47 protein-coding genes (1 of these 47 running past the window's edge) are annotated in these 57,671 nt (G+C 64.1%); 11 read left to right on the top strand and 36 right to left on the bottom strand.

Annotation, left to right across the window (positions count from 1 at the left end; all coding sequences use genetic code 11):
* Window positions 1-237: the 5' portion of a LysR family transcriptional regulator gene (locus ACVOKO_RS09980; protein ID WP_346498771.1), read on the bottom strand. 747 nt of this gene lie to the left of the window's left edge; the window shows 237 of its 984 coding nt (coding positions 1-237); it begins with the start codon at window positions 235-237; the stop codon falls past the left edge of the window.
* A gap of 179 nt (window positions 238-416) precedes the next feature.
* Between ACVOKO_RS09980 and cysG the strand changes: the two genes are divergently transcribed.
* The 3 genes from cysG to ACVOKO_RS09965 all read left to right on the top strand — a co-directional run bounded on the left by cysG (window position 417) and on the right by ACVOKO_RS09965 (window position 3,609).
* A complete protein-coding gene (gene cysG, locus ACVOKO_RS09975; RefSeq protein WP_430980752.1) occupies window positions 417-1,868 on the top strand; it encodes a siroheme synthase CysG in 1,452 nt (483 codons plus the stop codon).
* A gap of 20 nt (window positions 1,869-1,888) precedes the next feature.
* Window positions 1,889-2,848, top strand: a complete 960-nt coding sequence (gene cysK / locus ACVOKO_RS09970; RefSeq protein ID WP_346498769.1) for a cysteine synthase A — start codon at window positions 1,889-1,891, stop codon at window positions 2,846-2,848.
* 170 nt (window positions 2,849-3,018) lie between these two features.
* Complete coding sequence (locus ACVOKO_RS09965; protein WP_346498768.1) at window positions 3,019-3,609, top strand: O-acetyl-ADP-ribose deacetylase; 591 nt, start codon at window positions 3,019-3,021, stop codon at window positions 3,607-3,609.
* Window positions 3,610-3,802: 193 nt separating this feature from the next.
* Here the strand turns inward: ACVOKO_RS09965 and ACVOKO_RS09960 are convergent, their stop codons facing one another.
* The 5 genes from ACVOKO_RS09960 to ACVOKO_RS09940 all read right to left on the bottom strand — a co-directional run bounded on the left by ACVOKO_RS09960 (window position 3,803) and on the right by ACVOKO_RS09940 (window position 10,411).
* Window positions 3,803-5,122, bottom strand: a complete 1,320-nt coding sequence (locus tag ACVOKO_RS09960; protein WP_346498767.1) for a M1 family metallopeptidase — start codon at window positions 5,120-5,122, stop codon at window positions 3,803-3,805.
* Between the two features lie 243 nt (window positions 5,123-5,365).
* Window positions 5,366-6,370 carry a class I fructose-bisphosphate aldolase gene (locus tag ACVOKO_RS09955; protein WP_346498766.1) on the bottom strand — a complete coding sequence of 335 codons (1,005 nt, stop codon included), beginning with the start codon at window positions 6,368-6,370 and terminating at the stop codon, window positions 5,366-5,368.
* A 164-nt stretch (window positions 6,371-6,534) separates the two neighbouring features.
* Window positions 6,535-8,001: a pyruvate kinase gene (pyk, locus tag ACVOKO_RS09950; protein WP_057629715.1), complete on the bottom strand. Its 1,467-nt coding sequence runs from the start codon at window positions 7,999-8,001 to the stop codon at window positions 6,535-6,537.
* 444 nt (window positions 8,002-8,445) lie between these two features.
* Window positions 8,446-9,090: an HAD-IA family hydrolase gene (locus tag ACVOKO_RS09945; RefSeq protein ID WP_346498765.1), complete on the bottom strand. Its 645-nt coding sequence runs from the start codon at window positions 9,088-9,090 to the stop codon at window positions 8,446-8,448.
* 142 nt (window positions 9,091-9,232) lie between these two features.
* Window positions 9,233-10,411 (bottom strand): phosphoglycerate kinase, encoded by a 1,179-nt coding sequence (locus ACVOKO_RS09940; protein ID WP_346498764.1) that lies wholly within the window; start codon window positions 10,409-10,411, stop codon window positions 9,233-9,235.
* A gap of 80 nt (window positions 10,412-10,491) precedes the next feature.
* Here ACVOKO_RS09940 and ACVOKO_RS09935 point away from each other — a divergent pair, with 80 nt between their 5' ends.
* On the top strand, window positions 10,492-11,046 hold the full coding sequence (locus ACVOKO_RS09935) for a GNAT family N-acetyltransferase (protein WP_346498763.1): 555 nt from the start codon (window positions 10,492-10,494) through the stop codon (window positions 11,044-11,046).
* Window positions 11,047-11,259: 213 nt separating this feature from the next.
* On the opposite strand, the gene ACVOKO_RS09930 is transcribed toward ACVOKO_RS09935, so the two are convergent.
* From ACVOKO_RS09930 to ACVOKO_RS09915, 4 genes are all read right to left on the bottom strand, one after another.
* The gene (locus ACVOKO_RS09930; RefSeq protein WP_346498762.1) at window positions 11,260-12,654 is read right to left on the bottom strand and encodes a serine hydrolase domain-containing protein; all 1,395 of its coding nucleotides are present in this window, start codon (window positions 12,652-12,654) and stop codon (window positions 11,260-11,262) included.
* Between the two features lie 139 nt (window positions 12,655-12,793).
* Window positions 12,794-14,179, bottom strand: coding sequence for a DUF3999 family protein (locus ACVOKO_RS09925; protein ID WP_346498761.1), 1,386 nt, complete (start codon window positions 14,177-14,179; stop codon window positions 12,794-12,796).
* Window positions 14,176-16,938, bottom strand: a complete 2,763-nt coding sequence (locus tag ACVOKO_RS09920; RefSeq protein ID WP_346498760.1) for a DUF2339 domain-containing protein — start codon at window positions 16,936-16,938, stop codon at window positions 14,176-14,178. Before ACVOKO_RS09920 ends, ACVOKO_RS09925 begins: the two co-directional genes overlap by 4 nt.
* A 91-nt stretch (window positions 16,939-17,029) precedes the next feature.
* Window positions 17,030-17,446, bottom strand: coding sequence for a winged helix-turn-helix transcriptional regulator (locus ACVOKO_RS09915; RefSeq protein WP_346498759.1), 417 nt, complete (start codon window positions 17,444-17,446; stop codon window positions 17,030-17,032).
* Window positions 17,447-17,492: 46 nt separating this feature from the next.
* Here ACVOKO_RS09915 and ACVOKO_RS09910 point away from each other — a divergent pair, with 46 nt between their 5' ends.
* Window positions 17,493-18,596 carry a pirin family protein gene (locus ACVOKO_RS09910; protein ID WP_346498758.1) on the top strand — a complete coding sequence of 368 codons (1,104 nt, stop codon included), beginning with the start codon at window positions 17,493-17,495 and terminating at the stop codon, window positions 18,594-18,596.
* A gap of 200 nt (window positions 18,597-18,796) precedes the next feature.
* Here ACVOKO_RS09910 and gap read toward each other — a convergent pair whose 3' ends face one another.
* The gene (gene gap / locus ACVOKO_RS09905; RefSeq protein WP_057629111.1) at window positions 18,797-19,798 is read right to left on the bottom strand and encodes a type I glyceraldehyde-3-phosphate dehydrogenase; all 1,002 of its coding nucleotides are present in this window, start codon (window positions 19,796-19,798) and stop codon (window positions 18,797-18,799) included.
* Window positions 19,799-20,008: 210 nt separating this feature from the next.
* Here gap and ACVOKO_RS09900 point away from each other — a divergent pair, with 210 nt between their 5' ends.
* Window positions 20,009-20,656: an OmpW/AlkL family protein gene (locus ACVOKO_RS09900; protein WP_346498757.1), complete on the top strand. Its 648-nt coding sequence runs from the start codon at window positions 20,009-20,011 to the stop codon at window positions 20,654-20,656.
* A 119-nt stretch (window positions 20,657-20,775) separates the two neighbouring features.
* Window positions 20,776-21,600 carry a S1/P1 nuclease gene (locus ACVOKO_RS09895; RefSeq protein WP_346498756.1) on the top strand — a complete coding sequence of 275 codons (825 nt, stop codon included), beginning with the start codon at window positions 20,776-20,778 and terminating at the stop codon, window positions 21,598-21,600.
* 48 nt (window positions 21,601-21,648) lie between these two features.
* On the opposite strand, the gene ACVOKO_RS09890 is transcribed toward ACVOKO_RS09895, so the two are convergent.
* The 3 genes from ACVOKO_RS09890 to ACVOKO_RS09880 are packed head-to-tail and all read right to left on the bottom strand — an operon-like array spanning window position 21,649 to window position 24,153.
* Window positions 21,649-22,212, bottom strand: coding sequence for a hypothetical protein (locus tag ACVOKO_RS09890; protein WP_346498755.1), 564 nt, complete (start codon window positions 22,210-22,212; stop codon window positions 21,649-21,651).
* A gap of 8 nt (window positions 22,213-22,220) precedes the next feature.
* Window positions 22,221-23,795: a TonB family protein gene (locus ACVOKO_RS09885; RefSeq protein WP_346498754.1), complete on the bottom strand. Its 1,575-nt coding sequence runs from the start codon at window positions 23,793-23,795 to the stop codon at window positions 22,221-22,223.
* Window positions 23,782-24,153 (bottom strand): BlaI/MecI/CopY family transcriptional regulator, encoded by a 372-nt coding sequence (locus tag ACVOKO_RS09880; protein WP_346498784.1) that lies wholly within the window; start codon window positions 24,151-24,153, stop codon window positions 23,782-23,784. The genes ACVOKO_RS09885 and ACVOKO_RS09880 overlap by 14 nt, the downstream gene beginning before the upstream one ends.
* A gap of 121 nt (window positions 24,154-24,274) precedes the next feature.
* Here ACVOKO_RS09880 and ACVOKO_RS09875 point away from each other — a divergent pair, with 121 nt between their 5' ends.
* On the top strand, window positions 24,275-26,233 hold the full coding sequence (locus tag ACVOKO_RS09875; protein ID WP_346498753.1) for an acetyl-CoA hydrolase/transferase C-terminal domain-containing protein: 1,959 nt from the start codon (window positions 24,275-24,277) through the stop codon (window positions 26,231-26,233).
* Between the two features lie 333 nt (window positions 26,234-26,566).
* Here the strand turns inward: ACVOKO_RS09875 and tkt are convergent, their stop codons facing one another.
* The 13 genes from tkt to ACVOKO_RS09810 all read right to left on the bottom strand — a co-directional run bounded on the left by tkt (window position 26,567) and on the right by ACVOKO_RS09810 (window position 42,124).
* Window positions 26,567-28,573 (bottom strand): transketolase, encoded by a 2,007-nt coding sequence (gene tkt / locus ACVOKO_RS09870; RefSeq protein WP_346498752.1) that lies wholly within the window; start codon window positions 28,571-28,573, stop codon window positions 26,567-26,569.
* 186 nt (window positions 28,574-28,759) lie between these two features.
* Window positions 28,760-30,067 carry a dicarboxylate/amino acid:cation symporter gene (locus ACVOKO_RS09865; RefSeq protein ID WP_346498751.1) on the bottom strand — a complete coding sequence of 436 codons (1,308 nt, stop codon included), beginning with the start codon at window positions 30,065-30,067 and terminating at the stop codon, window positions 28,760-28,762.
* 56 nt (window positions 30,068-30,123) lie between these two features.
* Window positions 30,124-31,800 (bottom strand): BatD family protein, encoded by a 1,677-nt coding sequence (locus ACVOKO_RS09860; protein ID WP_346498750.1) that lies wholly within the window; start codon window positions 31,798-31,800, stop codon window positions 30,124-30,126.
* The gene (locus ACVOKO_RS09855; protein WP_430980751.1) at window positions 31,797-33,641 is read right to left on the bottom strand and encodes a vWA domain-containing protein; all 1,845 of its coding nucleotides are present in this window, start codon (window positions 33,639-33,641) and stop codon (window positions 31,797-31,799) included. The genes ACVOKO_RS09860 and ACVOKO_RS09855 overlap by 4 nt, the downstream gene beginning before the upstream one ends.
* Complete coding sequence (locus ACVOKO_RS09850) at window positions 33,620-34,618, bottom strand: vWA domain-containing protein (RefSeq protein ID WP_346498748.1); 999 nt, start codon at window positions 34,616-34,618, stop codon at window positions 33,620-33,622. The genes ACVOKO_RS09855 and ACVOKO_RS09850 overlap by 22 nt, the downstream gene beginning before the upstream one ends.
* On the bottom strand, window positions 34,618-35,073 hold the full coding sequence (locus tag ACVOKO_RS09845; protein WP_430980754.1) for a DUF4381 domain-containing protein: 456 nt from the start codon (window positions 35,071-35,073) through the stop codon (window positions 34,618-34,620). The genes ACVOKO_RS09850 and ACVOKO_RS09845 overlap by 1 nt, the downstream gene beginning before the upstream one ends.
* Window positions 35,070-36,005: a DUF58 domain-containing protein gene (locus ACVOKO_RS09840; RefSeq protein WP_346498746.1), complete on the bottom strand. Its 936-nt coding sequence runs from the start codon at window positions 36,003-36,005 to the stop codon at window positions 35,070-35,072. Before ACVOKO_RS09840 ends, ACVOKO_RS09845 begins: the two co-directional genes overlap by 4 nt.
* 67 nt (window positions 36,006-36,072) lie before the next feature.
* A complete protein-coding gene (locus ACVOKO_RS09835) occupies window positions 36,073-37,092 on the bottom strand; it encodes an AAA family ATPase (RefSeq protein WP_346498745.1) in 1,020 nt (339 codons plus the stop codon).
* A gap of 102 nt (window positions 37,093-37,194) precedes the next feature.
* Complete coding sequence (locus ACVOKO_RS09830; RefSeq protein ID WP_346498744.1) at window positions 37,195-39,075, bottom strand: type IV pilus secretin PilQ; 1,881 nt, start codon at window positions 39,073-39,075, stop codon at window positions 37,195-37,197.
* Between the two features lie 19 nt (window positions 39,076-39,094).
* On the bottom strand, window positions 39,095-39,625 hold the full coding sequence (locus ACVOKO_RS09825) for a pilus assembly protein PilP (RefSeq protein WP_430980750.1): 531 nt from the start codon (window positions 39,623-39,625) through the stop codon (window positions 39,095-39,097).
* A 2-nt stretch (window positions 39,626-39,627) separates the two neighbouring features.
* Window positions 39,628-40,293: a type IV pilus inner membrane component PilO gene (locus tag ACVOKO_RS09820; protein WP_346498743.1), complete on the bottom strand. Its 666-nt coding sequence runs from the start codon at window positions 40,291-40,293 to the stop codon at window positions 39,628-39,630.
* Window positions 40,290-41,066, bottom strand: coding sequence for a PilN domain-containing protein (locus tag ACVOKO_RS09815; protein WP_346498742.1), 777 nt, complete (start codon window positions 41,064-41,066; stop codon window positions 40,290-40,292). Before ACVOKO_RS09815 ends, ACVOKO_RS09820 begins: the two co-directional genes overlap by 4 nt.
* On the bottom strand, window positions 41,066-42,124 hold the full coding sequence (locus ACVOKO_RS09810) for a pilus assembly protein PilM (RefSeq protein WP_346498741.1): 1,059 nt from the start codon (window positions 42,122-42,124) through the stop codon (window positions 41,066-41,068). Before ACVOKO_RS09810 ends, ACVOKO_RS09815 begins: the two co-directional genes overlap by 1 nt.
* Window positions 42,125-42,338: 214 nt before the next feature.
* Between ACVOKO_RS09810 and ACVOKO_RS09805 the strand changes: the two genes are divergently transcribed.
* Window positions 42,339-44,777: a penicillin-binding protein 1A gene (locus ACVOKO_RS09805; protein WP_346498740.1), complete on the top strand. Its 2,439-nt coding sequence runs from the start codon at window positions 42,339-42,341 to the stop codon at window positions 44,775-44,777.
* A gap of 74 nt (window positions 44,778-44,851) precedes the next feature.
* Entirely contained in the window at window positions 44,852-45,478 is a 627-nt protein-coding gene (locus ACVOKO_RS09800) for a hypothetical protein (protein WP_346498739.1), read from the top strand.
* A gap of 179 nt (window positions 45,479-45,657) precedes the next feature.
* Here ACVOKO_RS09800 and ACVOKO_RS09795 read toward each other — a convergent pair whose 3' ends face one another.
* The 7 genes from ACVOKO_RS09795 to ACVOKO_RS09765 form a co-directional block, all read right to left on the bottom strand.
* A complete protein-coding gene (locus tag ACVOKO_RS09795; protein WP_346498738.1) occupies window positions 45,658-46,932 on the bottom strand; it encodes a citrate synthase in 1,275 nt (424 codons plus the stop codon).
* Window positions 46,933-47,210: 278 nt separating this feature from the next.
* Window positions 47,211-47,453, bottom strand: coding sequence for a type B 50S ribosomal protein L31 (locus ACVOKO_RS09790; protein WP_057629116.1), 243 nt, complete (start codon window positions 47,451-47,453; stop codon window positions 47,211-47,213).
* Between the two features lie 99 nt (window positions 47,454-47,552).
* Window positions 47,553-48,488: a nucleoside hydrolase gene (locus ACVOKO_RS09785; RefSeq protein ID WP_346498737.1), complete on the bottom strand. Its 936-nt coding sequence runs from the start codon at window positions 48,486-48,488 to the stop codon at window positions 47,553-47,555.
* A gap of 65 nt (window positions 48,489-48,553) precedes the next feature.
* Entirely contained in the window at window positions 48,554-50,683 is a 2,130-nt protein-coding gene (recG, locus tag ACVOKO_RS09780; RefSeq protein ID WP_346498736.1) for an ATP-dependent DNA helicase RecG, read from the bottom strand.
* A gap of 167 nt (window positions 50,684-50,850) precedes the next feature.
* A complete protein-coding gene (locus ACVOKO_RS09775; protein WP_346498735.1) occupies window positions 50,851-53,256 on the bottom strand; it encodes a TonB-dependent receptor in 2,406 nt (801 codons plus the stop codon).
* Between the two features lie 79 nt (window positions 53,257-53,335).
* Window positions 53,336-54,523 (bottom strand): SO2930 family diheme c-type cytochrome, encoded by a 1,188-nt coding sequence (locus ACVOKO_RS09770; protein ID WP_346498734.1) that lies wholly within the window; start codon window positions 54,521-54,523, stop codon window positions 53,336-53,338.
* 9 nt (window positions 54,524-54,532) lie between these two features.
* Window positions 54,533-55,762 carry a parallel beta-helix domain-containing protein gene (locus ACVOKO_RS09765; protein ID WP_346498733.1) on the bottom strand — a complete coding sequence of 410 codons (1,230 nt, stop codon included), beginning with the start codon at window positions 55,760-55,762 and terminating at the stop codon, window positions 54,533-54,535.
* A 120-nt stretch (window positions 55,763-55,882) separates the two neighbouring features.
* Between ACVOKO_RS09765 and ACVOKO_RS09760 the strand changes: the two genes are divergently transcribed.
* Entirely contained in the window at window positions 55,883-56,920 is a 1,038-nt protein-coding gene (locus ACVOKO_RS09760; RefSeq protein WP_346498732.1) for an AraC family transcriptional regulator, read from the top strand.
* A 57-nt stretch (window positions 56,921-56,977) separates the two neighbouring features.
* Here ACVOKO_RS09760 and ACVOKO_RS09755 read toward each other — a convergent pair whose 3' ends face one another.
* Both ACVOKO_RS09755 and ACVOKO_RS09750 read right to left on the bottom strand, forming a co-directional pair.
* Window positions 56,978-57,361, bottom strand: coding sequence for a RidA family protein (locus tag ACVOKO_RS09755; protein WP_057629049.1), 384 nt, complete (start codon window positions 57,359-57,361; stop codon window positions 56,978-56,980).
* Window positions 57,362-57,442: 81 nt separating this feature from the next.
* On the bottom strand, window positions 57,443-57,671 hold a 229-nt coding region (locus ACVOKO_RS09750), incomplete at its 5' end, for a hypothetical protein (RefSeq protein WP_346498731.1).

Genomic DNA, 57,671 nt, shown 5'->3' with positions numbered 1-57,671 from the left:
GTTGTTGGCCTCGGCCAATACCGAACGCGCGCGGCTGATGACTTCCTCACCTGCCGGCGTCACCGATTCCAGGCTGCGCCCTTTTCGCACGAACAACAGAAAACCCAACTCGTCTTCAAGCTGTTTGAGCTGTTTCGACAACCCCGGCTGGGTGGCATGCACCCGTGTCGCGGCGAGCGTGATGTTCAGCTCGGCATCGGCAATAGCAACGAGGTAACGCAGTTGGGTAAGTGTCATCGCAGTGGTAAGCAGAGATCTTCAGTAAGGAACTGTGAAGAATGTAGGCCAAAACGCTCCCGTTACTTATAACCTAAAGTTATCTGACATGGGCCGCTTTTCATTTCCGGGCCCGCAGGCCCGGCGCTACGGTCATCGTCCTTACTCCGACAGCCTCCGCCATCGCCTTGGACAGCCCCTTGTTCCCCCTGTTTGCCGACCTCAAAGGTCGGGCCGTGCTGGTCGTCGGTGGGGGCGCGGTGGCCGAACGCAAAACCGAGGCGCTGCTGCGTGCCGGTGCCGTGCCCCGGGTTGGCGCGCCCGCCTTGAGCCCTGGCCTGCAGCAGCTGGCCGAGGCCGGCCATATCCAATGGCTCAACGGCCAGTTCGATCCGGCGTGGCTGGACCAGGCAGTCTGGCTGGTGATCGCCGCCACCGACGACAACGCCATCAACCGCAGTGTTGCCGAGGCCGCCGAGGCAAGGCGCCTGTTCGTCAACGTTGTGGATGATGCGGCGCTGTCCGGCTTCCATGTGCCGGCGGTGGTTGAACGTGGCCCGCTGCAGATCGCCATTTCCAGTGGCGGCGGTGCGCCGATGGTGGCCCGCCATGTGCGCCGACAGATTGAAGAACTGTTCGACCAGGCCTGGGGCCAACTGGCGCAGCTGGTCAGCCGCAAGCGCGGGCTGATACGCGAGCGTTTCCCCGACCTGGCGGCACGCCGCCGTTTCTTCGACCGCCTGATCGAAGGCCCGCTGCTCGGCCTGCTGCGCGCGCGCCAATCGATCGCAGCCGAAACCCAGCTGCTGCTGGACATGGCAGCCGAAGCACCGACGCACGCCGGTTCAGTGGTGTTGGTGGGTGCCGGCTCCGGCGACCCGGGCCTGCTCACGCTCAACGCCTTGCGCGCACTCAACCAGGCCGACGTGATCCTGCATGACCGCCTGGTCAGCGCCGAGGTATTGCAGCTTGCGCGCCGCGATGCGGACTTCATCGAAGTCGGCAAGTCCGCGCAGGGCCACAGCACCGCGCAGGAACATATCCATGCGCTGATGCTTGAACACGCACGCGCGGGCAAGCGCGTGGTGCGGCTCAAGGGCGGCGATGCCTTCGTATTCGGCCGCGGCGGCGAGGAACTGCAGTTCCTGCGCGCCCACAGCATCGCTTTTGAAGTGGTGCCCGGCATCACCGCAGCGCTGGCCTGCGCTGCCTACGCCGGCATTCCGCTGACCCACCGCGATCACGCCCAGCAGCTGCGCCTGGTCACTGCGCACTGCAGGGATTCATTGGACACGCTGGATTGGCCGGCGCTGGCACAGCCGCGGCAAACCCTGGTGTTTTACATGGGGGTGGCCGCGCTGGCGCAGATACGCGGCCACCTGCTTGGCGCCGGGCTGGCCGCCAGCACGCCCTTCGCACTGATCGAAAACGGTTCGCGCGCCAACCAGCGCGTTGTCAGCGGGCAACTGCGGCAACTGCCCGATGCCGCCACACAGCACCAGGTGCAGTCGCCGGCGCTGCTGATCCTCGGCGACGTGGCGGCACTGGCCGACGAACTGCACTGGTTCGGCGCCGCGCCGCTGCACGCAACGCCTACTGTTTCCTCACTTTCCGCAAAGACGGCACCGCCCACACTGGCCGACGCCGCCTGACCACCTTCCCGGAGATTTCAATGGCCCTGTACAACAGCATCCTGGACACCATCGGCAATACCCCGGTGGTCAAGCTCAACCGTCTGGCACCGGCCGGCGTGGACATTTACGTCAAGGTCGAGTCCTTCAACCCGGCCGGCTCGGTCAAGGATCGGCTGGCCCTGGCCATCATCCTGGACGCCGAGAAAAAGGGCCTGCTCAAGCCCGGCGATACCATCGTGGAAGCCACCTCCGGCAACACCGGCGTGGCCCTGGCGATGGTGGCCGCCGCGCGTGGCTACAAGTTCGTCGCGACCATGGTGGAAACCTTCTCCATCGAGCGCCGCAAGCTGATGCGTGCCTACGGCGCCAAAGTGATCCTGACCCCGGCCGCCGAGCGCGGCACCGGCATGGTGCGCAAGGCCAAGGAACTGGCCCAGCAGCACGGCTGGTTCCTTGCCAGCCAGTTCGCCAACCCGGCCAACCCGGCCTATCACCGCCAGACCACCGCCGCCGAGATCCTGCGCGACTTCGCCGGCAAGCGCCTTGACTACTTTGTCAGCGGTTGGGGTACGGGGGGCACGCTGACCGGCGTCGGCGAAGTGCTGAAGCTGGCCCGCCCGGAAACCCGCATCATCGCCACCGAGCCAGCCGGCGCCGCGCTGCTGGCCGGCAAGGATTTCGCCCCGCACAAGATCCAGGGCTGGACCCCGGACTTCATTCCGGAAGTGCTCAACCGCAACGTCTACGACCAGCTGCTGTCGATCCAGGACGAACGAGCGATTGAAACCTCGCGCCGCCTGGCTGCCGAGGAAGGCATCTTCGTCGGCATCTCCTCTGGCGCCACCGTCGCCAGCGCGCTGGATGTGGCCGCCAACGCCGAGGCGGGTTCGGTGATCCTGGCGATGCTGCCCGACACCGGCGAGCGCTACTTCTCCACGCCGCTGTTCGCCGACGTCAACGATGGCTCCGACGACGACTGGTTGGCCGGTCTTCCGTAACCTTCGTTACTTAACCCGTCAGCTACGCGAAGGCCGCCCATGCGGCCTTTGTGCTTTTCTGCGGCAGTGAATCGCGCCAGGTGAGACGGCATGAGCGCAGACTGCAGTTGTGCCCGGCGCGGCGGTAGCCGTCACATTTTTCTCATCTATCGCAACGGAAGATCACGTCCATGAACATTGAAGTTTGGCAGGGCGACATCACCGAACTGGCTGTTGACGTCATCGTCAACGCAGCCAATGAAACCCTGCTCGGCGGCGGCGGTGTGGACGGCGCCATCCACCGCGCAGCGGGCCCCGGCCTATTGCGCGAATGCGAGCAGCTACCGGAGCTGCGTCCCGGCGTACGCTGCCCCACTGGCGAAGTGCGTGCCACCGGCGGGCATGATCTGCCGGCCCGGCATGTCTTCCACACCGTTGGCCCGGTCTGGCGCGATGGCCGCCACGATGAAGCCGCGCTCCTGGCCAACTGCTATTGGCAGTCGCTGCGCCTGGCCGAGCAGATGGGCCTGGAATCAATTGCCTTCCCGGCGATCAGTTGCGGCGTGTACGGCTACCCGCTGCATCAGGCGGCGGTGATTGCCGCCACCGAGACCATGACCTGGCAGAAGAGCCATGCGCGGCCTTCGCGGATTGTGCTGGTGGCTTACAACGCTGCGGCGTTCAAGATCTATCAGCAGGCCTTGGCCAGCGCTGGACCGGCGCAGGAGCAGGCGGGGTCTGTGCTGGCGTCGTTTGCGGGCGGGTTTGCGGCTGCGCATTGAGAGTGAGGGGCTTGGCGGGTCTAAGGCCAAGCAAAAGCAGAATCAAAACCTCCCCCTCCCCAACCCTCCCCTTGCCTACGGCAAAGGGAGGGGGTGGAAGCGCTTGCCTCCCGCCGACCCGCACCAACAGCCCCCTCCCTTTCGCGCAGCGAAGGGGAGGGTTGGGGAGGGGTAGCATTTCGCAGCAAATCAATCACCCCACCTCACCACCCACGCCATAAACCCAGGCATCAAAGAACCCCTGCAGCGAGCGCCCAGCCGCCGCTTCCATCGCCGTCTGGAAGTCCGCCGTCACCACCGACTTCCCGTCATTTGCCTGCGTGTACGCACGCAACCCGCGCCAGAACACCTCCTCGCCAAGCTCCAAGCGCAAGCGGTGCAGCACATAGGCGCCCTTCCGGTAGACCACCGCGCGATCATCGGACGTAGGCTTGTCCCAGTTTGGATACACCAACGCTCTATCAGCACCCTTTGCGCGCAGTGCCAGCACCCGCTGTTCCCAGCCCTGCACCATCGCCTGATACGCCACCTCGCCCTGGCTGTGCTGCAGCCATGCAGCGGTCATGAAATTGGCGAAGCCTTCATTCAGCCAGAAGTGTTCCCAACCGGCGCAGGTAACGCGGTTACCCCACCATTGGTGTGCAGCCTCGTGCGCGATCAACCCGGTCTGGCTGGCATCGGCAAGCACCTGTTTTCCGTAAGCCTCCGACATCAAGGACAGCCCCGCCATCTCCTGGCCGATGGTGCGTTCCACCAACGCCTGGCGATAGTCACCTTGATAGGCCAGCCCCGCCCGCTCGGCGAAGAAGTCGAGCATCTCGCCGGTGGCAGCAAACAGCTGGCTCAGCTCCGCCTCGGAGCGATCAAGTGCGTAGTAATGCAGCCTGCCGGCACCATGCGCCTGCTGCACATGACGGTAAGGTGCCGCTGCGAAGCCATAGACATAGCCGGGCATCGGGGCGCGCAGCTGCCAGCGGTGTTCGATACGACCGTCGGGCAACTGTCGTGACGGCAATGCATCACCGACGGCCGCTGTCCGCAGCCCCTTGGGCAGGCGCAGCGCCAGCAGCAAGGTGGCGCGCTCGTCCGGCGCATTGATCGATGGCATCCACTGCTCGGTGGAAAAGACGGTGTACGCCTCGTTGCGCGCCGGGGCGAACTCCAGGCCAAAACGCGGCTTGCCGTGGTAGCGCAGCTGCACGCTGGCCTGCTCACCTGCGGCCAAAGGCTGCGCGAGGTTGACGGTCAGTTTTCCATCGGCCTGTTGAAAGCGCAGCGCCTCACCCGCGTGCGTGGCCGAGTCAATGACCAGCTCACCGCTGTCCAGAACCAGCTGGCTCAGCGGCGCGGTTGCATTGAAGCGCACCAGGGTTTCGCCGCGCAGCTGAGTGGCTGCGATATCCAGATCAAGCGTGGTTGCGTAGTGCTGCACATCAAAGCCGCGTGGTTCGGCAGCGAGAGCGGACACCGCCATCGTCGATGCAAACAGCCCCAGCGTGATCCTGCGATGCATGCGTTCACCTCCAGACACAAAGGCCGATTGTAGGGGCGAGTGCCGGGGTTGGTTGTTGTGGGAGCGGCATCAGCCGCGAAGCTGGCAATGCAGCAGCCGCCAGCAGCTGTGCAGTTGCAGCCATGCTGGCGGTTTGTTTACCACCAGCTTCGCGGCTTACGCCGCTCCCAAAAAAAAACAAAATCAAAAAACAAAACGCCGGCTGTTGGCCGGCGTTCTGTTCAACTCACGCGGGGTGGCTTATCAGCCTTCCCACTTGCCCTGTGCAGCCTGGCCGTTTTCCTTGGCACGCTCGAACACGGTCTTCTGTGCGGCGGCGTAGTTGCCCTTCATGTCCTTGGCCCACAGCTTCAGTGCGGCCTGCTGCATGGCGCGGCCGTAGGAGAAGCTCAGCGGCCACGGCAGGTTGCCCATCTGGTTCATGGCGTTGAGGTGCGCGGTGGACTGCTCATCGCTCTGGCCACCGGACAGGAACACCACGCCCGGCATGATGGCCGGAACGGTCGACTTCAGGCACATCACGGTGGACTCGGCCACTTCTTCGACATCCACCTGCTCGTCGCAGGTCTTGCCCGGGATGACCATCGAGGCCTTCAGAATGGTGCCTTCCAGCACCACGTTCTGCTGGTACAGCGCATCGAACAGCGAACGCAGGGTGGCTTCGGTGACTTCGTAGCAGGTCTCGATGTCGTGGTCGCCGTCCATGATCACTTCCGGCTCGACCATCGGCACCAGGCCGCATTCCTGGCACAGCGCGGCATAGCGGGCCAGCGCATGGGCGTTGGACTCGATGCAGGTACCCGACGGCATGTTCTCGCCGATGTTGATCACCGCACGCCACTTGGCGAAACGCGCGCCCAGCTTGTAGTACTCCTGCAGGCGCTCGCGCAGGCCGTCCAGGCCTTCGGTCACCAGCTCACCGGGGCAGCCGGCCAGCGGGTGCGCACCCTTGTCGACCTTGATGCCCGGGATCATGCCGTTGTCGGCCATGTACTTGGCGAACGGCACGCCGTCCTTGGTCGACTGGCGGATGGTTTCGTCGTACAGGATCGCGCCGGAGATGTGCTCGTTGAGCTTGGGCGTGGTCAGCAGCAGTTCGCGGTAGGCACGACGGTTTTCTTCCGTGTTCTCGATGCCGACGCTTGCGAAGCGCTTGGCGATCGTACCGGTGGATTCGTCAATGGCGATGATGCCCTTACCCGGGGCGACCATGGCCTGGGCGGTTTCAGCCAGCAGTTCGATGCTCATGAGGTTCCTGTGACAGCGTGCGGGAAAACCCGGATTATAGCCCGGCACGCTCACCGGCTGGCTGCCCGCAAGGTCTGGAACCGGTTTCAGGCTGTCATGTCAGGACAAAGCCTGTCCGCTCCGTTCAGTTCATGACCGGAGCGGTGGCTTGCCGCTGGCGTTGCTTACAGGTCGCCCAGACCGCTGGCGCGGCCGTCGTTACCTACTTCCAGCAGACGCAGGGTATTGGTGGCGCCATGGGTTTCCATGTGCTCACCGCTGGTGAACACCACGCGATCACCGGCTTCCAGCAGATTGGACTCGACCAGCAGGCGGATGCTGCCGCGCGCCGCTTCACGCGGAGTGAAGCCACGGCTGTCGAAGTTGATCGGGAACACATCGCGCATCAGCGCCATCTGCCGGCGCGCGCCGTCATGGCGGGTGACCGCGTAGATCGGCGACTTGGCACGGAAGCGCGACAGGTAACGCGCGGTACCACCGGATTCGGTCATCGCCACGATCGCGCGCACGCCCACGTGCTGGGCCAGGAACATGGTGGCCATGGCGATAGCCTGGTCAGCACGCTCCAGATTACGCGGCGAGGCGTTGAAATCGGTCTCGGTCTGGAACTGACGCTCGGCACCCAGGCAGATGCGGGCCATCGCCTCCACCGCCTTGACCGGATACATGCCGGCAGCGGTTTCCGCCGACAGCATCACCGCATCGGTACCGTCGATGACCGAGTTGGCCACGTCCAGCACTTCGGCGCGGGTCGGGATCGGGCTTTCGACCATGGACTGCAGCATCTGCGTGGCGGTGATCACCACTTTGTTCTGCGCCAGCGAGGCCTTGATGATTTTCTTCTGCAGACCCGGCAGTTCGGCGTCGCCGATTTCCACGCCCAGGTCACCACGCGCCACCATCACCACATCGCTGGCGTCGACGATCTCTTCCAGATTTTCGATGGCCTCGGTGCGCTCGATCTTGGACACCAGCGCGGCGTAGCAACCGTGCGATTCGGCGATTTCACGCGCGTCGTTCATGTCCTGCGCATTGCGGCAGAACGAGACGGCGATGAAGTCGACGCCGATCTTGGCAACGATGCCGATCAGTTCTTTGTCGCGCTCGGTCAACGCGCCCAGCGACAGACCGCCGCCCTGCTTGTTCAAGCCCTTGCGGTCGGACAACACGCCGTCGTTGAGCACGGTGTTGATGATGCGCTCGCCCTGCACTTCCACCACCTGCAGCTGCATCAGGCCGTCGTCGAGCAGCAGCACATCGCCCGGCGCCACGTCCTGCGGCAGGCCGAGGTAGCTCACGCCCACCTGGTTGGTGTCACCGGCCGGAGCGGAGGTGCTGGCGATCAGGTCGAAACGGTCGCCGGCCTTGAGCTTGATCTTGCCTTCGGCAAAACGCTCGATGCGGATCTTCGGGCCGGGCAGATCGGCGAGGATGCCGACTTCCACGCCAACGCGCTGCGCAGCGGCGCGCACGTCGGCAGCACGCTTGGCCTGACCGGACGGATCGCCGTGGGAGAAGTTCAAACGCACAACGTTGACGCCTGCGCGGAACAGATCGTCCAGCACGCCCGGCGCGTCAGTTGCCGGCCCGAGGGTGGCGAGGATCTTGGTGCGGCGCTGACGTTCAATCATTGTGCGTGGTCTCCCTGATAGACCGCCGAAAGTAGCACATCCATTGCATGACAACGATGTCGCATACGATTTCATACGACACTTTCTGCACTGTCCCAAAGACAGGCCAGACAGGCCGTCTGGACATACCGTACGGTATGACAACGCGGGACCTGCGGTTGCTTTGCGCGGGTCCATCAGCAAGGCAGACAGTTCAGCACGCGAAAGTTGCTGTTGCGTGTTGGCCCAGGGAAAACTTTTGCTGCTTCGCAGCAAGAAAGCTGGCAATGGAGACATGCCGAGGACATCGGGTGACAAGTGGTGCCAGCGGGCAGCGCATGCCGGTGGATTTCGCCGATGCTCTAAGACCGTCATTCCCGCGTGCGCGGGAATGTCGCGTCACTTTTTCGGCTTGGTTGGATCAAGGTTCCGGACGTCGGGGCAACACAAACCCAAAGCCATCAATCAACCCCGCAACACCGCCGCCAACTCTTCCGGCGTAGCCGCCAATGCACCGGCCCCGGCGGCCTGCAACTCTTCGCGGCCACCAAAACCCCACAGCACGCCAACATTGCGCATGCAGTGGTGGCGCGCACCTTCGATGTCCATGCGGCGGTCGCCGATCATCCAGCACTGCGAGGGCTGCAGCGACAAACGCTGCAAGGCCTCGGCGATCAGCTCCGGCTTGTGGCTACGCGAACCATCTTCGGTTGCGCCGATGATGTCTTCGAAGCAGCCACCAAACGGCAGGTGCTCGACGATGCGCCGCGCATGCGGCTCGTTCTTGGCAGTGACCACGGCCAGCCGATGACCAGCCGCACGCAGACCCTGCACGACATCGCCGATACCGGCGTAGATGGCGTGCTCCTTCCAACCGTGCACATCGAAGCGCTCGCGGTACAACTCCACCGCACGCTCCACGCGCAGGGCGTCACCAAACAAAGGCTGGAAGCTGGTACGCAGCGCCGGGCCGATCCACTTGCGCAGCTCGGCATCGCCCGGCACCGGATGATCCATCTGTTCCAGTGCATAAGCCACGCAGCGAGTGATGCCGACGGCCGAATCAATCAGCGTGCCGTCGAGATCGAAGAAGAAGACATCGCGGCTCATGGAACGTCCTCACGATCCGTCGTGAGCGATGAGCTGTGCCCCGTGGTGGAGCGGAGCAAGCGCAACGTATGTTGAATACGTGAGCATTGCGAGCACCGCACGCGGGGCACAGATCGAGCGCAACAGGTTCGTGAGGGCGTTCTCACTTGCCGCGCGCCTCCAGGGCTGCCACCGCCGGCAAGGTCTTGCCTTCCAGGAACTCCAGGAACGCGCCGCCGCCGGTGGAGATATAGCTCACCTGCTTGGCGATGCCGTACTTGTCGACCGCGGCCAGGGTGTCGCCACCGCCCGCAATCGAGAACGCATTGGAGCTGGCGATGGCCTTGGCCATTGCTTCGGTGCCCTTGCCGAAGGCATCGAACTCGAACACGCCAACCGGGCCGTTCCAGACCACGGTGCCGGCCTTGGCAATCAGTTCGGCGTACTGCGCAGCGGTCTGCGGGCCGATGTCGAGGATCATGTCGTCCGCAGTAACCGCGTCCACCGCCTTGACCGTGGCCGGCGCATCGGCAGCAAAGGCCGACGCCACGACGACATCGGTCGGCAGCGGAATTTCAGCGCCACGTGCCTTGGCATCGGCATCAATCTTGCGGGCGGTATCGAGCAGGTCGTTCTCGACCAGCGACTTGCCCACGCCATGGCCTTCGGCAGCGATGAAGGTATTGGCGATGCCGCCACCAACGATCAACTGGTCCACCTTGCTGACCAGGCTGGACAGCAGCTCCAGTTTGGTGGAGACCTTGGAGCCGGCCACAATGGCCAGCAACGGCCGGGCCGGGTTGGCCAGCGCCTTGTCCAGCGCGTCCAGCTCAGCCATCAGCAACGGGCCACCGGCCGCGACCGGGGCAAAGCGGATCACGCCATGGGTGGAGGCCTGGGCGCGGTGCGCGGTGCCGAAGGCATCCATCACGAACACGTCGCATAGCGCGGCGTACTTCTGCGACAGCGCCTCGTCGTCCTTGCCCTCGCCCACGTTCATGCGGCAGTTTTCCAGCAGCACGATCTGGCCCGGGGCGACGTTCACGCCGTCCACCCAGTCCTTGACCAGCGGCACGTCCACGCCCAGCAGCTCGGACAGGCGCTTGGCCACCGGCGCCAGCGAATCAGCCTCGGTCCACACACCTTCCTTGGGGCGGCCCAGGTGCGAGGTCACCAGCACGGCAGCACCTGCCTCCAGCGCCAGCTTCAGGGTCGGCAGCGACGCGGTGATGCGCTGCTCGGAGGTGATCTTGCCGCTCTCATCGATCGGCACGTTCAGATCCTGGCGGATCAGTACGCGCTTGCCGGAAAGGTCGAGGTCGGTCATGCGAACGATGGACATGGCAGGATCAGCTCCGCGAGTATGGGGAAACCGCAATTCTCGCCCGCCCTGCCTAGCGGGGCAAACCCAAGGTGAAATGGATGTCGCCACGCCTGCCACAACCCGAGCTGTCCAGCCTGCGCCTGCACCTGCGCGAAGTCCGCACAACCGACGCCCCCGCGCTGTTTGCCATCCACAGCCACCCGCAGGTAATGCGCTACTGGAGCTACCCGGCCTGGACCGAAGTGCAGCAGGCTGAGCAGAAGATTGCCGATATCCAGCGCCAACGCCGCGAGCTGGACATCCTGATCTGGGCCCTCGCCGATGCCCGGACCGATCTGCTGATCGGCACTTCTGCGTTGTTCGCCATCGACCTCAGCCAAGGCCGCGCGGAAATTGGTTACAGCCTGCATCCCGATTGGCAGGGTCGCGGCCTGGCCAGCGAAGCCCTGCGGCTGATCCTGGCTTACGCGTTCAACCAGCTGGGGCTGCGCCGCATCGAAGCCGACATCGACCCACGCAACCACCCCTCCTGTCGTCTGGTGGAAAGACAGGGTTTCATCCAGGAAGGCCTGTTCCGCGAACGCTGGAACGTAAACGACGAAATCTGCGACAGCGCCATGTATGGCCTGCTGAGCAAGGACTTCAAACCGTAGTGCCGAGCCATGCTCGGCTGAGGCCTTACCAGCACCCGCAATACCACTTGTAGGAGCGGCGTAAGCCGCGAAGCCGACAGTGCAACAGCTGCCTGAGCCAATCGCAGTTGCAGCTATCTTGCCAGTTTGCTTTGCATCAGCTTCGCGGCTTACGCCGCTCCTACATGCGAATTGCCGGGCAAGCCCCTGCCGAGCATGGCTCGGCACTACCGATCACAGCGGCAGACGATTCACGATGAAGTTGACCACATTCTCCATCGCGCCCGGGTCCACATTGCTCAAGCCGACAACCACGTAACCCTGCGCGGGAAGCACGACCAATGATGCATTTGCACCGGGCGCGCCACCTTCGTGGCCATATTGCCGCTGCGCGCCCTGCCCGCTGACCATGAAGCCATAGCCATACCAGCCTTTGTTGTTCTGCGGTGCTGTGGCCAGCCCCAGCGAGGTGGGCGATATCAGCCGACCCGCACGCAGCGCTTCGGCAAATTTCAGCATATCGCCAACCGTACTGTAGCCACCACCGGCCGATGTGCCACGCCACGGCAGCGTCTTGGTTTCCTGCGCCCACTTGCCGTCAACCTTGGTATAGGCAACCGCGCGCCCGGGTACAGCTGTCGATTCCGGCTCCGAACCGGTCGCGCTCATTCCCGCGACGCGATAGATATGCTGATCCACGTAGTCGTAATACGACTGCCCGCTCACCGCTTCGATGATCGAGCCGAGCAGGATGTAGCCATAGTTGGAATAGCCATCCTCGCTGCCAGGCGTCGAGCCCAGCGGCGTGGCGCTGGCCAGGCTCCAGTAGTCGTTGAGCGTGCGCAACGACTGCGAACGCTTTTCGAATTCTTCTCCGAACACATCCCCCAGGCCGCTGGTGTGGTTGAGCAGCTGACGGATGCTGACCGCCTCGGCTATCTGTTGGTTCGGATAATTCTTCAGATGCAGCGCAATCTTGTCATCCAGCGACAGCTTGCCGGCCTCCTGCAACTGCAGGATCGCCACCGCAGTGAACATCTTGTTCAACGAGGCCAAGCGGAAGCGCGTTGTTTCATCCACACCAATGGCGTGCTCGCGATCAGCAGCGCCGCCGTGCCAGCTCATCAGCAACTTGCCATCCTTGGCGACGGCCAATGCACCGGACAGCGTATCGGCAGCGCGCGCGGCATCGAGCCGGGCTTCTCCTGCAGCCAGCACTTGCGCCAGGCGCATCCGCTGAGGCTTGAACTCATCCGGCAGGTCCATTCCTTCCAGCTGCAGCTTGGTGACATCAAACCGATCCGCAGGATCCAGATCCAACGTCGCCAACACCCCACGATCGGTCATCTCCGACAGCAGCATCAGCTGCGCGCTGTCCTCTGTACTGGATTTGACGCCCACCAATTTGAACGTACCCAGCGATTGACGGATATCCAGAAAGCGTTGCGCGTCCTGCCCAACCTTGTAGTCGGCCAGGAAGGTCTGCAGCGCATCGCGCTCACCGCTGTTGTATGCAGCAAGCCATAGTTCGAAGACCTGTTGAGCATGGACATCGGCCGAAGCTTGCCTGGCAGCGGCGACAGTTGAAAAGCCAAGCAGAAGTGCAACCGCAAATGATTTAAAACGCATATGCCAATCGACACCTTGGATTGCAGACAGAACACGCGGCCAAGCAACTGTAGAGCCGAGTCATGCTCGGCTGGGGGCACTAGCAGAAGACCGGACGCACTACCGGGAATGCCCCTGCCGAGCATGGCTCGGCACCACCTCATCGTTCGCTTTTTTCTGCGCGGCTGCTGCGAATCAGGCTGAAAGCAAAGCCCGCCACCGCTGCTGCGCCCAACACCAGCACCAGCCACAACACGATGTTCTTCCAATCGCGCGGTGCTTCAACCTGCTGATAGGCCGCATCGCCGGCACGCTGCGTACCCGCGCCCAGCGTCGCTGCGGCCGGCTGCCACTGCGCACCGTTGTGTGCACGCAATGCTGCCAGCATCGGATCCAGCGCGGCCTGCGCCTTGCCTTCGTCCGCGCTGCCGGCAACCAGCAGGTACGGCGCCCGCCCCTGCGCAAGAAACACCACGCTGCCCGGTCGATAGCCCAGCCGCAACGCTGGCGCAGCGGCAGGTTCCGCACCCGGCTCGGCCTGCAGGCGCCATTGCCGGTCATCGATGATGCCCGAGGTTTCCAGTGGTGCAGAACGCTGTTGCCGGCCGCCCTGCGTGAGGTTCCATGCGTTCCAGCCGGTCGTCAGGGTCTGCCAGACAGGTTCGCCGTCGGCGCCCTTGGCGCGATCCTCATCGCGGCTGGATACCGTCCAGCTCACCGCGCTGTTGGCCGGCATCAGCACATCCAGCCGCTGCACGGGGAACCGCCCCTGCAATCGGTACAGGTAACCGTCCTTGCCATTGCCGCCTGCAGCCGCCTGCAGTTCCTGCCACTGCCAATCGCCTGCTTCGACCGCGTCGGCGAACTCGCCACGCAATCCCTGCAGCGGAGGTGCGCCGCTGCGCTGCAAAGGCACCAGGCGCAGGTAGCGCAGGCCTGATTCAACCCGGATGCTGTTGTTGCGCAGCGCGTTGCCCTGGTTGCGCAACTGCACCAGCCGCACCTGTGGGTCCAATACCTGCCAGCCGCGCAGGTCATCGCTGCCTTCCAGTCGATAACCCAGATCCAGCGTCGCCGCGGTGTCGCTCCAGTCAACCAGCAGCTTGTGCAGCTTGCCGGCCTCATCACCCAGATCGATCAGCCATACCGGATCGGCAGCGGCTGCCGCGGGCGCCGTGCCCACCAGGTTGCGGATCGACACCACCTTGCCCGCAGTATCGCGCTCGACCACCACGCTCAGGTCGTCATCGCCGCCCACGCTGGCCGCCGGCAACGCAAACCAACGCAGCGGCGCGGTACGCACCGCGCCGCCCAGCGGCGTAGCTGCGGCATACACCGCGCTCGCCACCGGCTTGCCATCGGCATCGATCACCCGTACATCACGCAGGTCACGCCAATGCGCAGCGGCATAGACGTCTGCATCCAGCGGCACCCGGTAAGCGCCGGCATCAGGCTGTGACAACTGCAGCGGCCATTGCCGGGCGAAGTCATCGGCGGCGAGTGCACTGAAAGGCAGCAAGGCCGCTACCAGCAGGCGCTTGATCATGCGGAAACGTCCTCATTGTCTGTTGCAGCATTTGCACGGCGCGGCGGTGCCGGCGCCAACCAACCCACCAGCGTGCACAGCAGGCCATAGGCGATGAAAGCGCCGATACCAAGCAGGTCGCCCAGATTGCCACGATCGATCAGCAGCAGCTTTGCCAACACCACGCTCATCAGAATGGCACCGGCCAGCCACAGCCCCCACTGGCCGCGACGCGAGCCGGAGATCCAGCCGATCACACCAAGCAGGCTCCACACCACGGTCAGGCTGGTCTGCGCCAACTTGCTGCCGAGCAGACTGTCGTTCCACGACACATCGCCCCAGTGATGGACGGCGCGCAAGGTCATCACCGTCACCAGCACCAAGGCGGCCAAGGCCGTACCCACCAACTGCATCGGCAGCACCGCTGCGCTGCCGTTCTGGCGCAGGCGCATCGCCAACAGCGCAAGCACCGCGATCTCCGCCAGTTCCAGCGGGTTGAACACCACAATCCACGGCAGCGGCGCCGCCGAACCCGCACTGGCCAACGAAGTCAGCCACCACAAGCCCAATACCGCGAACACCGCCAACTGCAAGGCCGCGCGATAGCGCTCGAACGCGGCACCCAGCGGCTGCGACAGCCACGCCCAGCGGTACATCGACAACATCGCCAACAACAGCCACGGCAGCGCCAGCAACATGCCCACCCAGCCTTCGGCCAGTGCGAAACGCGCGCCTATATGCCAGGCCAGCAACGACAATACGGTCGGCCACAACAGCCACCAGGCCAACTGCGCCAGCCCAGCCACCGCACCACTGCCGGCACGCAGGCACATCAGGCTGCGTACGCCCAAGGCAGCAAATACCGGCCACGCAATCGCCCCATAGCCGGCGAACGGTTGGCCATACTCGGACAGCTGCAGGAACGCGACCGGGAAGGCCATGACAAAGCCACCCAGCGTGGTCAGCGACAGCGCCAGGGCCGGTGCACGTCGCTGCACTTCGGCTGCCACCCACGCGGTTACGCCCAGCAGCAGCAACACTGCATGCAGGCGGCTGCCGACCTCGACGAAATCACCGATTTCCATGATCACATTGCCCAGCCACCAGACCAGCGCCCACAGGTAAGCCACGGTCGCGACCTGCTGATTGCCCGCAGCGCGGTACCACCACGCCGTGGCGAAGCCGGCAACGGCGATCAGCAAAGCGCCCATGAAGGCGGCGTTGGCAATGGCGGTTGTTGCGCCTGGATGGCTAGCCGACACACCAATGACCAAGGCGGCAGCAGCCGCCAGTTGCAGGCCAATACCGGTCCAGCGGGCGAGGCGACGATCCTGGGTCAGGCCCAGCCATACAAGACCCGCCCCTTCCAGCGCGAACACCGATGCCGTGGCCTTGGCAGACAGGGCCAAAGGCACCGCCAAGGTGGCGAATCCGACTGCGAGAATGGCGTAGCCGCGTGCCAGCACATTCATGCGCTCGTTGTTGATCAGCGCGCGTGCCAGCACCGCATACAGCGCAGCCACACCCAATGCACAGAATGCCAACGGCATGCGATCGCCCTGCAGCAACGCGGCCTGCAATGAGAAGGCGATAAGCGGCGTACCAAACAACAGGCAGCCATCGATGCGCGCATTGCCGGCGGTGCTGGCCTTGCGCGCGTACAACAAGGGCAGCAACAGATAGAACCCGAAGAACAGCACCAGGAAGGGCTCGACGCTGTTGAACTTGGCCGGTTCGTAGTCCAGCACACCCCAAGCCGTACCGATGCCCCAGGTAAAGACGAAGCCCAGCAGGTTGAGGATGCGCCACGGCCGCACCCAGGCAATGGCGAAGATGCCAAGGTTGAGCAAGGCGTAATACGAGAACAGGGCAACATGGTTGCCGCTGCCGTCCGACAACCAGATCGGCGCCATGAAACCGGCCAGCACACCGAGGATGGCCAGAGTCCGGCTTTCCTGCAGCACGGCCATCACCGACAGGCCGGCAATCAACACCACACTCAACGCGAACGCCGGCGCGACGCCGATCATTCCGTAGTTCTTGCAGGCCGAAAACACCACCAGCAAAAGGATGCCGATCATGCCGCCCTGCATCGCCAGGGCAAAACTCCGGTGGCTCTCGCGTTTGCGCCAGGCAAATACCAGGCCGGCCAGTGCGGCGGCGCTGATGCCTGCCAGGCGCAGGCTCGGCGGCACCACGAACCAGCCCTGGTCGCTGGCGTACTTGAGCAGGGCGGCAACGCCGGCCAGCAACACCAGCATGCCGACCTTGACCGGCACATTGCCACTGGTCAGCCATTGCTTGGCATAGGCAAGCGCGCGCTCGATGACGTTGGGTTCGGCCGGTGGTGCCGGTGCGGCCGGCGTCCAGGTCTGCTCCGGGGCCGGTTGCCGTGCCGGAAGCGGGCGGCGCGGCGCGCTTGCCAGTGGATCGAGCGGATCGGGCCTGGGCGGCAATGGTGGCGGCAGTGGCGTAGCGGTGACCGGCGCAGGCTCGGACGAAACAACCGGTGCGGGCGCGGCGACCGGCACAGCCGTCTCCGGCACCGCAACGGAATCGTCTGGATTGGCTTCCGGCTCCCGCCAAGCGTAAGGCTGGGCGGCCTCGCTGCGCGGCTGTCGCGGTGCGGCCTCAGTGTCGCCAGCGTCCAGACGCGCTTCCAGCACAGCCACGCGGCGCTTGAGCGAGGACACCGATACCAGGGCGGTAACCAACAACACCGGTACTGCCAGCGCGGCCAGTACCAGCAGCACTATCAACAACACCCAACCCTCGTCCATTGATCATCCTTGTGCACCTGAACGTGCTGCATCACCTTATCGGGGTCACCTGAAAACGCAAGGTCAGGCACAGTCAGCTCCGCTGCACGCCCTACAGCGGTGTTCCGTCCGCGTCCTGCTGCTGGTGTGCATCGAAGTCGGAACGCGCCTGGTCCATCTGCGGCTGGTGCGCCCAGGCCCATTGCAGCAGGGCGTCCACCGGTTGCAGCAGCGATTGCCCCAAGCTCGTCAAGGCATAGTCGACCTGCGGCGGCACGGTCGGGTAGACCTGCCGGCTGACCAGCCCATCACGTTCCAGGCCACGCAGCGAACGCGCCAGCATGCGCGGCGAGACCCCGCTCAGCTCGCGCCGCAGCTGGTTGAAACGGCGGGGTTGGCCACGCAGCGCAAGCACCGCCAGCAGGCTCCATTTTTCGCCTACACGGTCCAGCAACAAGCGCACCTGCCTGCAATACGCGGCATCTTCACCTTCGCCAAGCCCAGTATCACCGGTGTGAGTTGCTGCCATCGGCGTGCCTCCTTGTGGCGTAGAACCGCGCACCCATCAATAGAGCATGTCCACGCAGCTGGGCGCCAGCCCGCTGGCGCGCCACACCACCCAGGCCAAGGAGTCACCGATGTCCAACCTGATCCTCCGCAACGAACCGCTGGGCCACCCGTGGCCGGGCACCGATCCGTTCCTGTTCTGTGCCTACCACCTGGACCAGTTCCCGCCGGCCACCGCCGACCAGGCCGTGGACATGCGCCTGCTCGGCGGCCGCGAGCTGGGCCATGATTTCAGCGGCAAGGACGGCTTCAGCATGTACCACGGGGTGAACGTGCCCGGCTTCCCGGCGCATCCGCACCGCGGCTTTGAAACCATCACCATCGTGCCCAAGGGCGTGGTCGATCACGCCGATTCGCTGGGTGCCACCGCCCGCTACGGGGATGGTGACGTACAGTGGCTGACCGCCGGCAGCGGCATTCAGCATTCGGAGATGTTCCCGCTGCGTTCGCGCGAGCAGGGCAATCCGCTGGAGCTGTACCAGATCTGGTTGAACCTGCCAGCCCGCAGCAAGATGGCCGATCCGGAGTTCGTGATGCTGTGGGGCGAGAATATTCCCAAGTACCGCAGCGGCGGCGCCGAGGTGAACGTGATTGCCGGCCGCTACCAGCCGCAGGAAGCCGCGCAGGCCGAGGTAGTTGCGCTGGCGCCGGGCCGCAACTCATGGGCAGCCAACCCGGACGCCGATCTGGCGGTATGGCAGATCACCCTGCAGCCGGGCGCTTCCTTGACCCTGCCGCCGGCCAGCCGGCCGGGTACGCGGCGCACGCTGTATTTCCACGATGGCAGGCATTTGCAGGTGGACGGCAGCTCCGTCGCCGAACCGCGCCTGTTGGAAGTAGCCGCCGGCAGTGCCCTGCCCCTGCACAACGGCGGCAGTGAGGTGGTGCAGATCCTGCTGCTGCAGGGCGTACCGATTGCCGAACCGGTTGTGGCCTATGGACCGTTCGTGATGAACAGCGCCGAGGAGATCGAACAGACCCGGCGCGATTACGGCCGTACCCAGTTTGGTGGCTGGCCCTGGTCCGGCCATGGGCCGGTGCATCCAGCCGGACAGGGACGGTTTGCCAGGCACCCGGGCAGTGAGGTGATCGAGGAGCCGCCAAGGCAATAAAGGGGTCGGGGGCAACTGCTGAAAGCATCCCTCCCAACCCGTCCGGCCCTCAGGCGCAGCCTTCGGTCGTTCAGCAGACCGCACGCCAGTGGCGTGCAAGCGGCCTTCTTCACCCCCTTCGCCTGCGGCGAGAGGAGGGGCTTTGAAACGCAGAAAGGGCGCCGCAAGGCGCCCTTTCTGTTTACTACTCAACGCGTGGATCAGGCGGCGACGACGCGCACCATTTCCAGGCACTTGTTGGAATAGCCCCACTCGTTGTCGTACCAGCTGACCAGCTTGACGAAGGTGCTGTCCAGGGCGATGCCGGCTTCGGCGTCGAACACGGAGGTGTGGGTCTCGCCACGGAAGTCGGTGGCAACCACCTTGTCTTCGGTGTAACCGAGGATGCCCTTCAGCGCGCCTTCGCTCTGTGCCTTCACTTCGGCGCAAATTTCAGCGTAGGTGGCTTCCTTCTCCAGCTCGACGGTCAGGTCGACCACCGACACGTCCGAGGTCGGCACGCGGAAGCTCATGCCGGTCAGCTTCTTGTTCAATTCCGGGATCACCACGCCCACGGCCTTGGCAGCACCGGTGGAGGACGGAATGATGTTTTCCAGGATGCCACGACCGCCGCGCCAATCCTTGTTGGACGGGCCGTCAACGGTCTTCTGGGTGGCGGTGGCAGCGTGCACGGTGGTCATCAGGCCGCGCTTGATGCCCCACTTGTCGTTGATGACCTTGGCCAGCGGGGCCAGGCAGTTGGTGGTGCACGAAGCGTTGGAGACGATGCTCTGGCCGGCGTAGGTCTTGTGGTTCACGCCGAACACGAACATCGGCGTGTCGTCCTTGGACGGGGCCGACAGGATCACCTTCTTGGCGCCGGCATCAAGATGCTTCTGCGCGGTTTCCTTGGTGAGGAACAGGCCGGTGGATTCGATGACTACGTCCACGCCCACTTCGTCCCACTTCAGGTTGGCCGGGTCGCGTTCCTGGGTCAGGCGGATCTTCTTGCCGTTGACCAGCAGGTCGCTGCCCGACACTTCCACATCAGCCTTGAAACGGCCGTGCACCGAGTCGTACTTGAGCATGTACGCCAGATAGTCCGGCTCCAGCAGATCGTTGATGGCCACGATCTCGATGTCATTGCCGAAGTTCAACACTGCCGAACGCAACACATTGCGCCCGATGCGACCGAAACCGTTGATGCCGACCTTGATTGCCATGTTCACAAGCTCCTGCAGCCGCAAAGCCATTGCGGCGGGGGTGGAAAGGGGCCGCCATTCTAACAGGACAGCTGCCCGCCCCGTGGCCAGCCCGGGCGTGGCCGCAGCTGAGCGCCAGCTGAGTACAAACCCCTGTTTGATCAGGATCAAAGCGCTCTCCCAGCCCTGTCCCGACACTGGTGCCACCTCCACCAAGCAATGGATTTACACATGCGCAAGACCTCCGCCCTGCTGCTCTCCGGCCTGGCTGCCGCCGTGGCCCTGGCTGCCACCGCCCCCGCCATGGCCCAGTCCAAGGGCGACTGGACCCTGGGCGTCGGCGTCCACGCCGTTGACCCGAAGTCCGATGCCGGCGATCTGAATGGCGCCGCGCTGGGCCTGGGCAAGCTGTCCACCAAGGTCGACAGCGACGTCAAGCCGACCGTCACCTTTGAATACTTCGTCGCCGACAACATCGGTATCGAAGTACTGGCAGCGTTGCCGTTCAAGCACGACGTCAGCATCAACGGCGTCGGCAAGGTCGGCGAAACCAAGCAGCTGCCGCCGGTGGTCTCGCTGCAGTACCACTTCACCAACAGCAGCAAGGTCACCCCGTTCGTCGGTCTGGGCGTGAACTACACCAAGTTCTTCAGCACCGACAGCAAGGGCGCGCTGGCCGGCACCAAGCTGAAGCTGGAAGACTCCTGGGGCCTGGCAGCGCACGCCGGCCTGGATTTCGCCGTCAGCGACAAGGGTGCACTGCGTGTTGACATGCGCTGGGCCGATATCGACACCAAGGTGAAGGTCAACGGCAATTCGCTGGGCACCGCCAAGATCGATCCGCTGGTGTACGGCGTGGCGTACGTCTTCAAGTTCTGAGCCTTGCCGCGGTTGCAAGGCAAGCAGGCAGCAACCAGCACGTCCCCGGCCACCGCCGGGGGCGTGTTTCGCCAGCTGGCGCACGCAGCTGAGCCCAGCGCAGCCGTTAGAATGGCGGCATGAACAAGCTCCACCGTCTCCTGTTGCCGGCTGTCGGCATCACCCTCGCAGTTTCCGCATTGATCCCCGGCCAGGCCCTGGCATGGGGCGCACAAGGCCACCGGCTGGTCGCGCGCATTGCCGAACCCAACCTTCACCCCGCCACCAGGGCGGAAGTTGAGCGCCTGTTGGCCGCCGAACCCGGCGCCAGCCTCAGCAGCATCGCGCCCTGGGCCGACCAGCTGCGCGGCAACGATCCCGATCTGGGCAAGCGTTCGGCCAGCTGGCACTACGTCAACATGGCCGAGGACGACTGCGCCTTCTCCCCGCCCAAGCACTGCCCCAACGGCAACTGCGTGGTTGGCGCGCTGCAGGCGCAAAGCGCACTGCTGGCCAACCGCCAGCTCAGCGACGTCGAACGTCTGCAGGCGCTCAAGTTCGTCGTGCATCTGGTCGGTGACCTGCACCAGCCGCTGCATGCCGGCTATGGCCACGACCGCGGCGGCAACAGCTACCAGCTGCAGTTCAATGGCCGCGGCACCAACCTGCATTCGGTCTGGGACAGCGGCATGTTCTACACGTTGCAGTTGAACGACGACCAGTTCCTGCAACGGCTGCAGGCACTGCCAGCACCCGCCAGCACCCGTGCGCCGGACCTGCAGCGCGACCCGGCATTGTGGGCCGAGCAGACCTGCCGCATCGCCACCCGCAAAGGCCTGTACCCGAGCGGTCACAAGATCGATGAGCGTTACACCGCAGTGTGGGAACCGGTTGCCGAGGCCCAGCTTCGCCTGGGCGGCGAACAGCTGGCGGCCTTGTTGAACCAGCTGCTGGATACGCCCTGAGTTTCTGCCTGCGCGCTGCACGCAAGGTGCCGCGCGCAGGGCAGCAGATCAGCGCAGGCCTCCTTGCCGCACCGACGCCCTGCCCTCCACCACTTCGAAGGTGAAGGCATAGGACAGCGTCACCGGTACATTTTCCAGCCGCGCAGCACCTTCGCAGCCATCTCCAGCAGGTGCGCTGCCGGCAACAAAGTGGCAGAGCGCTGCCGGCTGGAACACCCAATCCGCAGTAGCCGACAAGGCTGACTGCAACAACGATGCGTTCCCCGCCTCGGCACCGCCGGCACAGCGCGAATGCGCGAGCAAAGGCTCCGAACGCTGCACCTGGCCCTGCGCGTCGATGATGACGCGCAGGCACACCGTGGTTGGCGCCAATGACTGCCGGGCGTGATCTTCCGGCAACGCCGGGTCCGGCGCATGCAGTGCGACCGGCATGCGGAAACGTTCGCTCGCCGCCAGTTGATAGGGCTGCACCTCACCGGGCGCTCCCGCGCTGGCTTCGGGCTGCAGCAGCTGCCGCTGCTGATTGACGTCGAAGTGCGCCAACGACGCGTCCGTTGCCGGCCGCGTTGCGCAACCGGCCAAGGCCAGCAATACCACTACGGTTGCACGCATGCGCATGCTCAGCTGCCTTGTTCGGTATAGGTGAGCTCTTCTTCATCCATCGCGAACTGCACCGGCACCTTCAATGCACTGGCTACCGCCTTGCCATCCTTCTGCGCCGGGACGAAGGTCCATTTCCATGCAGACTCCACTGCCGCTGCATCAAACACGCCCTGCGGCTGCGACTCGGTGACCTTCACATCAGTAGGCCGTCCATCCGCACCAACCTCGATACGCAACATGACCTTGCCTTCGATGCGGTTGTCCACCGCGTCCTTCGGATAACGCGGAGGCGGCATCCGATCGACCACTGCCGCCCCGGCGATAGCTTCAGGCTCCAACGAGATCCTGTCTGCCGCGACCGGCACGGCGACCTGCGGCAGCGAGCGCAACTGCAGCTTCCATAGCGAGCGTCCGTCCGCGGTCGAGACCTCGATGCCCGCGACTTCGTTGGCCTTGGTCAACAGCGTGGGCGAAGACACCACTACACCATCGGCTTTCATCGTGCCCTGCAGCTTCAGCAGGCCATCCGCAGCGGGCGTCAGGGTGAATTCCGCTGCCCACTGCACGCCCCTGCCCGAGCTGGCGCTGAAGGAGAACGGCATGCCTGCAGGCTGGCGCAGTTCAAAACGCTGTGTCGTGCCATCAAGCTCGGCCTCGACAAAGGTGGCATAGACCGTGCCTTGTACTGCCGAGGCGACAGCGCGCGCCGGCTTTGCCGCCCACGCCGCGTAAGCAAACCCCGACGACAGCCCAACCGACAACAACAGCATTGCCGCCCACTGCTTCTTCCCCGGTACCGGTCGCTTCAACATCGCAATACGCTCCTTCAATGGATGATGGCTCTGCCAGTGGCACCCCACCGGCAACGAAGACTGCGCCAGCCCGGTCTTGAGCATGGCGTCGCCGTAACTGCGACGCGCGCCGGCCATCTGTGCGATGACCCGTTCGTCACAGGACAACTCCTGATCCTCGCGGCAGCGGCGCTGGGCCAACAGCAGCAGCGGGTTGAACCAATACACACACTGCAACAAGGCAAGCAGTGCGTTCACCCCGATATCGCCACGGCGCAGATGCACGCGCTCATGCAACAGCACCAGCTGCTGTTCCAGGCTGGAGTAACGCTGTTCGAAACCCGCTGGCAACACGATCCTGGGCTGCAGTAAACCCATCGCCGCCGGCAAACCTGCCGTGCTCTGTGCCTGCCACAACCCGTCCGCACGCTGCACAAGCACGCCCAACTCACGCCGGAAATCGTATTGCTGTCGCACCAACCGCGCGGCCATCAGTACGGCACCTGCCAACCACGCGCTCAACAACCACTGTGGCCACGCCGAGCTGAAGCCAACGGTCGCCGCGACCACCTCGCCCACCTGCGCCGTCGCACCCACCACGCGCATCGGCACTGCCGTGAGCTGCGGCCCTGGCAGCAGCACCGCAAGCAACGCGGCAGGCAACACCAGCCACAGCAGGTAGGCCGCGCTGGCGCCCAAGCAACGCCGCACCGGGCGCCTCAATAACAGCACCAACACGATCGCCGCGCTGCTGGCCAAGGTGGTTTCGGTGAGAACCGCCAGCATCTCAGCGCTGCTCATCATCGAGCTCCTCCAGCAATTTGCGCAGCTCGGCCACGTCGTCGCGGCTGAGCCTCTGGTTCTGGCTGAAATGCGCTACCAAGGGCGCCACCCGGCCATCGAACAGCCGCTCAAGCAGGCTGCTGCTTTCTTCCAGTACCCAGGCATCGCGCTGCACCAGCGGCGCGTATAGAAAGCGCCGGCCCTCCTTGCTGGCACTGATGGCGGCCTTCTTGAGCAGGCGGTTGAGCAGGGTCTTGACGGTTGCTTCAGCCCATTCATTCCCTGCCGGCAGGCGCGCGATAACCTCGTCGGCAGAGAGTGGGTGTTGACCCCACAGCACCTCCATCACCACGGCTTCGGCCTCACTGATCCGGATCATCGTTTACGCCTGTAATTTTTGTCGATTACACGAGTAAACGAAAAGCCTGTCAAGCCCTCACCAAGTGATTCAGCACGGTCATGCTGTAATGCCCGCACCCCCGCACATACCGGACACCATGCCCCATCACGTGACCGACCTCGATGCCGCCGTGGACTGGCTGCTGAGCAACATCCAAGGCCCCCTGCGCATCGGCGCACCGCTGGCGCTCGGCAAGCCCCATCGTTTGCTCAATGCCCTGTACGCGCGCATAGAACACGACCCGGCGCGGCCGCTGCAGCTGTACACCGCACTGTCGCTGAATCCGCCACAAGCAAAGGGCGATGGCCTGGAAGCGCGCTTCATGCGCCCGTTCGTGGAGCGTCACTTCGGCAAGGACTTCCCGCGCCTGGCCTACTCGGACGCAATCATGCGCGACGCCCTGCCCGCGCATGTACAGGTGGAAGAGTTCTATATGCAATCGGGCGCGCTGTTGCGCTCGACGCAGGCGCAGCGCTACTACACCAGCCTGAACTACACGCATGCCGCCGATGCCGTGGCGCAACGCGCGCCCAATGCCATCGTGCAGAAAGTCGCCTGGCGCGAAGGCAGCAATCAGCTATCGCTGTCGTGCAACAACGACATCACCCAGGACACGCTGGATGCCATCGCCGCACGCGGGCTGCCCAAGCCGCTGTTGATCGCCGAGATTGATCCGCAATTACCATGGCTGGGTGGAACCGCTGCGGTCGATCCGGATTTCTTCGATCTGGTCATCACCCCGCCCGGCCCCTATCCGCAGCTGTTCGGTCTGCCTCGGCAACCAGTCAGCGATGCCGACTACGCCATCGGCCTGTATGCCAGCACCTTGGTCCGCGATGGCGGCACCTTGCAGATCGGCATCGGCACCCTGGCCGATGCACTCAGCCACGCGCTTGTATTGCGCCATACCGACAACGCGCGCTATCGGCAGATTCTGCATGCGCTGGATCCACAGCTCGCCGAACATCCGCTGGTGCGCGAAGCCGGCGGGCTGGGGCCGTTTGAAATCGGCCTGTACGGCTGCAGCGAAATGCTCAACGAAGGCTTCCGCAAGCTGGTGCAGACCGGCGTGATCTGGCGCAAGGTGCACGACGACATCGAGCTGATGCAACGGCTGGCCGACGGCACCGCCAGCAACGGCGACCGCGGCCGCCTAGCACGCGAAGGCGAATACCTGCACGGCGCCTTCTACCTGGGTTCGTCCGAATTCTACGACTGGCTACGCAAGCTGCCCGAGGCCGAACGCAACGCCATCGGCATGCGCCGCATCAGTGAGATCAACCAGTTGTACGGCGGCAACGAAGCGCTGGAGCGGCTGCAGCGCCGCGATGCGCGCTTCTTCAACTCCTGCATGATTGCCAGCGCGCTCGGTGCAGCCGCGTCCGATGCACTGGAAGACGGCCGCGTGGTGTCCGGCGTCGGCGGCCAGTACAACTTCGTGGCGATGGCACATGCCCTGCCCGACGCACGCAGCATTTTGATGTTCCGCGCGGTGCGCGAAGACGGCGGAAAGGCGCAATCCAACGTGCGCTGGAACTACGGCCACACCACCATCCCCCGCCATCTGCGCGACGTCTTCGTCAACGAGTACGGCATTGCCGACCTGCGCAACATGACCGACGAAGACTGCGTCGTCGCGATGAGCAGCATCACCGATGCGGCCTTCCAGCCGGCGCTGTTGGAACAAGCCAAGGCCTCGAAGAAGCTCGCAGCCAATTTCAGTGCGCCAGCACACTGGCAACAGAATCGTGCCGAGGTGCTGCGCGCGGCATTGGCTCCGTTCCGTACGGATGGCAGCCTGCCCGACTATCCCCTCGGTAGTGACTTCGATGCTGTCGAACAGGACCTGGTGCGGGCACTGGGCTGGCTGAAATCGGCGACTGCCACACCCATGGGCAAGCTACGTACCGTAGTCGCAGCAATGCGCCAGCCACCTGCCGAGAACGATGCGATGTATATGCAACGGATGGGACTGGAGCGTCCGCGCAGTTTTGGCGAAAGACTCAATGCTGGGCTGCTGCGGGTTGGTCTGGCACGGAGTGCGGCGAAAGCTTGATGGTGTGCATCGCCACCTGATCGGGTGCTGAGAAGGCTGATTTTGTGGGAGCGGCGTAAGCCGCGAAGCTGACAATCGGCAAGGCCATCGATAGCCAGGGGCTCTGAGCTTCGCGGCTTACGCCGCTCCTGCAATGGGTTGGAATACCGGGAAGGCCCTGCCGAGCATGGCTCGGCACTACCGCTTTGGCCCCTCTCCCGCTTGCGGGAGAGGGGTTGGGGTGAGGGCAGCTTTGGCTGGTAAAACCTCTGCCGAGCATGGCTCGGCACTACAGGGGTGAAAAAAAAGGCCGGGTTTCCCCGGCCTTTTTTCAATACTTGCGATGCAATGCGATCAGTTCGCGGTCAGCGCCTTGGCCGCTGCCACAACCGCTTCGGTGGTGATGCCGAAGTGCTTGTACAGCTTGTCGGCCGGGGCCGATGCGCCGAAGGTGTCCAGACCGATAACCGCACCGTCCAGGCCCACATACTGGCGCCAGAAACCGGTGACGCCGGCTTCGACCGCAACGCGCTTGCGCACGGCGTTCGGCAGCACGGATTCGCGGTAAGCCGCGTCCTGGCGATCGAACACGTCGGTGCACGGCATCGACACCACGCGGGTCTTGATGCCGGCAGCGTCCAGCTCGGCCTTGGCGGCCACGGCCAGACCAATTTCCGAACCGGTGCCGATCAGGATCACGTCCGGGGTACCGGCGGCATCAGCCAGCACGTAACCACCGCGTTCGATCTGCTGCACCTGCTCGGCCGTACGCGGCTGCGGGGCCAGGTTCTGGCGGCTGAAGATCAGGCAGCTCGGGCCATCCTTGCGGACGATGGCAGCCTTCCAGCTGACCGCCGATTCGGCCGCATCGCAGGGACGCCACACATCGTTGTTGGGGATATAACGCAGCGAGGACACGTGCTCCACCGGCTGGTGGGTCGGGCCGTCTTCGCCCAGACCGATCGAGTCGTGGGTGAACACGTGGATGACGTGCGCCGGGATCAGCGCGCTCATGCGCAGCGCGTTGCGGGCGTAGTCGCTGAACACCAGGAAGGTGGCGTCGAACGGCAGGAAGCCGCCGTGCAGGGCCAGGCCATTGGCAATGGCGCTCATGCCGAACTCACGCACGCCGTAGTGCACGTAGTTGGCATGCGGGTCTTCACCGACCACGGTCTGCGCACCCTTCCACAGGGTCAGGTTGGAACCGGCCAGGTCAGCCGAGCCGCCGATGATTTCCGGCAGCAGCGGTGCGAAGGCCTGGATGGCGTTCTGCGAGGCCTTGCGCGAGGCGATGTTCGGCGCTTCGGCCTGCACCTGGGCGATGTAGGCATCGGCCTGGGCAATGAAGTCGGCCGGCAGTTCGCCGTGCGAACGACGGGTCAGTTCGTCGGCATCGGCCGGGAACTGTGCAGCGTATTTGTCGAACAGCTGCTCCCATTCGGCCTGACGCAGGGTGCCGGTACCGCCAGCGCGCCAGCCGCCATAGATCTCTTCCGGGATCTCGAACGGGCCGTACTGCCAGTTCAGCGCCTTGCGGGTGGCTTCCAGTTCGTCCTTGCCCAGCGGTGCGCCGTGGCTGGATTCCTGGCCGGCCTTGTTCGGCGAGCCAAAACCAATGGTGGTCTTGCAGCAGATCAGGGTCGGCTTGTCGAACTGCGACAGCGCCTGCTCGATGCCGGCCTTGATGCTTTCCGGGTCGTGGCCGTCAACGTCGCGCACCACGTTCCAGCCATAGGCTTCAAAACGTGCCGGGGTGTTGTCGGTGAACCAGCCTTCCACTTCACCGTCGATGGAGATGTTGTTGTCGTCCCAGAAGCAGACCAGCTTGCTCAGGCCCCAGGTGCCGGCCAGCGAGGCGGCTTCGTGGGAGATGCCTTCCATCAGGCAACCATCGCCCATGAACACCCAGGTGCGGTGATCGACGACTTCGAACTCGGGGCGGTTGTAGCGCTGCGACAGCAGCTTTTCCGCCAGCGCGAAACCGACAGCATTGGCCAGGCCCTGACCCAACGGGCCGGTGGTGGTTTCAATACCCGGGGTTTCATGACGCTCCGGGTGGCCGGCAGTCTTGCTGCCCAGCTGGCGGAAGGCCTTCAGTTCTTCGATCGGCAGGTCGTAGCCACTCAGGTGCAGCAGCGCGTAGTGCAGCATCGAGCCGTGACCGTTGGACAGCACGAAACGGTCGCGGTTGAACCACTTCGGGTTGTTCGGGTTGTGACGGAGATAGTCGTTCCAGAGCACTTCGGCGATATCGGCCATGCCCATCGGCATGCCGGGATGACCGGACTTGGCGGCTTCTACCGCATCAGCGGCAAGGAAACGGATGGCGTTCGCCAACTGGCGGCGGGTGGGCTGCGTCATGGGTCGTCAGAATCAGGAGGCTCCCGCGGAACTGCGGGCGGCCTATTGTCCCACAAGCTACCGCCGGGATCAGTCCGTAAAAGCTGACGGTAGTTTGTATTCGTTTCGCCTGAGAGAAATACGCCCCAAGCAAAACGGCCACCCTGTTCAGGGTGGCCGTCTCTCACTGGAACGCGGCAAACAAGCTCAATCCTGCGGATGATGCCGGCCGACGCTTTCGTCGCTCTCGCCGCGCGCCACCAGGGTGGTCAGGGCCAGGTCGCCGGTCACGTTCAGCGCGGTACGGCACATGTCCAGGAAGTGGTTCACGCCCAGGATCAGGCCGATACCGGCCGGGTTGACCCCGACCATGGCGCAGATCAGCGCCACCACCGGCAGCGAGCCGGAGGGCACACCAGCGGTACCGATGCCGCCGAGGATGCAGACCACCATCACCATGAACTGCTGGCCGATGCTCAGGTCCACGCCGAAGAACTGTGCCAGGAAGATCACCGTCACACCTTCAAACAAGGCCGTGCCGTTCTGGTTGGCGGTGGCACCCACCGTCAGCACGAAGCGCGAAACCTTGTGCGGGAAACCCATCTGGTCTGCCACCCGCAACGCGGTCGGCAAGGTGGCATTGGACGAGGCGGTGGAGAACGCCATCACCGTGGCTTCCTGCGTCTGCCGGAAGAACTGGATCGGCGAGCGCCCGGCCAGCTTCACCGCGATGCCGTAGCTGACAAACATATGGGTGGCCAGCGCCAGCACCACCACGCCTACATAGGCGCCGAGCTTGATCAGCAGGTCAAAGCCGAAGATAGCGGCCAGATTGAACATGAAGCAGGCCACCGCATACGGCGCCAGGCGGATGACCAGATTGATCAGGGTCATCGAGATCTCGAACAGGCCTTCGATCGTTTTGCGCAGCGTGGCCACTTTCTCGGCCGGCGACAGCACCATGCCGATACCGAGCATCAATGCAAAGAACATCAGCGAAAGGATCTTGCCGTTGTCCGAAGCCGCATCGATGACGTTGTTCGGCACGATCGACAGCAGCATGTCCAGGCCCTTGGGCGCGGTGCCGGCACCGGCCACAATCGCCTTGCTGCGTTCGGCGTTCTCGGCCAGCAGCTTGGCCGCCACCGCCGGATCAACGCCCGCCCCTGGCTGAAACAGATTGACCAGCACCAGGCCAATCAATACCGCCACACCCGACAGCACGATGGTGTAAGCCAGCGATTTCCAGCCGATGCGCCCCAGCGCGCGGATGTCGCCCATCTCCGACACGCCCATCACCAGCGCCGAGAAGATCAGGGGCACGATGAGCATGAAAATCAGGCTCAGGAACAGCCCGGAAACCGGCGTGGTCAGATAGGTGGTTACCGTATGTACCCAGGCCGCATCCGGACTGACCAGGTGCACCACCAGACCCAGCAGCAGGCCGACGCCGAAGCCGATCCCTATCTTCCAGTGGAACGGCATCTTGGCTGTGGTCTTTGCTGCATTGGCCATAGGTGGGCTTCCTCGGAGAATGAATCAGCTTAACAGACGGTGTACAGCCACCCTTTTCAGCTTTGTCCCGGATAAAGAGGGTCCAACAGCGGTTTCTCAACCACGGCGGTTTGCCGCCAACGTGGGCCCGCCTTGAACACCTCGCGCAGACGGGCGCGGGCGGCAGTCACATCACCCTCGCCGCCCCAACGTGCGCGCTGCATGCGGTGCAGGGCCTCGCGCTGGGCCGGGTCATCCAATCTGTCCAACACCGCATCCAGGCCATCCACTCCGGCCATCGCTGCAAGGATATGCGCCACCTCGTCGAGGCTGCCCGCATCCAGCGCACGCCGCAGATCGGCGATGCCGTAAGCCGAAACCGGCGCAGTGGCATTGGCGGCGCGCGTGCCATGGGCGACCACCGGCGTGCGCCGGCGCGACAGTCCCCAGATCAGGGTTGCCAGCCACAACAGGGCAAAACCGGCTGCCAGTGCCGGCCACAGCCAGGTGTTGCCAGGGTCGCCTGCGGCAGGCAGCGCCGTGCCCGACAGGGCCGGCGAACCGGCCGCCGCCGGCTGTGCCAATGGCGGTGGCACCATGCCGCTGTTGCTGCCTTGGGCAATCTGCAGATTCAGCGCCGGTAGCGACGTGGTGCGCGCCTGCCCGGCAGCCACATCCCACCACGCCATCTGGATACCCGGCACGCTCAATGCGCCGGTCTGTTGCGGCACGATCGAATAGCGCCGGGTCAGCTTCAACTGCGGGCTGGCGCCTTCGAAGGTTTCATCGTATTGCGGCGGTTCGGCGAACACCTGTGCGCTGTCACCCAGCGAAGGGACCGGCAGTTCCGGGAACTGCGCCTTGGTCGCCCCGCTGGCGATGGCCTCCACTTCGATGGCGATGGCCTCGCCTGTTCGCCCACTGTTGGGCGCAGCGGTATAGCGCAGCTGCAGGTTCTTCAATGGCAGCCAGGGTTGCGGCGCATCGGCAGGCGTGGCCCGTATCTGCAGGGTCTGGTCCGCGCCGCGGGCGCTGAGCTGGCCGTTGTCGCGGCCAAAGAAGTCATCGAAGAACCCACCCGCGCCTTGCCCGCTGAAGCGTGCGCCCGCCAGCTGCAATGGCCCGCTGCGTTCGGGAATCAACAAAAAGCGTCGCTCCACCACGTTGTAGCGGCGTCCGTTGACTTCGCGTACGGAGGTGCGGTCATCACCAACGCGCTGCAGCGAGGCCGCTGCCGGTGTATCCAGTACCAATTCGCCGGACGCCAGCTGGGTGGCGAAGTACAGCCGCACCACCACCCCCACGCTCTGCTGCACGTAAGGCTGTTTGTCATCGACCTCGGTTTCGATGAAGGCCAGAGCATTGCTGTCGCGGCTGGCCATCAGCGCCGCTTCCACCTTCACCAGCAAGGGTGTCGTGCTGGCGTTGCCAACCCGCAGGGCGGGTATATCCAGCATGCCGGTGCGCCGTGGCGTCAGCGTCACCGCGTACTGCGCGCTGTTGCGGGTAGCACCGCCGCCCATCTGCAGTTGGCGGCTGCTGCTCTGCGCGCTCAGGGTGAAATCCGCCTGCAATGGCGTGTAATCCGGCGTGCCGGACTGGTCGGTCTCGATGGTGAGGGTGATGCTCTCGGCCTGGGTGATGCTGTCGCGATCCAGCCAGGCACGGGTCTGTGCCTGCAGCAGGCCGCTGAAGACCAGCAGGCTCAGCAACAGCCATCGCTGCAGAGAGAGGGATGGGTGCTTGCTTGTCATCGTTTTTCCCGCATCCGTCGCTCGTACTCGAGCTGGAACTTTGCTTTCAACAAATCACCGGGTTCGTCCGGCACCCGCTGCATCCAGGCCTCGACGGCCTGTTGCTGCTCGCGCTGGGCCGGCGTCATCGCCGCAGCCACGGCGCCGTCCTGCTGCTCACCCTCGCCCGCCTGCTGCTGGCGCATCGCCTCGGCCATGCGCTGGCGCTGGGCCTGGTCGGCCTGCTGCTGCCTGCCGGCATCTTCGCTCTGCGGCGCCTGATCGCTCTTGTCCGGCGACCGGCTGCCGTCCCGCGACGGATTCTGCTCGGCGGGCCGCTGGCCTTGTTGCGCCGGGGTCGACGGCTGGCCCGTTTGCCCATTCTGCGGCTGACCCTGCTGCCCGGGTTGCTGACCCTGCTGACCCTGCTGGTTCTGCTGCGAGGGGTTCTGCTGCTGGCCCTGTTGCCCGGGCTGATCCTTGCCCTGCTGCGGCTTGGAAGGATTGGACTGGTTGCCCTGCTGGCCCTGGTGGCCCTGCTGCGACTTGCGCTTGCGCGCGGCATCCACCGCCGCACGGTTGGCCAGCGCATCCTGCATGCCAGGATGCGCCTTCAAGGCGCGGTCGTAGGCCTGAATGGCTTCGTCGTACTTGCCTTGGCGAGCAAGCGCATTGCCCAGGTTGTACCAGCCCTGGTCGCTGTCGATACCTTCGAACTTCTTCTGCGCGGTGGCGAAATCGCCGACTCGATAGGCATCAACGCCTTCGCCCAGGCGCTGGTGCTGGCGCTGATCGGCGCGTTGCCACCAACCGCCAGGCTCGGCCGCGTGTGCCGGCTGCAGTATCGGCAACAACAGGCACAAGGCCAGCACCGGCATTACCCGGCGCGGGCGGCGGAATGCGAACAGTGCCAACAACAGCAACGGTGGCAACAGCCAATAGCCTTCGTCCTGCCATTGCTTGCCACTGCTGGCCTGCAGCTCGCGATCCTGCGCGCCGGCCTGCGGTTCCAGCACACCCAAGGCCTGCAGATCCGCCGAGGTATTGGAAATACGCTGATAGCCGCCGCCACCGGCCGTAGCCAGCGCCCGCAGCGAAGTTTCATCCAGATGCGCCTGCTCGATCGCACCGCGCGGATCGCGGTAAGACGCACCTTGCAGGCTGCCCAGACCAATCGCCGAAACCCTGTAGCCCGCCACCCGCAGCCTGGCAGCCTCGGCCAGGGCCGCTGCGTCGGCATGATCAGTCAACAGCAGGATCTCGCCATTGCGCGCGCCGGATTGTTTCAGCAGATCACCGGCCCACTGCAGTGCCTTGTCCGGGCGCTGTCCATCGACCGGCATCACTTCAGGCGCCAGTGCATCGAGGAACAAGGCGACATTGGCCGCATCGTCGGTCAACGGCGCCACGGTAAACGGCTCCCAGGCAAATGCGACCAGCGCCACTTCGCCGCCTTTCCGCTCGCGCAGCAGGCTGGCCAGCTTGGCCCGTGCCTGCAGCAGCCGTGATGGCGGCAGATCGGTGGCGCGGATGCTGCTGGACAGATCCAGCACGATCACCAGCGGTGTCTTCGACTCCCACAGCGGTTGTTCCAGTTGCCACCAACTCGGCCCCGCCAGCGCCAGTGCCGCCAGGGTCAAGCCAAGCGCAATCGCAACGCTGCCCCAGCGTCCGCGCTTGCGGCCATCGCTGACCAAGTGCGCGAGCAAATGCGGATCCACCGCCTCATGCCAACGTGCGCTGCGATGACGCCGCCACCAACCGCCCAGCACGGCGGCCGGCACCAGCAACAAGGCCCACAACCATTCCGGCCGCAGAAAATGCAGATCCTGCCAGTTGATCATGACCGCAACCCCCGCCACGCCAGTCCCAGCACACCCAGTATCAAGGCCAATGCCAAGGGCCAGGGATAGCGTTCAATGCGCGGACGAACCGCTGGCCCGGCATCCTTCACCGGTTCCAGCCGATCCAGCTCGGCATAGATCTTGACCAGCTCTTCGGTATCGCGGGCACGGAAGAAACGCCCGCCGGTTTCGCTGGCAACCTTGGTCAAGGTGGCTTCGTCGACCTGGTCGTCGGCACCGGGCAGCTGCACGCCGAACAGGGACATACCGCCGCTGCCACCAAAGGCGATGGTGTAGACCCGCACGCCTTCGGCCTTGGCCAGTTCGGCAGCCTTCAACGGCTCCAGTACACCTGCGGTATTGACGCCATCGGTGAGCACGATCACCACGCGCTGGCCCTGCGGCTGCTCGCGCAGGCGCTTTACCGACAACGCAATCGCATCGCCCAATGCGGTCTCGCGCCCAGCCAACCCCACCACACTGTCGCGCAGCTGATCACGCACGGTGGCGCGGTCGGCCGTGAGGGGCGTCAAGGCATAGGCGCGCTGGCCGAACACCAGCAGCCCAATACGATCGCCTTCGCGGCGTTCGAGGAAATCCGCCAGCACCGCCTTGGCGGCGGTAAGCCGGTCCACGACCTGGCCGCCGAGCTGCATGTCCGGCTCGCTCATGCTGCCGGACAAGTCCACCGCCAGCATCATCTGCCGCGCCTGCCGGGGCGGTTCGATCGGTTCGCCCAGATGCTGCGGCCGCGCCAGCGCTGCGCACAGGCAAAGCCAAGCCAACCACAGCAGCAGCATCTGCAGCATCGCCGCAGTGCGCGAGGAGGCCTGCAGTTGCAGACGCGCCGGCTCGTAGGGCACGCGCAGGGCGGCGCCGTTCTCTTCGCGCAGCGGCCACAACAGCATCAACAACGGCAATGGCAGAGCCAGCCACGCCCACGGCCAGGCGAAGTTCGGCAACAGGCTCAATCCGCTTGCGAGAATGTCCTGCATCAGCGCCGCCCAGCCATCAATTCCAGAAAGCGGGCACGCGCCAACTGACAGGCGTGTTCAATCTGCTCGCCTTCAAGCTGCGGGCGGAAACCGCCGTCCAGCAACAGCCGGCCTGCGCCGCTGCTGAAATCCTTGCGATTGCCTCCGTCGAGAAAACGCAGCCATGCCTCGCCCTGCAGCTGTACCGCCTGCGGATCAAGCTGTCGCGCCGCGCGCCGCAGCAACTCCGAGGCCGCCGCCAGCTGCGCCGGGCCTTGTGCTGCAGCCTGCAGCTGCCGATCAAACAAGGCCATCCAACGCTGCATTCTGCGCCGGCGGAAAAAATAGATCGCCAGCACGACCAGTACCACCAGCAGCACGGCGCCAATCACCAGCCACCAGCCTGGCGCCAGCGGCCACCACCCCGGCGCAGCCGGCAGGTGCACGTCACGCAACGGCAATTGTGCGGCCATCAGCCCACGCTCCTGTTCGGCGCCATGCCCAACCAGGCATCACTGGCATCATCGGTAAGCAGCGTGCTGACGCGGATGCGACGACCGGGCAACTGCCGGCACAAGTCCTCCACCGGCCCAATCAAGGCTTCGTGCCAGGCCTGGCGCACACTGGACGCGGTCAGGTCCAGCTGCACACGGCCAGACGGCGTTGCCAGTGGCAGCACGCAGTGCGGTGGCGAAACTTCCAGCGGATCGAGCAACAACACCAACTCCACTTCCACATGCATTGCCAGCGCCGACCATGTTACGGCCGGCACCGCCTGCGCGCTGATCGGATCGGCCAATACCACCGCACGCGCGCCCGGATGCAGCACTCGCGCAGCCTGCTCCAATGCCAGCTGCAAGCCGCCATCATCGGCTGGGCGTTCGCCATACCAACGCACCAGCGCATCCAGGGCCCGCAATACCCCACGGGTGCCACCTGCTGGCGGCACCAAGGCCTGCTGCGGAGAACCGCGCAGGGCCGCGATACGATCACCATCGCGCAATGCCGACCACGCAGCCACCGCCCCTGCACGCGCTGCCTGCACCGACTTGAAGCGGACCCGTGTGCCGAAGTACAGAGCCGGCGCGGTATCAGCGATCAACAAGGTGACCCGCTCGCGCTCGGTCTGGAAGGTCTTGGTGTGTGTGGCATCGGTACGCGCGGTGAGTTTCCAGTCGATATGCCGCGCATCATCGCCGGCCACGTATTCGCGCGACTCGGCATATTCCATCCCGCGACCACGCAGCATGGATGCCGCGCGGCCGCTTACCGCGTAATGCCCGCGACGAGCTTTTCTGCCGCCATTGGCCGCGCCGCGCAATGCGATCAGCTCGGCCAGTTGCGGGCGGATGCCATCTTCGGCTGCTGCAGTCGCCGTCGCTGCAGGTTTAGCCACGGGCGCTGTCATCGCAGGCCCGCCTGCGGGCGCAAACCACGTGTCATTTCAATTGTGGCGAACATTGGCACACCCGGCCTCAAGGCAGGGGCACGCATTCAAGCAGGGCTGCCACCAGGCGCTCACCATCCCAACCTTCGGCCGCGGCTTCGTAACTGGGCAGCACGCGATGGCGCAGCACATCCGCGGCGACGCCGCGGATATCGTCCGGGGTTACATAATCGCGGTTGGCCAACCAGGCACGGGCACGGGCACAGCGCTCCAGCGCAATCGAGCCACGCGGGCTTGCACCCCAGGCGATGCGCTTGGCGAGCTTGGCGTCATAGGCGCTGGCGTCACGCGATGCCAGAACCAGCGCAACCAGATAGCGCTCCAGCTGCGGCGCCATATGCAGCTCCAGCACTTCACGGCGCGCCTGTTCGATCTTCTGCAGCGATATCTTCTCGGTCGTCGAGGGCTGCGGGCGCATTGCGCGCAGGGCGCGCTCACGCGCCAGCCGCAGAATTTCGGTTTCGGCGCTGGCGTCCGGGTAACCGATGCGCACATGCATCAGGAAGCGATCCAACTGCGCCTCGGGCAGAGGGAACGTGCCCTCCTGTTCGATCGGGTTCTGCGTTGCCATCACCAGGAACACATCCGGCAACGGATAGGTGTTGCGCCCAACCGTCACCTGGCGCTCGCCCATCGCTTCGAGAAGGGCCGACTGTACCTTGGCCGGGGCGCGATTGATTTCGTCGGCCAGCAGGATCGGATGGAAGATGGGCCCGGCCTGGAACTCGAAACGGCCCTCCTGCGAGCGCCAGATATCGGTACCTGTGAGGTCGGCGGGCAGCAGGTCCGGAGTGAACTGGATGCGCGCGAAGCTGGCATCGATCCGCGAGGCCAACGCCCGGATGGCGGTGGTCTTGGCCAGCCCGGGCGCGCCTTCCACCAACAGGTGGCCATCGGCCAGCAAGGCGGTCAGCAACCGGTCGACCAGCAACGACTGGCCAACGATTTCGCCGGCCAAGGCGCCGCGCAATGCAGTGAATTCCTGGTGCAGGCCGCTGTCGCGGACCGGGGCATCAGCGTGGTTGGGCAGTTGGGGAGGCAGGTTCATAGGCGCAGTTTGACTGATCTACGATGAAATGGTTCCAAACGCCGGCCAGTAAAAAAAAAAGGGCCGCGATACGCGGCCCTTTTCCTTAACTGTAACAGGTGCTTACTGGGCGGCCTTGGCCACGCGCAGGATCTTCGGGGTCACGAAGACCAGCAGTTCGGCCTTGTCCTTGCTGCGACCACGCTTCTTGAACAGATTGCCAAGGAACGGGATATCGCCGAGGAACGGGACCTTGCTGACGCTTTCCTGATCGGTGAACTCATATACACCACCGATCACCACAGTCTGACCGTCATCCACCAGAACCGCGGTATTGATTTCACGGCGATTGATGATCGGAACCACGCCGAAGTTGGCGACAGGCAGGTAGCGATCGACCTCGTCCTTCTTCACGTTCATGTTAAGGAAGACACGGTTGTCCTGGGTGATGGTCGGAGTGACCTTCAGTTCCAGCAGCACTTCCTTGAACTGGACGTTCGGCGTAGCTGCAACACCACCGGAACCGCCAGTGATGGTGACATAACCGATTTCCTTACCCTGCTTGATCACGCCCTCGCGCTGGTTGGCGGTGACGATACGCGGGTTGGAAATGACTTCACCACGCCCCTCCTCCTGCAATGCCGACAACTCCAGATCCAGATTGAAGTTCGCACCCAGCAAGGTGTAGGCAAGGCTCGGCCCCAAACCATTGGCCGTGGTAAAGCTACCCGCAGGCAGATTGACGTTGAGCCCACGATTGGCGTTACCCACCCCATTGGTGGTGCTGCCTATCGTCGCCTCGTTGTCACCTTCGTTGTAGGTGCGCTTGCCGCCGATACCGAACTTCGCACCCAGATCGCGGGCGAAGGTGTCGTTGGCAATCACGATGCGGCCTTCGATCAACACCTGATCCACCGGACGATCAATCACACCGATCAGTTCACGCATCTGCGCGACCTTCTTCGGGATATCACTGATCATCAAGGTATTGGTGCGCTCATCGGCAACCAGGCGACCACGCGGCGACAGGAAGCCATTCTCATTCTGGCCACCACCACCCTCACCACCGCCGCCGCCGATGCCCTTGGCTTCGGTCAGTGCTTTGAAAATAGTGGTAGCGCTGTGGTAGTTGATCTGCACGTAATCGGTGATCAGATCCGAGCGGTTCTCGATCGCGATGCGCGCATCTTCCTTGTCCTGCTCGAACTTGGCCAGCTCCGGCTGCGGTGCAACCCAGACCACGCCACCATCACGACGCTTGTCCAGGCCTTTGGCACGCAGCACGATGTCCAGTGCCTGGTCCCACGGCACATTGACCAGACGCAGGGTCACATTGCCCTGCACCGTGTCAGAGGCGACCACGTTGAGATTGGACTCCTCGGCAATCAACTGCAGCACGGTGCGCACCGGCACGTCCTGGAAGTTGAAGGTCACCGGACGCCCGCTGTAACCACGCGCCGCCACGGTAGCAGCAGCCTGGGCGACAGTCTTGGAGGTCACCGCACCGGTAGCCACGTCGGCCTTGCGCGGAGTGATCTCGACCACATACTCATTGCCGGTCTGGTAGGCCAGCGAGTCGAATGCGCCGTTGGTGCTGAGCACCAGCTGCGAACCCTGCCCGGACGGCTTGGCGTCAATGCGCTGTACCGGCGTAGCAAAATCAACCACATTGAGCGGCCGCTGCAGTTCAGCCGGCAACACGGCATTGCCAACGTCGATCACGACGTTGTTGCCCTGGTTGCGCAGGTCCGGGCTTGCACCCTGGCCATCGAACTGCATGATCAGCCGTCCCGTACCGTCATCGCCGCGTTTGAAGTCGATCTTGGTAACGGAAACCGCCTTCACTGCCTGCTGGGTGGCTGCGGCAGCGCCGCCGACACCCGCAACAGGTTGTGCTGCGAAGGAAGAGCCGCACACCGCTGCCAACGCCACTCCCAGGGCGCAGACGCGGACCAGTGCATGGCGCCGGATGGGACGCAGGCTCAGGGCTTTGGTAAAAGTCATCGTGCTATCCCCTAATCAATCAACGATCGTCCAGTGCAAGCGAGGCTGGGCGTTCCAGCCAGCCACCTGCACCGTCCGGCACTAGTTCAATCAACTCGATCCCATCTTCGCGTACGCCGGTGACACGACCATCGCTCTGGCCCATGTACACCCCTGGACGTACACGGTAAGTGACCTTGTCCGGCCCCATCACCAGTGCAACGGCAGCAGCGCCGTTACCGATCGTGCCAACCATGTCCAAGCTGTCCAGCGGGAACGCTTCGAGCGGTTCCTTGCGACGGTTCGGATCTGGCCGCAACTGGCTGTTGCCGTCATCGGATACCCAGGCATCGCTGAATGGGTCGCGCAAGCCTTGGGCCGAATACTCAAATGTTTCGAACTGCTGCATCACCGGCAAGGGCGGCAGTGGTTCGGCCGGACGAGCGCGTACATCGGCAGTCCATTTCTCAAGATTCGGCGCGTCGCCCGGTGTGCTGGTGATGCCACGGGCGCAACCGCCCATCAGCAACACACACACCATGCCCAGCGCCAAGGAGGAAGTTCTACGCATGATCACTTACCTCCCTTTTTCTTGGCGTCGGCGGCAGCCGTCTTTTCCTGCTCAGCCAATTCGGTGTCATCCAGATAACGATAGGTCTTGACCGTGCCGGACAACTCCAGCGCACCACCGGGGGTGATCACGCCCTGCCCGCCCTTGGGCTTGAGGTTGATGTCGTGCATGGTCAGGATGACCACACGCGGCAACGAGGCCACACCGCTGACGAAGGCACCGAACTGGTGGTAGCTGCCTACCAGACGCAGGGCGATCGGCTTCTCGGCGTAGAACTCCTTCAGGGTCTCATCGCCGGGCTTGAACAGTTCGTTGTTCAAGCCGCTGGACAACGCGGTCTGAGAAACGTCGATGATCAGGTCCGGCATCTCGGTCTTGCTGGGCAGCTGCCGCAGCATCTGCTGCAGCACCTGCTCCATCTGCGCCAGCTGCAGCTTCAGCGGCTCCAGGTTGGCTGCGCGTTTCTGCTCTTTTTCGAACTCATCGCGCAGTGTGGCCTCTTTGCTTACCAGGCCCTCCAACTCTTCGCGCTGGCCACTGACGACCAGCAGGTACGACAAGCCGATGATCAGCAGCGACAGCAGCACGCAGAACACGATCTTCGCGTTGCGTGGCCAGGCGCCGATATTGTTGAAATCCAGCTCTTTGGCGTTGAATTTCTTGCTCACGAACGCGCCTCCTTCTGCGCCGGCGCTGCCGGTGCTGTCTCGCCCTTGGGCTGCTCAGCCCCTGCAGCAGGGGCCACAGGAGCGGCCGGTGCCGTGCCTGCAGGAACGACAGGTGCCGTTGTACCCGGAGCAACCGCTGCGGCAGCCGGGGCCGGAGTAGAAGCTGCGTCGACAACGACAACACCGCCGTCCTCGGACTGACCTTCACCCGGCGTAGGCAACTTCACCTTGAGGGTGAACACATACGGCAAGGACTTGATATCGACAACGCTGCCGGTCTTTTCCTGGGCGCGCGCCTCGATGATGGTCAGCTCCGGGCTGGTCATCCAGCCGGAGGTCTCGAGGTTGCGCATATAGGCGCTGACGCGGGCGTTGGACTGCGTGCGGCCTTCCAGGGTCAGCGTATCGCCTTCCTGCTGCAACGCGGTCAGCACCACGCCATCGGGAATGGTGCGCACCAGCGAATCGAACAGGTGCACCATCTGCGAACGCTTGCCCTGCAGTTCCTCGATCACCTTCTTGCGGTCGAGCAGACGCTTTTTCTGCACGTCCAGGCGGTCGATTTCCTTGTTCTGCTCCTTCACCTTGGCGATTTCCGCATCAAGGTAGGCATTGCGCTCGTTCTGCCCGCTGATCTGCTGGCTGAAGAAAACCCACAGCAAGCCCGACAGCACCACGCCACTGAGCGCGGCAAAGCCCAGCATCCCGTAGAACTCACGTTGACGCTGTTTGCGGCGCTCCTCGCGCCACGGCAATAGGTTTATCCGTGCCATCAGTCAAACCCCCTCATGGCCAGACCCGTCGCGATCATCAGCGCCGGTGCATCCTGGTTCAGTGCATGCGCCTGGACCTTCGGTCCCAGCGTCATCTGTGCCAAGGGATTGGCTACCGATGTGGCCACGCCCAGCTGCTCTTCAACCATGGTCGGCAAACCGGACAAGGCAGCGCAACCGCCCGCCAGCACGATGTGGTCGACACGGTTGAACTCGCTGCCGGCATAGAAGAACTGCAACAGGCGGCTGATCTGCTGCACTGTCGCCTCCTTGAACGGCTCCAGCACTTCAACCTCATAGCTCTCCGGCAAGCCCCCCTGGCGCTTGGCCAGTCCGGCTTCCTCGTAGCTCAGCCCGTAACGGCGCATTACTTCGTCGGTGAGCTGCTTGCCGCCGAACACCTGTTCGCGGCTGTACAGGCTGCGACCGCCGCGCAGGACGTTGAGCGTGGTCATGGTTGCGCCGATATCGACCAGCGCCACCACGCCATCACTGGGTACAGCCAGTTCGCTGGCAACCAATGCAAATGCGTTCTCAATCGCGAACGCCTCCACATCCATCACCTTGGCGGTCAGCCCACCCAGCTCCAGCGCGGACTGGCGCAGCTCCACGTTCTCCGAGCGCGAAGCGGCCAGCAGTACCTGCACCATTTCTGGATTGTTCGGCACTGGACCCAGCACTTCGAAATCGAGGTTTACTTCGTCGATGGGGTACGGGATGTAATTCACCGCCTCCAGCTCGACCTGTGCTTCCAGGTCGTTTTCGTCCAGATCCGCCGGCATCGGGATCACCTTGGTGATCACCGCAGAACCAGCAACAGCGGCGGCCGCCCCCTTGGCCTTGCTGCCTGAACGCGCAACAGCCCGACGAATCGCTTCGCCGACTGCTTCAACTTCGACAATGTTTTTCTCCACCACCGCATTCGGCGGAAGAGGTTCCACGGCGTAATGTTCCACGCGGAAACGGTTACCGCTGCGGGAAAGCTGCAACAGCTTTACCGCAGTCGAACTGATGTCGACGCCAATGATGGGCGTCTGACTCTTTGGGATAAGCCCCACGGATTCTCCCCTGCCGACGGGCACTTGGACGCAAGTGTTGCGCCGGCGCATTAATAACGTTTTTTCAGCAAATGGCAACCACCCGGAATGCGAGACGCGATCTGCATCACGCCGCCCAGCTGTATCTCATTTGCTCTCCCCAGGACGCGGCCCCAGCCGCTCCCCTGCGTAATCTATACTCTGCGGCTACAAAAACCGCAATCGGGACTTCTGGATGCCACGTTTTCGTCGCTGGCTGCGCTGGCTGCTGGCCCTCTTTGTCGCCTTCTCCCTGGTCGGCGCCATCGCCCTTGGCTCGCTCTATTACGTTGTCTCTTCCAAGCTGCCGGACGTGCAGGCGCTGCGCAATGTTGAATTGCAGGAGCCAATGTATGTCTATGATAACGAAGGGAAATTGATGGCGGTATTCGGCGAGACCCGCCGTTACCCGGTGCAGATGAAGGACGTCCCGGAGCGCCTGAAGCAGGCTTTCCTGGCCACTGAAGACGCCCGTTTCTACCAGCACGACGGCATCGATTACAAAGGTATTGCACGCGCTGTGTGGCTGATCGCCCGCACCGGCTCCAAGGACGGCGTACCCGGCGGATCGACCATCACCCAGCAGGTTGCGCGGCAATTCTTCCTCAGCAGCGAGGTCAGCTACACCCGCAAGTTCGCCGAAATCCTGCTTGCGCGCAAAATCGAGAGCGAGCTGAGCAAAGACGAGATCTTTGAGCTGTATCTCAATAAAAGCTTTTTCGGCAACCGTGCCTACGGCATTGGCGCCGCCGCCGAGTACTACTACGGCAAGAAGCTGGCCGAGCTGGACCTGGATGAAATGGCCTCGCTGGCCGGCATCCCCAAGTTCCCGTCCAGCGGCAACCCGCTGAGCAACCCGGAGCGTGCCCGCCAGCGCCGTGACAACTACGTGCTGCAGCGCATGGCCGATCTGGGCTACGTGAGCCAGGCCGAGGCGGACGCCGCCAAGGCCGTGGCCATGCATGCCAGCCCGCACGAGCCACCGGTGCAGGTCTACGCGCCGTATGTGGCCGAACTGGTGCGCCAGGAAATGATCGCCAAGTACGGCGGCGACGTGCTCAACAAGGGCTATCACGTCACCACCACCATCAATGGCCAGTTGCAGGATGCCGCCAACACCGCAGTGCGCGACGGCCTCATCACCTACGACCACCGCCACGGCTGGCACGGCGTGGAGCAGCATTTCGACGTGGCTGCCGATGCCGACAACACCGCGCTGGCCCGGCATATCGCCGGCATCCCGGCGCAGTCGGGCCTGCAGCCGGCGGTGGTTTCGGCCACTCATGCCGATGGCGGCATCACCGTGGTACTGGCCGACCGCAGCGAGCTGGTACTGCCGGTGGCCGCAAGCCGCTGGACCAACCGCAGCCCCGCCAAGCTGGTCACCCGCGGTGACATGATCCGCGTGCGCGCCGGCAGCAAGGAAGGCGAATGGCTGATCGACCAGATTCCGCGCGGCCAGAGCGCACTGGTATCGGTAGACGCTGAAAGCGGCGCACTGCGTGCCCTGGTCGGCGGCTTCAGCTTTGCCGGCAACAAGTTCAACCGCGCTACCCAGGCCCGGCGCCAGCCCGGCTCCAGCTTCAAGCCCTTCATCTACGCTGCCGCATTCGACAAGGGCTTCAACCCGGCCTCGATCGTGCTGGATGCACCGGTGGTGTTCCGCGACCGCCGCGGCAAGACCTGGCAGCCGCAGAACGATGGCGGCGGCTTCCGCGGCCCGATGCGCCTGCGTGAGGCCCTGGTGCAGTCACGCAACCTGGTCTCGGTGCGCCTGCTCGACAGCATGGGCGTGGACTATGCGCGCAAATACATCAGCGAATTCGGCTTCCAGGAAGCCGAACTGCCGCCGAACCTGTCGATGTCGCTGGGCACCGCTTCGCTGACCCCGTTGTCGGTGGCGCGCGGCTACGCCGTGTTCGCCAATGGCGGCTCGCGCGTGGACACCTGGATCATCGACGAGATCAAGGACCGCGACGGCAACGTGATCTTCAAGGAAAACCCGGCCATGGCCTGCCGCGGCTGCGGCGGCACCTCGACCGCCGGTGCGGCACCGGTCAGCCAGGTCGTGGACGGCTTCAATTTCGGCGCCGAGGCAGCACCGGCGCCGGTTGCCGCCAAGCCGGCCGAAGCCAAGCCCGAGGCGATCGAAGCAACCAAGCCGGTGAACCCGAACGCCCGTACCGCGCCGCGCGCCATCGATGAACGCACCGCCTACCAGCTGGTGTCGATGATGCGTGATGTGGTCCAGCGCGGCACCGGCACCGCCGCCAAGGTTCTGGGCCGCGAAGACGTGGGCGGCAAGACCGGCTCCACCAACGACCACCGCGATGCCTGGTTCTCCGGCTTCGGCGGCCCGCTGGCAACCACGGTCTGGGTTGGCCGCGACGATTTCCGCTCGCTGGGCTACCGCGAATATGGCGGCAAGGCAGCACTGCCGATCTGGATCGACTACATGCGCGTGGCATTGAAGGACGCCCCCATCGCCAAGAACGATCCGCCCTCGGGCATGGTCCAGGCGACGCTCAACGGCGCTACCGAATGGGTCAAGACCGAAGACCTGGACCGCGTACAGGACTTCGACTTCGGCCAGCAGGACCACGCCACCGACGACGCAGCCTTCGACATTTTCTGATCGAGCCGGCAGGTGGCGGGCGCAAGCCCCGCCACCTGCCTACAATCGGGCCAGCAGCCACCAGGTAGAGCCCGATGCCGTCATCGTCACCGCACTCCCTCCCACGCAACGCCCGCGAACGGCAGCTGATTGCGCAGGAAGCCGCTCGCCTGATCGCCGAAAGTGGCATCCATGATCTTGAACACGCACGCCGCAAGGCCGCCAGCAAGCTGGGCATCAACAGCGAAGCCCTGTGGCCACGGCTGAGTGAGATCGAGCAGGCGCTGCGCGAACACCAGCTGCTGTTTGCTTCTGCCAGCCAACCCGGCGCGCTGCGCCTGCATCGCGAGTCTGCACTGCAGGCCATGCAGTTCCTGCAGGCCTTCCAGCCACGTCTGGCAGGCGCAGTATTGAGTGGGCTTGCTGCCGGCAGCAGCCCGGTCATCCTGCATCTGCACTGCGATGACCCCGACGCGGTACAGCGTTTCCTGCACGATCAGCGCATTCCTGCCGAACCACGCACCTGGTCTTTGCGCCTGGCCGGGCATTCCTCAAGACAGCTTTACCCGGGCTGTGAGTTCGCCGCCGATGGCATCGCCTTCGAACTGGTGGTGTTGCCCGAAGATGGCCTGCGGCAGCCTCCGGTATCGCCGGATGACGGCAAGCCCCTGCCACGCGCGACAGTGGCGCAGCTCAAGCAGCTGCTGGCGCAGGAAGCGTAAGAGCACGGTAGTGCCGAGCCATGCTCGGCAGAGGCCTTACCGGCAAAGCTCCTGCCGAGCATGGCTCGGCACCACAGAGCTACCAATCTGCGCTTGCGGGAGAGAAACACAAACAAAAAGCCCCGCCGAAGCGGGGCCTTTTGCGGTAATGGTAGCGGCGCATCACTGCGCCACGGCCATTACTTGTAGTCGCGCACGTCGTGGCCGGTGTAGACCTGGCGCGGACGGCCGATCTTCATCTCCGGATCAACCTGCTGCTCCAGCCAATGCGACACCCAACCCGCGGTGCGGCCCAGCGCGAACATGACGGTGAACATCTCGGTCGGGATGTTCAGTGCCTTGTAGATGATGCCGCTGTAGAAATCGACGTTCGGGTACAGCTTGCGGGCGACGAAATACTCGTCCTGCAACGCAGCCTGTTCCAGCTTGATCGCCACGTCGAGCAGCGGATCCTGCACGCCGAGCTGGCCGAGCACCTGCTTTGTCATCTCACCGATCACCTTGGCGCGCGGGTCGAAGTTCTTGTAGACGCGGTGGCCGAAGCCCATCAGGCGGAAGCCCGAGGTCTTGTCCTTGGCCTTGACCACGGCGGACTCGACGTTGTCGGCCGAACCGATCTCTTCCAGCATCTTCAGCACGGCTTCGTTGGCGCCGCCGTGTGCCGGGCCCCACAGCGCGGTCACGCCAGCGGCGACCGAAGCGTACGGGTTGGCGCCGGTGGAACCGACCAGACGCACGGTCGAGGTCGAGGCGTTCTGCTCGTGGTCGGCATGCAGGATGAACAGCAGATCCAGTGCCTTGACCACGTCCTTGTTCAGATCGTACTTGCCATCAGCCGACTCGAAGGTCTGCTTCAGGAAGCGGCTGACGTAGTCCAGCGAGGTGTCCGGCTTGTTGGCCGGCAGGCCTGCACCGTGACGGTAGATCAGGGCCGACAGGGTCGGCACCTTGGCAATCAGGCGCACGGCAGCCTGGCGGCGCTGTTCGGCGTCGTCCAGATCCAGTGCAGCGTGGTACTTGGCCGACAGCTGCGCGATCGAGGCAGCCAGGATCGCCATCGGATGCGCGTCCTTGGCAAAGCTGCCGATCAGCGTGTTGATGGAATCATCGACGCCGGCTTCGGCGGTCAGTTCGGCTTCGAAAGCCTTCAGCTGGTCGGCGCTCGGGCGATCGCCATTGATCAGCAGGTAAGCCACTTCGACGAAGCTGGACTTGGCAGCCAGCTGCTCGATCGGATAGCCGCGATACAGCAGCACGCCCTGGTCACCATCGATATAGGTGATGGCGGACTTGCAGCTGGCGGTAGCGGTGTAGCCAGAGTCGTAGGTGAAGAGACCGGTTTCCTTGGTCAGCTTCGAGATATCGACACAGTTATTGCCCAGGACGGGTTTGACGACAGGCAGAACGACCGACTTTTCGCCGGCGTTGAGCGTGACCTGATCAAGATCGGACACAGTGTGCGCTCCTCAAGTGGAAGGCGCCTGTCCTGACGAATGGGGTGCGGGCAGGCGCGTGAAGGAATTCCGCAGTTTTGCACTGCGGTTCCGACGATTATCGCACAGCAGCATTTGCAGATTGCGAAGACAAAAGTCTTATAGCCGGGGATTCAGCGCGACACAGCGTCACACTGGCACTACCGCCAGATTCTGCAATGGTTCAGCCGTGCGACAGGCAAGACAAAACAACGGCCGCGCAGGGCGCGGCCGTTGTCTGTGCAGCAACAACAGTTCTATTAGCGCGCGTAGCGCTTCTGGAACTTGTCGATGCGGCCGCTGGTATCGATAACCTTGTGCTTGCCCGTGTAGAACGGGTGCGAAGCCGAGGAAATTTCAACCTTGACGAGCGGATACTCTTCGCCGTCTTCCCACTTGACCGTATCCTTGGAGGACATGGTCGAACGGGTCAAGAACTTGAAATCGGAGGTCACGTCGTGGAAAACGACGTTGTGGTAATCGGGATGGATATCGGCCTTCATGGGGCTCACACCGTATAGGCTGGTGGTCAAGACCGCCATTATAGGCCCGGCTTGCCGCAATTGGCAAGCCAGCCTCCAATCCCCTTCTTCAGCGGGCCGTTACTCGCCCAGCGCCCGGTGCACCTGGGCTTCGAAGCGGGCCTGATCGTAGCCGATCAGCAGCGCGGTATTGTCCGGCGCGCCGGTCTGGCGGTTCCAGTCGACGATGGTGGCACCACGGCTGCGGCTACCGGTCAGTTCGATCGACAGCGGCCGCTGCTCGACCACCTTGCCACCTTCCGGCTGCAACGCCCAGGCCATCGCCAATGCATCGGCGGCGTACCAACGCTCACCACGACTGTCCTCCGACCACAGCCGGGTCTTGCGCGAGATCAACTCATAGAAGCGCGCCTTGGCGGTATCGGCAGCCAACCACTGCTCGACATCGCGGTGCATCAAACCATGGGCGATGGTCGCCTCCCAATCCGCCACTTCGATAAACGGGAAGGTGCTGAACACGATATGCGCCGCTTCCGGATCGAAGGCGATATTGAATTCGGCAGCAGGCGTGATGTTGCCGTGGCCGGTGATCGCGCCGCCCATCACCACAAAGCGCTTCACGCGTTGCGGCAGGCTGGGATCGAGCTTCAGCGCCAGCGCGATATTGGTCAGCGGGCCAAGTGCAACCAGCAACAACTCGCCTGCGTATTGATGTGACAGCCGCAGGATCGCCAACGCTGCGTGCTCGGCTTCCACCTTGCGTGCGGTCAGCGGCAGGTCCACGTCGCCGAAGCCGTCGCGGCCATGCACGTGCGCAGCATCTTCAGCCGGGTACACCAGCGGATCGGCAGTACCGGCGAACACAGGCACGTCTTCGCGGCCAGCCACTTCGCACAGCTTCAGCGCATTGCGCACGGTGTATTCCAGGCCGACGTTACCCGCTGCCACGGTCAACGCGACCACTTCGTGTTGCTCATCGGCAAAGGCCATCAGCAGTGCGAGTGCGTCGTCCACGCCCGGGTCAGTATCAATCAGCAACGGTATCTTCTTGCTCATCTTCTGCTTCACTTCTGGTTGGTCATGGAGTCTGTCACCTCCTCCATGACAGTGGAAGCATGCAATCAGGCCGATGCGTAGCGCACCGCGCCGCCGATCCAGCGGCGCACGATCCGGTCAGCCAGATCCGGCGCATCGCTGAGCAGACGTTCGGCCAGATCGTGCACGGTTGGCAGCAAGCCCGCATCACGTGCCAGATCGGCCACGCGGAATGCCGCCAGACCGGTCTGGCGGGTGCCCAGCAACTCACCGGGACCGCGCAGTTCCAGGTCTTTTTCCGCGATCAGGAAGCCGTCGTTGGTGAGCCGCATGGTCTCCAGGCGTTCACGCGCCATCGCCGACAGCGGCGCCTGGTACATCAACACGCAGCTGGAGGCAGTGGCACCACGGCCAACACGGCCACGCAGCTGATGCAGCTGGGCCAGCCCCAGGCGCTCGGCGTTCTCGATGATCATCAACGAAGCGTTGGGCACGTCGACGCCGACTTCAATCACCGTGGTAGCGACCAGCAGATCGGTTTCGGCCTGCTTGAATGCGCGCATTGCCGCCTGCTTTTCCGCAGCTTTCATGCGCCCATGCACCAACCCGATGCGCAGCTCCGGCAACTGCGCCGACAATGTTTCAAACGTGGTCTGCGCGGCCTGCGCGTCCATGCGCGCATTGCCCGGCCCGGCATCTTCCTCACTCTCCTCGATCAAGGTGCATACCCAGTACACCTGCCGGCCCTGCTGACAGGCCACGCGGATGCGTTCAACCAGTTCCGGGCGCCGTTCGGCACTGATGGCGATGGTCTGTACCGGCGTGCGCCCGGGCGGCAGTTCGTCGATGGCCGACACATCCAGATCCGAATACGCCGCCATCGCCAAGGTGCGTGGGATAGGCGTGGCGGTCATCACCAGCTGATGCGGCACCACCCCGGCCGTTGCGCCCTTGTCACGCAATGCCAAGCGCTGGTGCACGCCGAAGCGGTGCTGTTCATCGACGATGGCCAGGGCCAGATCGCTGAACACCACGCTGTCCTGCATCAGCGCATGCGTGCCGACCACCACCTGCGCATGGCCGCTGGCTACGTCTTCAAGCACCTTGGCGCGGGCCTTGCCGGTGACTTTGCCGGCCAGCCATGCCACGCGTACGTCCAATGGCTCCAGCCAGCTGCGCAGATTGTTCAGATGCTGCTCGGCCAGCAGTTCGGTTGGCGCAGCCAGGGCCACCTGCTTGCCGCGCTCCACCGCCAGCATCGCTGCCAACGCAGCCACCACGGTCTTGCCCGAGCCCACGTCGCCCTGCACCAGGCGCAGCATGGGATGCGCGCGCGCCAGGTCCTTGCGGATCTCATCGAATACGCGCTGCTGCGCACCGGTCAGCTTGAACGGCAGCGACTCACGCAAGGCCTTGACCAGCCCATCGCGGCCGCGCAGCGCAGGCGCGCGGTGCTGCTGCAACGCGATGCGTTGCCGGCGCAGGCTCAGGTGATGGGCCAGCAGCTCTTCCATCGCCAGCCGCCGTTGCGCCGGGTGTGTGCCCGCACCCAAGGCAGCGATATCCGCATCGGCCGGTGGCCGGTGCATGGTCAGCAAGGCATCACGCAGCGATGGCAGGCCCATGCCGGCGAGAAAAGCCGGCGGCAACAACTCCAGCGCGGCGGCAGCGGGCAAGCGGTCCAATGCCTGCCCGATCAGCTTGCGCAGGCTGGCCGGGCCAATTCCCTCCACCGCCGGGTACACCGGGTCCAGCAGTTCGCCCAGCAGCGCATCTTCGCCATCACCGAGCATGTGGTAGCTGGGATGCACGATCTCCAGCCCATGCTGGCCCGCGCGCGGCGTGCCATAGGCGCGCAGACGCCGGCCGACGGCGAACTGCGCCACCTGCGCGGCGCGGAAATGGAAGAAGCGCAGCACCAGGCTGGCGCCGGAATCGTCGCTGATTGCCACCCGCAGCACCGGCCGGTAGCGGAAGCCACGCTCCACCGCTTCCACCCTACCCTCCACCTGCGCAGCCATGCCCGCCTTCAGCGCGCGGATCGGCAGCAGCGTGGTGCGGTCTTCGTAACGCAGCGGCAGATGCAGCCACAGGTCCTGCAAGGTGCTCAGGCCACGGGCTTCCAGCTTGGCTGCCACCCGTGGCCCAACCCCGGCCAGATGGCTCAGTGGTTCGGTGGATAGATCGAGGGTGGCGAGGTCACGGCGTGCAGACATTGCATAAGGATGCCGTCATGCGCCGCAAACAGAAACCCCGGCGTGGTTGGACGCCGGGGTTCCCTACTCCCCAAGTGCTGATTTACTGCTTTGTCGATTGGCGCCTTGGTGCGGTGTTGCCGGCCCTCACCCCAACCCCTCTCCCACAGGGAGAGGGGCTTTAGCCGTTAGAACTTCACTGTCATCTCCAGGCCGTAGGTGCGCGGGTCGGTGATGGTTGCGCCGACTACGCCCAGCGGGTCGTGGCCATAGGTGTTCAGGCCGCGCACGTATTGCTTGTCGAATACGTTGTTGGCGTACACCGCCCAGTTCCAATGCTTCAGCGGTGAGGTCCAGCCCACGCGTACGTCGGTACGCTGCTGGGATTCACCGATGTTGAGCAGCTTGCTGATGCCGCAATCACCCTGCAGGTCGGAGCCTTCGTTGCAGCGCTGAGCGCCGCGGTAGGCGTGACGCAGTGAGAAGCGCAGCTGGCCGTTGCCCCCCAGGTCAGCCAGATATACCGCGCCGGCCGATGCGCTGAAACGCGGTTCTCCGGTCGGTGCCCCGTCCAGATCAACACCTTCCGGCGTCACGTAGTTCTTGTACTTGGAATCTATCCATTCCGCCGCCGCATCCAGGGTGAGGGCGTCGGTGACCTTCCAGCGCATGTCGAAGTCCACGCCAGTGGCCTCCAGATCGCTGGTGTCGAACACATAGACGGGGATATCGACCGGATTGTTCGGATCCGGGTCGATCAAGCGGATCGCCTGGCGGTTGTCGTACTGGTAATGGAAGACGGACACGTTGTAGGAGAGGCGATCGAAGCTCTGCTTCAGGCCGATTTCCAGATTCCACACGTCCTCGTTCTCGAACGCTGGGCCGATCTGCAGCGCGTTGAAGCCACCGGCCTTGTAGCCCTTGGCCAGCGAGCCGAACACCATGGTGTCGTCGTTGAGGTGGTAGTCGACGACGAAGCGTGGGCTCCAGTCACTCCAGCTCTTCTTGTCACGCACCAGCTTGCCCTTGTTGGCCATGGCCGGTGGATCAATGAAGGCCATGTCGAAGGTCAGCAGTTCGCGGGTGATCGGGATACCCATCTGCGCCAGCGCCTGGAAGAAGCCCACCGCCTCCAGCGTGCCCAGCTTGGCCTCCAGCCCCGGCGCATTGCGCGGCGTATTGAGCCAGCTGAAGTCCTTCTCGTCGCGGGTGTAGCGCAGGCCGAAGGTCAGGTTCAGGCGGTCGGTGGCTTTCCAGATGACATCGCCGAAGGCAGCGTATGAAGTGGTCTCCAGCGTGTTGTTGAAGCGCTCGTTCCACTTTTCGCCGACCAGCGAGATCGGAATGCCGTTCATCTGCGCCAGCATCGAGGTGAAGTTGAACAGGCTGCCATCGGGGATGCCCAACTGATACGCCACACCCATGTTGCGGATGATGTTGTCCACCGCCTCGGTGTTGGTATTGACCTCGCTGGTCTGGCGCGCGTCCTCGTTGAAGTAGCTGGCGCCGGCCACCCAGTCGAAGCGCTCGTTGCTGCCGGAGAACTTGAACTCCTGGTAGAAGGTTTCGTTGCTCTCGGTGTTCTTCGAGTCCACGTACAGGTCGAAGCGGTTGGTACCGTCTTCCTCGGTGTGGTTGGTGGAGTCGTACTGGCGCCAGGAGCTGGTGGAGGTGAAGTTGCCCCACGACAAGGCGTGATCGACGATCAGGCTGACGCCGTCGAAGGTGCGCCATTCGGCGTTGTCGGCATCGCTGTAGGTCTTGATCTTGCGCGGGTCGAGATAGTCGTCCGGGTCCACCGGTACCGGCGGCCGCTGCGGGTACGCCGGCAACGGCACGATGCCGGTGGTGACGCGGCCGTTCTGGTCCAGGCTTTCATGGTCCCAGGTGACGTAGGCGGTGGTGTTGTCGCCGATTCGCGTCTGCCAGGCCGCGCGCGTGGCCCAGACGTTCTCGCCGCCCAGGTCCTTGCCGGTGGCACCGTCCTGGAACCAACCATCGCTGGTGTTGATCAAGGCATTGAAGCGCAGCGCGGAGTTGTCGCCGGTCGGGATGTTCCACATCGCGTCGGCGTACTTCTTGCCGTAGTTGCCCACGCGCACCGTGGCACGCGCCTCGGTTTCGGCTTGCGGCCGGCGGGTGATCAGCGAGATCGCACCGGCGGCGGTATTGCGGCCGAACAAGGTGCCCTGCGGGCCCTTCAATACTTCGATGCGCTCCACATCGACGAACGGCAGCAGCACGCCACCACCGCGCCCGCCGTAAACGCCATCGACGAAGATGCCCACCGCCGGATCGGTACCAATGCCGAAGTCATCGGTTTCAACACCGCGCAGCTTGAACGAGGGCTGGGTCGGCTGTACTGCGCTGATCACCAGGCCGGGCACCAGGCTGTCGATGTCGCCCAGGTTCTCCGCCGCCACGTCATTGAGCAGGCTCTGGTCGACCACCTGCAGGGCGATCGGCACATCCTGTATTTCCTGTTGCCGGCTCTGCGCGGTGACGGTGATGCGATCAAGCGTGGTGGCAGCATCCTCCGTCGCCGACTGTGCCATTGCCGGGGCAGCCGCCCCCAACACCATCAGCCCGGCCATGGCCCGCTGCAAACCAACTACCAGATTCCGTTGCTTCACTCGCATCGCGTTCTCTCCCACGCAGTGAGGTATGCCGGCGTCAGACCGCCGGCGGGCCCGTATTGCCCGGCTGGCCTTCGCCCGCCGAATCGCAGTTTGTCTTCAGCGCATTGATCCATTGCCGGATAAGCGCCACGCCCTCCTTGTGCACCACCGCGCGCCCCACCTCCGGCATCATCACCGCCGGGTCATCGCTGTCCATGCGGTAGGCGATGATCGACGCGTCGGCATCGCCGGGCTGGATGTCGTAACGGCGGTTGCCGGTGCCCTTGCCGGCAGCGATCGGCTGCTTGCACATGCCCAGTTTCAAGTGATCCTGGGTGGGCGCGTCCAACCACAGCCCGGAGGTGATGGCCGGCCCGGTACGGCTGTGGCAGTGCCCACAGTTCACGTCCAGATAGGCGCGTGCGCGTGCCTCCAGCGGCGCCGCCGGGTCGCTGGCATCGGCCATGCGCGGCAACTGGTCCGCCGCCGGCAGGTCTTTCAGATAGCCAAGTTTCGACAAATGCGCGAGCTGGTTGTCGCGGCCGCCGGCATAGTCGAAATCGCGATTGAGATGGCGCGCCTTGGGGCCGATCGGCTGCAGTTTGCGCGAGCGGTTGTCGGTGATATGGCAGCCGCCGCATTGGTTCTGGTCAGGCACCTGATAGGAAAACGCCTCGCGCGCACCATCGGCGGCGACCAGCTCCAGATCGACGCTGGCGCCGGTGCGTTGCAAGCGGGCTTCTGTCTGCGCCTTGTTCCAGACATAGGGCAAGGCCACCCAGCCTTCCTTGCGGTGGACCAGCAGCCGCGTCTCGATCAGGCGTACCTTCGACAGGTCCAGGGTTTCGCCCTGCAGCGACGACTGCGCCGGTGGCGTGCGCGCCACCGATTTGCCGTCGGCCGCGCCAGTAGCGGGCAATGGGTAGTAGAAGGTTTTGCTGAGAATGGTGCCGACCGGGAAATCAAGCGCGTGCTCGGGCTGGTAACCCGCCGCCTGGCCCTTTGGCATCCACACCGTGCGCAGCTTGTGCGCGTAATCACTGAACAACGGCGTGTTCAGGTCATACGGCACCACGCCATCATTGAGTGACAGCCTGCCATCGCGAACACGCAGCACATGCCACTCATCCAGCGTAGCGGGCTGGCCCTGCTCGAAGAAGTGCACCGCTTCCGGCTTGCCGCACCCGGCCAGCACCAGCAAGGCACCGACCAACACCATTCCCCGCACAATCAGCTTGCGCATGCCCAGGCCTCAACCACGCTTCAGGTCGATGGCCGGCAAGCGCGGCAGATCGCATTCGAATGGCTTGCCGTCCTTGCTCGGGTTCTTGTAACCGCCCGGGCCATCGGCGTTGACCACGCCACTGACATTGCGCAGGCAGATCTGCGGGCCAACCTTGACCCCGTCCACCATCCGCTCCTTGTTGTAATAGCCATCCCACAGCACATCGGGGAAGTTCCCGGTCAAGCCATACAACGCCACTTTCAGCGCCTTCAGATCCAGCCCATCGGGCGAGTCACCGCCGCCGGACAAGGTGTTGTTGTGGATGTAGATGCGCTCCGGGTAGGGATCGAAATTGGCCGAGGCGCTGCTGTCCTTGTAGCCGGTGGAATAGACGCTGGAAACGATGATGTTGGTGGTGGCGTTGTCGCGCACTTCATTGTCGAACACCTCGATGTCATCGTTGGAGTTGATGACGATGCCCGAACCGGCCGGCACGCTGGCCACCGGCGTGCCCTTGGCGCCGAAGTTTTCGTGGTTGTTGGCGATGACCTTGTTGTTGAACACGCGGATGTTGCCACCCTGCTGCGACAGGCCCGGCATGTTGAACACCAGGATGCCGCCGGTATTGCCGGTAGCCACATTGTCGTAGACGTCTGCGTTGCGGGTGTTCTCGACCTCGATGCCGGCCACGTTCTGCTCGGCGCGACTATTGCGCACGATCACGCCATCGGACTGGCCGACGTAGATGCCGGCATCGGAGGCGCCGATGGAAATGGTGTTCTCGATCAGCACGTTCTTGGTCAGCACCGGGTAGATGCCATAGGCGCCATTCTTGGTGCTGGGGCCGCCGGTCCACTGCACCTTGACGCCACGGATGGTGATGTTCTCCGACTCGCTGATCTTCAGCCCGTCGCCCTTGGAGTCCTCGATGGTGAGGTTCTCGATGGTGAAGTTGTCGCCATTCACCAGCAGCCCCTCGGCACCGGCCTTCTGCCCTTTGAAGCTGAGCACGGTCTGGTCCATGCCGGCGCCACGGATGGTCACCCCGTCAGCGCGCAGGCTCAGGCTGCGCTCGAACTGATGCCGGCCGGCCGGGATATCGATCACGTCGCCCGGCTTGGCATCGAGCAGGCGCTCCTGCAGGGTGGCCGCAAATGCCGCATCGGCGGCGGCCACGGCCGGCGCGGATGCCTGCTGCTGACAGCCGGCCAAAAGTGCCACTCCGGTGGCGATTACCCAGCTGATGCTGCGCTGCATTATCTTTTTCTCCCATACGCCGGCAGATGTTGGGCGCAGTCTGGCCTTCAGGAAGTGTTCACGCGAAGGGCAAGAACGGCATACTTGGGGGGGCAAAGCGGACAAGCTGGAGGGGCTTGCATGCATCGCAGGAGTGGCGGCGGCGACCGCCTGAGCATCGCCAACGTTCCAACCAACATGCTCTGTGGGCTGTTGCTGCTGGCCGAACAGCTCGGCCTCAACAGCGACAACTGGCTCAACGGGCTGCAATTGAGTGCCACGCAACTCAATGACCCCAGCACCCGCATTTCCTATCGGCAGGCGATAGAAGTGATACGCCGCGCCCTGCCCACGTTTCCCATCACCGGGGTCGGGCTGGCCATGGGCGGCAACCAGAACGGCGGCAACTTCGGCCTGCTTGGCCTGGCGATGAAGACCGCGCGCACGTTCGGCGATGCAGTGCGGATCGGGCTGGATTACCAGCGCAATCTTGGCCCTTTGATGAGCCTGAGCCTGGAGGACAACAACAGCACCAGCTTGGCCATCGTCGCCACGGCGCCGGACGAGGCCAATGACCTGCTGCCCTTCCTATGCGAGGAAATGTTTTCCAGCATCGTGATGCTCGGCCGCGAGCTTGCCGGCAATGAGTTCAGCCCGCTGCGGCTGGAACTGGGCTACCCGCCACCGAGCTGCATCGATCACTACCAGGCCTTGTTCCGCTGCGAACTGCGCTTCAACCAGCCACGCCATGCGCTCGTCCTGGACCAGCGCTGGATGCAGCTGCCATTTGCCAGCTACAACCCGGTCACCTCGCAACAGGCGTTGTCCCTATGCCATGCGCAGTTGGCCACCTTGGCTGGCCGCGGCGAAACCACTGCCGCCGTCGAGCGCCAGCTGCGGCCACGACTGCGTGACAACCCGCAGATGAGTGAAATCGCGCTGGCCCTGCACCTGAGCGAGCGCACCCTGCGCAGGCAGTTGGCCGACGAGGAGACCAGTTTCACCGAGGTACATGACCGGGTGCGCACCGAACGTGCGCTGGAACTGCTGCAGGACCCGGAGCTTGCGGTTGCAGCAATCGGCAACCAGCTCGGCTTCAATGATGCCCGCGAGTTCCGCCGCGCCTTCAAGCGCTGGACCGGGCAAACCCCAAGCGGCACCCGGCTGCCGCCGTCCTGAAATGCAGATGCCCGGTTTCCCGGGCATCTGCGGCAACAACCGGATCCGATGTAAGGATCAGTCGATGATCATGATCGCATCGACTTCGAACGCGGCGCCCTTCGGCAGGCCCGACACTTCGATGGTGGAACGGGCCGGGAACGGGGCCTGGAAGTATTCCTGCATCACGGCGTTGACCTTGGCGAACTCACCCAGGTCGGTCAGGTACAGGCCCAGGCGGACCATCTTGTCGAGCGAACCACCGGCTTCCTCGGCCACGGCCTTGAGGTTGTCGAAGGCGCGGCGAGCCTGTGCGGTCACGTCACCGGCGACGATCTCGCCGGTAGCAGGGTCCAGCGGGATCTGGCCGGAGAAATACACGGTGTTGCCGGCACGCACGGCCTGCGAGTACGGGCCGATGGCGGCCGGGGCGTTGGCGGTGTTGATGATCTGGCGGGACATGGACAACTCCAGTCTTGAAAAGGTGGGCCATTGTAACGTCGCCACCTTGGCGCCTGCCTGACCGGGCCAGGCGGGCTCTGGTCAAAAAATCACCAGCGCCCGCAAAGCCATGCAGCGCAAGGGCTGCAAAGGCTTATCCACAACTTGTGGATACAGCAAGACACAGCCTGTGTGGATAGCGCTACGCAGGTAGAGCCGAGCCATGCTCGGCTGGGGCGTTCCCAGCACATCCGCTGCGGCTTTTGTTTGCGGGCGCGGCGGCACCCGCGAAGCCGATAGGACATCCGGCTGGCGAACATCCCTGTTGCAC

The sequence above is a fragment of the Stenotrophomonas sp. STEN240 genome, from assembly GCF_056756175.1.
The sequence above is the reverse complement of the archived record's forward strand: the minus strand, read 5'-3'. Positions and strand labels throughout refer to the sequence as shown.

Coding starts and splice junctions, on each gene's coding strand:
- cysK (WP_346498769.1), top strand. CDS start 1,889: ATGGCCCTGTACAACAGCATCCTGGACACCATCGGCAATACCCCGGTG.
- ACVOKO_RS09965 (WP_346498768.1), top strand. CDS start 3,019: ATGAACATTGAAGTTTGGCAGGGCGACATCACCGAACTGGCTGTTGAC.
- ACVOKO_RS09960 (WP_346498767.1), bottom strand. CDS start 5,122: ATGCATCGCAGGATCACGCTGGGGCTGTTTGCATCGACGATGGCGGTG.
- ACVOKO_RS09955 (WP_346498766.1), bottom strand. CDS start 6,370: ATGAGCATCGAACTGCTGGCTGAAACCGCCCAGGCCATGGTCGCCCCG.
- pyk (WP_057629715.1), bottom strand. CDS start 8,001: ATGATTGAACGTCAGCGCCGCACCAAGATCCTCGCCACCCTCGGGCCG.
- ACVOKO_RS09945 (WP_346498765.1), bottom strand. CDS start 9,090: ATGAGCCGCGATGTCTTCTTCTTCGATCTCGACGGCACGCTGATTGAT.
- ACVOKO_RS09940 (WP_346498764.1), bottom strand. CDS start 10,411: ATGTCCATCGTTCGCATGACCGACCTCGACCTTTCCGGCAAGCGCGTA.
- ACVOKO_RS09935 (WP_346498763.1), top strand. CDS start 10,492: ATGTCGCCACGCCTGCCACAACCCGAGCTGTCCAGCCTGCGCCTGCAC.
- ACVOKO_RS09930 (WP_346498762.1), bottom strand. CDS start 12,654: ATGCGTTTTAAATCATTTGCGGTTGCACTTCTGCTTGGCTTTTCAACT.
- ACVOKO_RS09925 (WP_346498761.1), bottom strand. CDS start 14,179: ATGATCAAGCGCCTGCTGGTAGCGGCCTTGCTGCCTTTCAGTGCACTC.
- ACVOKO_RS09920 (WP_346498760.1), bottom strand. CDS start 16,938: ATGGACGAGGGTTGGGTGTTGTTGATAGTGCTGCTGGTACTGGCCGCG.
- ACVOKO_RS09915 (WP_346498759.1), bottom strand. CDS start 17,446: ATGGCAGCAACTCACACCGGTGATACTGGGCTTGGCGAAGGTGAAGAT.
- ACVOKO_RS09910 (WP_346498758.1), top strand. CDS start 17,493: ATGTCCACGCAGCTGGGCGCCAGCCCGCTGGCGCGCCACACCACCCAG.
- gap (WP_057629111.1), bottom strand. CDS start 19,798: ATGGCAATCAAGGTCGGCATCAACGGTTTCGGTCGCATCGGGCGCAAT.
- ACVOKO_RS09900 (WP_346498757.1), top strand. CDS start 20,009: ATGCGCAAGACCTCCGCCCTGCTGCTCTCCGGCCTGGCTGCCGCCGTG.
- ACVOKO_RS09895 (WP_346498756.1), top strand. CDS start 20,776: ATGAACAAGCTCCACCGTCTCCTGTTGCCGGCTGTCGGCATCACCCTC.
- ACVOKO_RS09890 (WP_346498755.1), bottom strand. CDS start 22,212: ATGCGTGCAACCGTAGTGGTATTGCTGGCCTTGGCCGGTTGCGCAACG.
- ACVOKO_RS09885 (WP_346498754.1), bottom strand. CDS start 23,795: ATGAGCAGCGCTGAGATGCTGGCGGTTCTCACCGAAACCACCTTGGCC.
- ACVOKO_RS09875 (WP_346498753.1), top strand. CDS start 24,275: ATGCCCCATCACGTGACCGACCTCGATGCCGCCGTGGACTGGCTGCTG.
- tkt (WP_346498752.1), bottom strand. CDS start 28,573: ATGACGCAGCCCACCCGCCGCCAGTTGGCGAACGCCATCCGTTTCCTT.
- ACVOKO_RS09865 (WP_346498751.1), bottom strand. CDS start 30,067: ATGGCCAATGCAGCAAAGACCACAGCCAAGATGCCGTTCCACTGGAAG.
- ACVOKO_RS09860 (WP_346498750.1), bottom strand. CDS start 31,800: ATGACAAGCAAGCACCCATCCCTCTCTCTGCAGCGATGGCTGTTGCTG.
- ACVOKO_RS09850 (WP_346498748.1), bottom strand. CDS start 34,618: ATGCAGGACATTCTCGCAAGCGGATTGAGCCTGTTGCCGAACTTCGCC.
- ACVOKO_RS09840 (WP_346498746.1), bottom strand. CDS start 36,005: ATGACAGCGCCCGTGGCTAAACCTGCAGCGACGGCGACTGCAGCAGCC.
- ACVOKO_RS09835 (WP_346498745.1), bottom strand. CDS start 37,092: ATGAACCTGCCTCCCCAACTGCCCAACCACGCTGATGCCCCGGTCCGC.
- ACVOKO_RS09830 (WP_346498744.1), bottom strand. CDS start 39,075: ATGACTTTTACCAAAGCCCTGAGCCTGCGTCCCATCCGGCGCCATGCA.
- ACVOKO_RS09825 (WP_430980750.1), bottom strand. CDS start 39,625: ATGCGTAGAACTTCCTCCTTGGCGCTGGGCATGGTGTGTGTGTTGCTG.
- ACVOKO_RS09815 (WP_346498742.1), bottom strand. CDS start 41,066: ATGGCACGGATAAACCTATTGCCGTGGCGCGAGGAGCGCCGCAAACAG.
- ACVOKO_RS09805 (WP_346498740.1), top strand. CDS start 42,339: ATGCCACGTTTTCGTCGCTGGCTGCGCTGGCTGCTGGCCCTCTTTGTC.
- ACVOKO_RS09800 (WP_346498739.1), top strand. CDS start 44,852: ATGCCGTCATCGTCACCGCACTCCCTCCCACGCAACGCCCGCGAACGG.
- ACVOKO_RS09790 (WP_057629116.1), bottom strand. CDS start 47,453: ATGAAGGCCGATATCCATCCCGATTACCACAACGTCGTTTTCCACGAC.
- ACVOKO_RS09785 (WP_346498737.1), bottom strand. CDS start 48,488: ATGAGCAAGAAGATACCGTTGCTGATTGATACTGACCCGGGCGTGGAC.
- recG (WP_346498736.1), bottom strand. CDS start 50,683: ATGTCTGCACGCCGTGACCTCGCCACCCTCGATCTATCCACCGAACCA.
- ACVOKO_RS09775 (WP_346498735.1), bottom strand. CDS start 53,256: ATGGCCGGGCTGATGGTGTTGGGGGCGGCTGCCCCGGCAATGGCACAG.
- ACVOKO_RS09770 (WP_346498734.1), bottom strand. CDS start 54,523: ATGCGCAAGCTGATTGTGCGGGGAATGGTGTTGGTCGGTGCCTTGCTG.
- ACVOKO_RS09765 (WP_346498733.1), bottom strand. CDS start 55,762: ATGCAGCGCAGCATCAGCTGGGTAATCGCCACCGGAGTGGCACTTTTG.
- ACVOKO_RS09760 (WP_346498732.1), top strand. CDS start 55,883: ATGCATCGCAGGAGTGGCGGCGGCGACCGCCTGAGCATCGCCAACGTT.
- ACVOKO_RS09755 (WP_057629049.1), bottom strand. CDS start 57,361: ATGTCCCGCCAGATCATCAACACCGCCAACGCCCCGGCCGCCATCGGC.